This window comes from Olsenella sp. oral taxon 809 str. F0356, from assembly GCF_000233535.1.
GTDB classification, from domain to species: Bacteria; Actinomycetota; Coriobacteriia; order Coriobacteriales; family Atopobiaceae; genus Olsenella_I; species Olsenella_I phocaeensis.
Genome location: NZ_JH376563.1, coordinates 1,168,945 through 1,224,522, shown reverse-complemented (window position 1 = coordinate 1,224,522; position 55,578 = coordinate 1,168,945). Strand labels below are relative to the sequence as shown.

54 protein-coding genes, 1 tRNA gene and 2 pseudogenes (1 of these 57 only partly in view) are annotated in these 55,578 nt (G+C 66.1%); 23 read left to right on the top strand and 34 right to left on the bottom strand.

Annotation, left to right across the window (positions count from 1 at the left end; translation table 11 throughout):
* A protein-coding gene (gene nagA, locus HMPREF1008_RS05595; RefSeq protein WP_009278883.1) for an N-acetylglucosamine-6-phosphate deacetylase crosses the window boundary here: on the bottom strand, positions 1-1,049 show its 5' portion. It extends 127 nt beyond the left edge of the window; only the first 1,049 of its 1,176 coding nucleotides appear in the window; it begins with the start codon at positions 1,047-1,049; its stop codon lies off the left edge, out of view.
* Between the two features lie 122 nt (positions 1,050-1,171).
* On the opposite strand from nagA, the gene pepI reads away from it, so the two are divergent.
* Positions 1,172-2,071 (top strand): proline iminopeptidase, encoded by a 900-nt coding sequence (pepI, locus tag HMPREF1008_RS05590; protein ID WP_009278882.1) that lies wholly within the window; start codon positions 1,172-1,174, stop codon positions 2,069-2,071.
* 338 nt (positions 2,072-2,409) lie between these two features.
* On the opposite strand, the gene HMPREF1008_RS09895 is transcribed toward pepI, so the two are convergent.
* The 14 genes from HMPREF1008_RS09895 to HMPREF1008_RS05515 all read right to left on the bottom strand — a co-directional run bounded on the left by HMPREF1008_RS09895 (position 2,410) and on the right by HMPREF1008_RS05515 (position 16,259).
* Positions 2,410-3,336 (bottom strand): biotin--[acetyl-CoA-carboxylase] ligase, encoded by a 927-nt coding sequence (locus HMPREF1008_RS09895; RefSeq protein WP_156797670.1) that lies wholly within the window; start codon positions 3,334-3,336, stop codon positions 2,410-2,412.
* 220 nt (positions 3,337-3,556) lie between these two features.
* Entirely contained in the window at positions 3,557-4,543 is a 987-nt protein-coding gene (locus HMPREF1008_RS05580; RefSeq protein WP_009278880.1) for a DegV family protein, read from the bottom strand.
* Positions 4,531-6,492 carry an acetyl-CoA carboxylase carboxyl transferase subunit gene (locus tag HMPREF1008_RS10855; RefSeq protein WP_009278879.1) on the bottom strand — a complete coding sequence of 654 codons (1,962 nt, stop codon included), beginning with the start codon at positions 6,490-6,492 and terminating at the stop codon, positions 4,531-4,533. The genes HMPREF1008_RS05580 and HMPREF1008_RS10855 overlap by 13 nt, the downstream gene beginning before the upstream one ends.
* Complete coding sequence (locus tag HMPREF1008_RS05565; RefSeq protein WP_009278878.1) at positions 6,479-7,816, bottom strand: acetyl/propionyl/methylcrotonyl-CoA carboxylase subunit alpha; 1,338 nt, start codon at positions 7,814-7,816, stop codon at positions 6,479-6,481. The genes HMPREF1008_RS10855 and HMPREF1008_RS05565 overlap by 14 nt, the downstream gene beginning before the upstream one ends.
* Positions 7,817-8,260, bottom strand: coding sequence for a 3-hydroxyacyl-ACP dehydratase FabZ family protein (locus tag HMPREF1008_RS05560; protein WP_009278877.1), 444 nt, complete (start codon positions 8,258-8,260; stop codon positions 7,817-7,819).
* Positions 8,261-8,307: 47 nt separating this feature from the next.
* On the bottom strand, positions 8,308-8,844 hold the full coding sequence (accB, locus tag HMPREF1008_RS05555; RefSeq protein ID WP_009278876.1) for an acetyl-CoA carboxylase biotin carboxyl carrier protein: 537 nt from the start codon (positions 8,842-8,844) through the stop codon (positions 8,308-8,310).
* A 9-nt stretch (positions 8,845-8,853) separates the two neighbouring features.
* On the bottom strand, positions 8,854-10,098 hold the full coding sequence (gene fabF / locus HMPREF1008_RS05550; protein WP_009278875.1) for a beta-ketoacyl-ACP synthase II: 1,245 nt from the start codon (positions 10,096-10,098) through the stop codon (positions 8,854-8,856).
* Positions 10,099-10,122: 24 nt separating this feature from the next.
* Entirely contained in the window at positions 10,123-10,857 is a 735-nt protein-coding gene (fabG, locus tag HMPREF1008_RS05545) for a 3-oxoacyl-[acyl-carrier-protein] reductase (protein WP_040657008.1), read from the bottom strand.
* 59 nt (positions 10,858-10,916) lie between these two features.
* Positions 10,917-11,849, bottom strand: a complete 933-nt coding sequence (locus HMPREF1008_RS05540; RefSeq protein ID WP_009278873.1) for an ACP S-malonyltransferase — start codon at positions 11,847-11,849, stop codon at positions 10,917-10,919.
* Positions 11,837-12,781, bottom strand: a complete 945-nt coding sequence (locus HMPREF1008_RS05535) for a nitronate monooxygenase (RefSeq protein ID WP_009278872.1) — start codon at positions 12,779-12,781, stop codon at positions 11,837-11,839. Before HMPREF1008_RS05535 ends, HMPREF1008_RS05540 begins: the two co-directional genes overlap by 13 nt.
* Positions 12,782-12,787: 6 nt before the next feature.
* Positions 12,788-13,027 carry an acyl carrier protein gene (locus HMPREF1008_RS05530; RefSeq protein ID WP_009278871.1) on the bottom strand — a complete coding sequence of 80 codons (240 nt, stop codon included), beginning with the start codon at positions 13,025-13,027 and terminating at the stop codon, positions 12,788-12,790.
* Between the two features lie 147 nt (positions 13,028-13,174).
* A complete protein-coding gene (locus HMPREF1008_RS05525) occupies positions 13,175-14,194 on the bottom strand; it encodes a beta-ketoacyl-ACP synthase III (protein ID WP_009278870.1) in 1,020 nt (339 codons plus the stop codon).
* A 1-nt stretch (position 14,195) separates the two neighbouring features.
* The gene (locus HMPREF1008_RS05520; protein WP_009278869.1) at positions 14,196-14,843 is read right to left on the bottom strand and encodes a MarR family winged helix-turn-helix transcriptional regulator; all 648 of its coding nucleotides are present in this window, start codon (positions 14,841-14,843) and stop codon (positions 14,196-14,198) included.
* A gap of 432 nt (positions 14,844-15,275) precedes the next feature.
* Positions 15,276-16,259 carry a hypothetical protein gene (locus HMPREF1008_RS05515; RefSeq protein ID WP_009278868.1) on the bottom strand — a complete coding sequence of 328 codons (984 nt, stop codon included), beginning with the start codon at positions 16,257-16,259 and terminating at the stop codon, positions 15,276-15,278.
* 282 nt (positions 16,260-16,541) lie between these two features.
* Here HMPREF1008_RS05515 and HMPREF1008_RS09890 point away from each other — a divergent pair, with 282 nt between their 5' ends.
* The 4 genes from HMPREF1008_RS09890 (at position 16,542) to HMPREF1008_RS05490 (ending at position 22,429) form a co-directional block, all read left to right on the top strand.
* Positions 16,542-17,963 carry a tetratricopeptide repeat protein gene (locus HMPREF1008_RS09890; protein ID WP_009278867.1) on the top strand — a complete coding sequence of 474 codons (1,422 nt, stop codon included), beginning with the start codon at positions 16,542-16,544 and terminating at the stop codon, positions 17,961-17,963.
* A 103-nt stretch (positions 17,964-18,066) separates the two neighbouring features.
* The gene (locus tag HMPREF1008_RS05500; protein ID WP_009278866.1) at positions 18,067-19,830 is read left to right on the top strand and encodes a class I mannose-6-phosphate isomerase; all 1,764 of its coding nucleotides are present in this window, start codon (positions 18,067-18,069) and stop codon (positions 19,828-19,830) included.
* Between the two features lie 91 nt (positions 19,831-19,921).
* The gene (locus HMPREF1008_RS05495; RefSeq protein ID WP_009278865.1) at positions 19,922-20,866 is read left to right on the top strand and encodes a type I phosphomannose isomerase catalytic subunit; all 945 of its coding nucleotides are present in this window, start codon (positions 19,922-19,924) and stop codon (positions 20,864-20,866) included.
* Between the two features lie 396 nt (positions 20,867-21,262).
* Complete coding sequence (locus HMPREF1008_RS05490; RefSeq protein WP_009278864.1) at positions 21,263-22,429, top strand: Fic family protein; 1,167 nt, start codon at positions 21,263-21,265, stop codon at positions 22,427-22,429.
* On the opposite strand, the gene HMPREF1008_RS05485 is transcribed toward HMPREF1008_RS05490, so the two are convergent.
* Positions 22,424-22,816, bottom strand: coding sequence for a PhzF family phenazine biosynthesis protein (locus HMPREF1008_RS05485; RefSeq protein ID WP_009278863.1), 393 nt, complete (start codon positions 22,814-22,816; stop codon positions 22,424-22,426). The two genes, HMPREF1008_RS05490 and HMPREF1008_RS05485, sit on opposite strands and share 6 nt — an antisense overlap.
* Before the next feature lie 145 nt (positions 22,817-22,961).
* Between HMPREF1008_RS05485 and HMPREF1008_RS05480 the strand changes: the two genes are divergently transcribed.
* The 8 genes from HMPREF1008_RS05480 to HMPREF1008_RS10435 all read left to right on the top strand — a co-directional run bounded on the left by HMPREF1008_RS05480 (position 22,962) and on the right by HMPREF1008_RS10435 (position 30,643).
* The gene (locus HMPREF1008_RS05480; protein ID WP_009278862.1) at positions 22,962-23,351 is read left to right on the top strand and encodes a type II toxin-antitoxin system RelE/ParE family toxin; all 390 of its coding nucleotides are present in this window, start codon (positions 22,962-22,964) and stop codon (positions 23,349-23,351) included.
* A 457-nt stretch (positions 23,352-23,808) separates the two neighbouring features.
* Positions 23,809-24,264, top strand: a complete 456-nt coding sequence (locus HMPREF1008_RS09885) for a hypothetical protein (RefSeq protein ID WP_009278861.1) — start codon at positions 23,809-23,811, stop codon at positions 24,262-24,264.
* Positions 24,265-24,267: 3 nt separating this feature from the next.
* Entirely contained in the window at positions 24,268-25,101 is an 834-nt protein-coding gene (locus HMPREF1008_RS05475; RefSeq protein ID WP_009278860.1) for a site-specific integrase, read from the top strand.
* 160 nt (positions 25,102-25,261) lie between these two features.
* Complete coding sequence (locus tag HMPREF1008_RS10630) at positions 25,262-25,741, top strand: ORF6N domain-containing protein (protein WP_009278859.1); 480 nt, start codon at positions 25,262-25,264, stop codon at positions 25,739-25,741.
* A 54-nt stretch (positions 25,742-25,795) separates the two neighbouring features.
* The gene (locus HMPREF1008_RS10625) at positions 25,796-26,134 is read left to right on the top strand and encodes a hypothetical protein (RefSeq protein WP_009278858.1); all 339 of its coding nucleotides are present in this window, start codon (positions 25,796-25,798) and stop codon (positions 26,132-26,134) included.
* Between the two features lie 745 nt (positions 26,135-26,879).
* Positions 26,880-27,233 carry a YraN family protein gene (locus tag HMPREF1008_RS05465; RefSeq protein WP_009278857.1) on the top strand — a complete coding sequence of 118 codons (354 nt, stop codon included), beginning with the start codon at positions 26,880-26,882 and terminating at the stop codon, positions 27,231-27,233.
* Between the two features lie 205 nt (positions 27,234-27,438).
* Positions 27,439-27,738, top strand: a complete 300-nt coding sequence (locus tag HMPREF1008_RS10440) for an RNA-binding domain-containing protein (protein WP_198003153.1) — start codon at positions 27,439-27,441, stop codon at positions 27,736-27,738.
* 67 nt (positions 27,739-27,805) lie between these two features.
* The gene (locus tag HMPREF1008_RS10435) at positions 27,806-30,643 is read left to right on the top strand and encodes a hypothetical protein (RefSeq protein WP_009278856.1); all 2,838 of its coding nucleotides are present in this window, start codon (positions 27,806-27,808) and stop codon (positions 30,641-30,643) included.
* Positions 30,644-31,342: 699 nt separating this feature from the next.
* Here HMPREF1008_RS10435 and HMPREF1008_RS05455 read toward each other — a convergent pair.
* Positions 31,343-32,149 (bottom strand): ATP-binding protein, encoded by an 807-nt coding sequence (locus tag HMPREF1008_RS05455; protein ID WP_232202838.1) that lies wholly within the window; start codon positions 32,147-32,149, stop codon positions 31,343-31,345.
* A 150-nt stretch (positions 32,150-32,299) separates the two neighbouring features.
* Here HMPREF1008_RS05455 and HMPREF1008_RS05450 point away from each other — a divergent pair, with 150 nt between their 5' ends.
* Together HMPREF1008_RS05450 and HMPREF1008_RS05445 are read left to right on the top strand one after the other, a co-directional pair.
* Positions 32,300-32,875 carry a hypothetical protein gene (locus HMPREF1008_RS05450; protein WP_009278854.1) on the top strand — a complete coding sequence of 192 codons (576 nt, stop codon included), beginning with the start codon at positions 32,300-32,302 and terminating at the stop codon, positions 32,873-32,875.
* Positions 32,876-32,948: 73 nt separating this feature from the next.
* Positions 32,949-33,962, top strand: a complete 1,014-nt coding sequence (locus HMPREF1008_RS05445; RefSeq protein ID WP_009278853.1) for a hypothetical protein — start codon at positions 32,949-32,951, stop codon at positions 33,960-33,962.
* 213 nt (positions 33,963-34,175) lie between these two features.
* Here the strand turns inward: HMPREF1008_RS05445 and HMPREF1008_RS05440 are convergent, their stop codons facing one another.
* Entirely contained in the window at positions 34,176-35,051 is an 876-nt protein-coding gene (locus HMPREF1008_RS05440) for a VaFE repeat-containing surface-anchored protein (protein ID WP_009278851.1), read from the bottom strand.
* A 112-nt stretch (positions 35,052-35,163) separates the two neighbouring features.
* Between HMPREF1008_RS05440 and HMPREF1008_RS05435 the strand changes: the two genes are divergently transcribed.
* The 4 genes and pseudogenes from HMPREF1008_RS05435 to HMPREF1008_RS10990 form a co-directional block, all read left to right on the top strand.
* Positions 35,164-35,679, top strand: coding sequence for an IS110 family transposase (locus tag HMPREF1008_RS05435; protein WP_009278850.1), 516 nt, complete (start codon positions 35,164-35,166; stop codon positions 35,677-35,679).
* A gap of 586 nt (positions 35,680-36,265) precedes the next feature.
* Complete coding sequence (locus tag HMPREF1008_RS10850; RefSeq protein ID WP_040656744.1) at positions 36,266-36,466, top strand: hypothetical protein; 201 nt, start codon at positions 36,266-36,268, stop codon at positions 36,464-36,466.
* A 56-nt stretch (positions 36,467-36,522) separates the two neighbouring features.
* A pseudogene (locus tag HMPREF1008_RS11075) lies at positions 36,523-37,044 on the top strand (tyrosine-type recombinase/integrase); the annotation flags it as partial.
* A gap of 157 nt (positions 37,045-37,201) precedes the next feature.
* A pseudogene (locus tag HMPREF1008_RS10990) lies at positions 37,202-37,585 on the top strand (tyrosine-type recombinase/integrase); the annotation flags it as partial.
* A 156-nt stretch (positions 37,586-37,741) separates the two neighbouring features.
* Here the strand turns inward: HMPREF1008_RS10990 and HMPREF1008_RS05415 are convergent.
* The gene (locus HMPREF1008_RS05415; RefSeq protein ID WP_009278847.1) at positions 37,742-38,722 is read right to left on the bottom strand and encodes an ATP-binding protein; all 981 of its coding nucleotides are present in this window, start codon (positions 38,720-38,722) and stop codon (positions 37,742-37,744) included.
* 654 nt (positions 38,723-39,376) lie between these two features.
* Here HMPREF1008_RS05415 and HMPREF1008_RS05410 point away from each other — a divergent pair.
* Positions 39,377-40,876, top strand: a complete 1,500-nt coding sequence (locus HMPREF1008_RS05410; RefSeq protein WP_009278846.1) for an ATP-binding protein — start codon at positions 39,377-39,379, stop codon at positions 40,874-40,876.
* A 202-nt stretch (positions 40,877-41,078) separates the two neighbouring features.
* On the opposite strand, the gene HMPREF1008_RS05405 is transcribed toward HMPREF1008_RS05410, so the two are convergent.
* Positions 41,079-41,155 (bottom strand) — tRNA-Met (locus tag HMPREF1008_RS05405).
* A gap of 157 nt (positions 41,156-41,312) precedes the next feature.
* Here HMPREF1008_RS05405 and HMPREF1008_RS05400 point away from each other — a divergent pair.
* Positions 41,313-41,969: a glycerol-3-phosphate acyltransferase gene (locus HMPREF1008_RS05400; RefSeq protein ID WP_009278845.1), complete on the top strand. Its 657-nt coding sequence runs from the start codon at positions 41,313-41,315 to the stop codon at positions 41,967-41,969.
* A gap of 349 nt (positions 41,970-42,318) precedes the next feature.
* On the opposite strand, the gene HMPREF1008_RS05395 is transcribed toward HMPREF1008_RS05400, so the two are convergent.
* Positions 42,319-43,179: an HAD family hydrolase gene (locus HMPREF1008_RS05395; protein WP_083823491.1), complete on the bottom strand. Its 861-nt coding sequence runs from the start codon at positions 43,177-43,179 to the stop codon at positions 42,319-42,321.
* Positions 43,180-43,468: 289 nt separating this feature from the next.
* Here HMPREF1008_RS05395 and HMPREF1008_RS05390 point away from each other — a divergent pair, with 289 nt between their 5' ends.
* A complete protein-coding gene (locus tag HMPREF1008_RS05390; RefSeq protein ID WP_009278843.1) occupies positions 43,469-44,671 on the top strand; it encodes a hypothetical protein in 1,203 nt (400 codons plus the stop codon).
* Positions 44,672-44,793: 122 nt separating this feature from the next.
* Here the strand turns inward: HMPREF1008_RS05390 and HMPREF1008_RS05385 are convergent, their stop codons facing one another.
* The 13 genes from HMPREF1008_RS05385 to HMPREF1008_RS05325 all read right to left on the bottom strand — a co-directional run bounded on the left by HMPREF1008_RS05385 (position 44,794) and on the right by HMPREF1008_RS05325 (position 55,219).
* The gene (locus HMPREF1008_RS05385; RefSeq protein WP_009278842.1) at positions 44,794-45,387 is read right to left on the bottom strand and encodes an energy-coupling factor transporter transmembrane component T; all 594 of its coding nucleotides are present in this window, start codon (positions 45,385-45,387) and stop codon (positions 44,794-44,796) included.
* Complete coding sequence (locus tag HMPREF1008_RS05380) at positions 45,387-46,070, bottom strand: energy-coupling factor ABC transporter ATP-binding protein (RefSeq protein WP_009278841.1); 684 nt, start codon at positions 46,068-46,070, stop codon at positions 45,387-45,389. The genes HMPREF1008_RS05385 and HMPREF1008_RS05380 overlap by 1 nt, the downstream gene beginning before the upstream one ends.
* Positions 46,063-46,668, bottom strand: a complete 606-nt coding sequence (locus HMPREF1008_RS05375) for a biotin transporter BioY (RefSeq protein WP_009278840.1) — start codon at positions 46,666-46,668, stop codon at positions 46,063-46,065. Before HMPREF1008_RS05375 ends, HMPREF1008_RS05380 begins: the two co-directional genes overlap by 8 nt.
* Before the next feature lie 140 nt (positions 46,669-46,808).
* Positions 46,809-48,272: a HAMP domain-containing sensor histidine kinase gene (locus tag HMPREF1008_RS05370; RefSeq protein WP_009278839.1), complete on the bottom strand. Its 1,464-nt coding sequence runs from the start codon at positions 48,270-48,272 to the stop codon at positions 46,809-46,811.
* Positions 48,260-48,922 (bottom strand): response regulator transcription factor, encoded by a 663-nt coding sequence (locus tag HMPREF1008_RS05365; RefSeq protein ID WP_009278838.1) that lies wholly within the window; start codon positions 48,920-48,922, stop codon positions 48,260-48,262. The genes HMPREF1008_RS05370 and HMPREF1008_RS05365 overlap by 13 nt, the downstream gene beginning before the upstream one ends.
* Before the next feature lie 99 nt (positions 48,923-49,021).
* Positions 49,022-49,252 (bottom strand): hypothetical protein, encoded by a 231-nt coding sequence (locus tag HMPREF1008_RS05360; RefSeq protein ID WP_156797605.1) that lies wholly within the window; start codon positions 49,250-49,252, stop codon positions 49,022-49,024.
* Positions 49,253-49,447: 195 nt separating this feature from the next.
* The gene (locus HMPREF1008_RS05355; protein ID WP_009278836.1) at positions 49,448-50,287 is read right to left on the bottom strand and encodes an ABC transporter permease; all 840 of its coding nucleotides are present in this window, start codon (positions 50,285-50,287) and stop codon (positions 49,448-49,450) included.
* On the bottom strand, positions 50,284-51,111 hold the full coding sequence (locus tag HMPREF1008_RS05350) for a bacteriocin ABC transporter permease (protein WP_009278835.1): 828 nt from the start codon (positions 51,109-51,111) through the stop codon (positions 50,284-50,286). Before HMPREF1008_RS05350 ends, HMPREF1008_RS05355 begins: the two co-directional genes overlap by 4 nt.
* Complete coding sequence (locus HMPREF1008_RS05345; protein ID WP_009278834.1) at positions 51,108-51,821, bottom strand: lantibiotic protection ABC transporter ATP-binding protein; 714 nt, start codon at positions 51,819-51,821, stop codon at positions 51,108-51,110. Before HMPREF1008_RS05345 ends, HMPREF1008_RS05350 begins: the two co-directional genes overlap by 4 nt.
* A gap of 274 nt (positions 51,822-52,095) precedes the next feature.
* Positions 52,096-53,682, bottom strand: coding sequence for an Mbeg1-like protein (locus HMPREF1008_RS09870; protein ID WP_009278833.1), 1,587 nt, complete (start codon positions 53,680-53,682; stop codon positions 52,096-52,098).
* Between the two features lie 2 nt (positions 53,683-53,684).
* Positions 53,685-54,464, bottom strand: a complete 780-nt coding sequence (locus HMPREF1008_RS05335) for a hypothetical protein (RefSeq protein ID WP_040656742.1) — start codon at positions 54,462-54,464, stop codon at positions 53,685-53,687.
* A gap of 116 nt (positions 54,465-54,580) precedes the next feature.
* Positions 54,581-54,931, bottom strand: a complete 351-nt coding sequence (locus HMPREF1008_RS05330; RefSeq protein WP_009278831.1) for a hypothetical protein — start codon at positions 54,929-54,931, stop codon at positions 54,581-54,583.
* Between the two features lie 9 nt (positions 54,932-54,940).
* A complete protein-coding gene (locus HMPREF1008_RS05325) occupies positions 54,941-55,219 on the bottom strand; it encodes a hypothetical protein (protein ID WP_009278830.1) in 279 nt (92 codons plus the stop codon).
* Between the two features lie 147 nt (positions 55,220-55,366).
* Between HMPREF1008_RS05325 and HMPREF1008_RS05320 the strand changes: the two genes are divergently transcribed.
* Positions 55,367-55,578, top strand: a 212-nt coding sequence (locus HMPREF1008_RS05320; protein ID WP_009278829.1) for a leucine zipper domain-containing protein, incomplete at its 3' end; no start/stop codon positions are given.

The following is a 55,578-nucleotide window of genomic DNA, read 5'->3' as shown; positions in this document are numbered from 1 at the left end:
GGAATCTCGCTCGCCATGCGGATGGCCTGCTCGGCCGTGGCCGCGCCCCAGTCGACGACGTTCTTGACCGCGCGTGCCAGCGTGAGCACGGAGCCGGCGATGTTGCCCATGCTGCCGTCGGCGTCCAGCAGGTGCGCCACGCCGTCCTGCAGGCGGATCGGGAAGTCACCCAGCTCGTAGTCCCCGTCCGGCATGCCGCCGCAACGCAGGCAGTCCGACACCAGCGCCACGTGCTGCCAGCCCTTTGCGTTGACCATCGCGCGGGCCGCGGGCGCCTGCACGTGGATGCCGTCGCAGATGAGCTCGGCGTAGGTCTCGCTCGTGGTCATTGCCGCTCCCACCAGACCGGGCGCGCGGTGGCCCAGGCCGGTCATGGCGTTGTACGTGTGCACGAAGGAGGTCGCGCCCGATCCCACGGCGGCGACGCCCTCCTCGTAGCTGGCATTAGAGTGGCCGAGCGCGGTCGCGACGCCCATCAGCGACATCTCGGCACAGAACTCGGCGCTGCCCGGGCGCTCGGGCGCCAGGGACGCCCTGCAGATGAGACCGTGCGCCTCGTCCTGCCAGGCGCAGACCTGCTCCACGGAGGGGTCGCTCATGTGCGCGGGATTCTGCGCGCCAGCGTGCTCGGCGGTGAAGAAGGGGCCCTCCAGAAATATGCCCTCGATGCGTGCGCCCACAAAGTCGTCGCCGCGCAGCTGGTCTGCCTGCCAGACGCTCGCGCAGGCCTCGCCGATCTGCTCGGCAGGCTGGGTCAGCGTGGTGGGCGTCCACGAGGTCGTGCCGTGGCGCGCGAGCTCGACGCTCGCGGCGTTGATGCCTTCGGGGTCGCAGTCCATCACGTCATGTCCCAAAAAGCCGTGGATGTGCGTGTCCACGAAGCCCGGCGTCACCCACTTGCCCGTGCAGTCCAGGACCTCTGCCCCCTCGGGCAGCTCCTGCACTACGGGCCTGAACGCGCCGTCCGCCACGGGCAGGTAGCCCGAAGCCACGACGCCGCCCGCCAGCACGATGCGGTCGGACTTGACGAAGAAGCCGTTCTGGTCCATGGTTCCTCCTCTTGGGCGGGAGCGACGGCCCCGGACGCGAGGTCGCTCTCCCCTTGGTTTCTCCCTGAGTATAGGCTGGGGGAGAAAGGCCACCAACACAGCTGCGACAGAAGGCCGGCAAGATGCACATCAGCGAAGGATACCTGCCCTTCTTGGGCCACCAGACCCATTGGCGCGTCGTCGAGCCAGACGAGGAGCTGCCCGGCCGTGCGCCGCTCGTGCTCCTGCACGGCGGACCGGGGTCGACGCACAACTACTTCGAGGTGCTGGACGACCTGGCCGACCTCGACGGCAGGAGGCTGGTCATGTACGACCAGCTGGGCTGCGGACTCTCGTGGGACGACGGGCTGGCGGGGCATGACGAGCTCTGGCGCGCGGACACCTGGCTGGACGAGCTCGACGCCCTGCGCGCGGGGCTTGGGCTGGAGCGCATCCACCTCCTGGGGCAGTCATGGGGCGGGATGCTTGCGCTCATGCACCTCCTGGACCGCGGGGGCGTGGGCGTGAGGTCGATGGTGCTCAGCAGCACGCTGGCATCGGCGAGCCTCTGGGGCAGCGAGGGACACCGGCGGCTTCGCTACCTGGGCGCGGACGAGCGCAGGGCCATGGAGGAGGCGGAGAGGGGTGGGCGCTTCGACACGCCGGAGTTTCGCGCCGCCGAGGCCCGCTACCTGGAGCTCTTCTGCGCCGGGGAGCCGGACAAGTCGAGCCCGGAGTGCCTGAGGAGGCCCAAGCGCGCCGGCCGCGAGTCCTACCTCGCGGCGTGGGGAGACAACGAGCTCATGCCGAGTGGCACGCTCGCCGGCTTCGAGTACGCGGGGCGCCTGAAAGAGGTGCGCTGCCCCGCACTGGTGGTGAGCGGGACCCAGGACCTCTGCTCCCCGCTGGTCGCCAAGCAGCTCGCGGACGGCATCCCCGGGGCGCGTTGGGAGCTCTTCGAGGGCTGCCGGCACGCCTGCTTCGTGGAGGACACGCCGCGCTACCTGGCCATGCTTCGGGAGTGGCTGGACGAGAACGACTAGCTGGCGCAGACGGCACGCGGTGGCCATCGGCGGGTGCGGCTGACATCGTGGCCAGTGGCTATTCCGAGGCGGGCACTGCGTCGAGCACGCGCGAGCGCACGCCGTTCTCGCCCGATGCGCCCAGACCGCATGCGACTCTCACCTTGCACGCCCATCCCGCACGCGCGAGCGCACGCCTTTCTCGCCTCGCACGCACATGCGCACACGCTTTTCGTCCAGCACGCACGAACGCACAGCGGGCTCTGCGTTTCCCCAGTTGGCGAGAGGGGCCGTTGTGCGCAACAGCGTGCTTGATGTCAGGGATGTGCGCGACAGCGTGCTCGACGCCCGAGCGTGCGCTACTGCGTGTGCGGCATCAGGGGTGCACGGCGGAGAAGCACGTCACCGGCAGTCACGCGAACCGGCCACGAGCCGTCACCGGAGGAGCCGTTGCCATCCGCCGGAAGGACCTCGAGCGATCCGTCCGCGCGCACGTCCCCCGCGACGCCCTCCACCCTATGACCGGCGGCGAGGTCGACCGTGACGGGATGCCCGCGAAGGACGTTCTCCACGTTCACGCGAGAGACGAGCTCGTCCCGCGCTGTCTCGCCGCCAAACGCGAGCGCGCCCATCTGCCGGCGCAGGCCGCGCGCGATGCCGGCACACAGGCGGTCGCGCAGCTCGGCAAAGGGCGGCAGCCCGTCGAAGTGCAGCTGAAGCGACGTGGAGAGGGGCGTAGGCAGCCGGTCGGCCGCGACGAGGAGGTTGGCCCCGACGCCGACGACCACCCCCACGTCATCCGCATCCGAGAACGCCACCTCCGAGAGGATGCCGGCAAGCTTGCGTCCGGCCAGGTAGACGTCATTGGGCCACTTGAGTCCGAGCAGCTGGGCAGGGCTAGCGGCGACCGCGGTTCCGGCACCATCGACAGCGTGCGCTGCGCCACCGGCATTGCCCGCGACACCAAGGCCACCCGCAACACCGAGATCACCCGCGACACCGAGGCCACCCGCATCGACGACCACGTCGCGCAGGGCGTCGAGCACGGCAAGGCCAGCGGCAAGGGTAAGCAGTCCCGAGTCCGAGCCCCGCATGAGGGAGGCGGGGAGCGCGAGCACGAAGGATGCCGTGAGTGAATCGCCTACGCCACTCTGCCACGAGCGGCCAAGTCTGCCTCTACCCTGGGTCTGCTCGTCGGCGACCACGAGGCAGACGGGAACGCGGCCTACTCCTCGCCAGGGACGACCGCGCCACCCGTCCGCAGCGTCTCCAAAACCCGCTGACATGGGCAGGCTCCCCAGGCTGGGATAGAGCCTTCGCGCAAGATCGTTGGTCGACCCGCAGGTGGCGACATGCACCAGCTCGTCGCAGGCCTGTCGGGAGAGGGGGAGGTCATCACGACCTGCGTCACGACCTGCGTCACGACCTGCGTCACGACCTGTGTCGCGTCCCGCGTCGCGGCCAAGTCCTCCGTCGGCGTTGACGACCGTCGCAGCAGAGGTGTCCTCAGCGGCCGCCAAGGCCATCCGCCCCGCCCGCACCGGAACCGTCTGCCGCCACGTCGGCACCACTGGCCACGTCGGCGCCACCCGTCGCCTCGCCACCGCCCGACGCTTCGCCACCCGCCACGCCAGAACCGCCACCCGACGCGTCGACCCAGCCTAGGGCCAGCGACCCGACCCCCAGCCTCGACGTGAGCACGGGCCCACCGTCCTTCACGAGCACCCTCGCCTTGGGGCGACGGCGACGCAGCTCGACGAGGGCGAAGCGCGCCAGCTCGTCGGCATGCCCGAAGTGGGACACGATGACCGTCCCCACGTCCGCGGGAACGGGCCCCACGAGCTCGCGCGCGGCAGAGATCCCCCCGCGGACGACCTCGACCGTCTCGATGGCGCCCTCACGCAGGCAGAAGACCGGGTAGCGCCCCAGCATCCCCGCCACGGAGCGCCGCGTCGCCCCGAGCCGGCCGCTGCGGCGCAGGGGCCTCATGTCCGGGACGGCAAAGCGTATGCCCACGCGTCCGCGGAACTCGCGCACGCCGTCCGCGACCTCCGTGAGCGAGAGGCCCGCGTCCGCGAGGGCCCGGGCCTGACGCACGACGAGCTCGAGCCCCGAGGCCGTGACCCACGAGTCAACGACCTGCACGCGCCCGCCGACGCCGGTCCGCTCCCGATCAAGGGCCGCAGCCGCCTCGCGGGCGGCGCGGTGCGCGCCAGACAGCCTCGCCGACATCGTCACGCACAGCACGTCCCGGCCCGAGTCGAGCAACCGCTCGAAGGCCCGCGCGAAGTCGCGCTGGTAGACCGACTCGGTCCCCACGAAGGGGTCCTCGCGCAGGATCGCCTCGTAGTCGCCGTTCTCACCTTGGGGCAGCTCCGGCCGGCGCTCGCCGCGCGCGACGTAGGTCATGGGCAGCACGGTGCACCCCAGCTCGCGCGCCTCCTGGCGCGTGAGGCAGCAGGTGGAGTCCGTGACGATGGCTATTCCCGGCATAGCGCGTCTCCTCCCATGCGGCGGAAGCGGTCGTAGCGGCGCTCGAGCAGCTCGTCCACGCCCAGACCGGCCAGGGCGTCGACCTCCTCGGCGAGCCGCGCGGAGAGGGACCGGGCGAACCCCTCGCCACCCAGGCCCGCGTCGTCCACCACGTCATCCACGATTCCCAGCTCGACGAGGTCGCACGCCGTGACGCGCAGGGCCTCCGCCGCCTCCGCAGCGCGCGACGTGTCCTTCCAGAGGATGGACGCAGCGCCCTCCGGGCTCACGACCGAGTACACGGCGCCCGAGAGCATGAGCGTCCGGTCGCCTGCGGCCAGGGCGAGCGCCCCACCAGAACCGCCCTCGCCCACGATGACCGAGACGACGGGCACCCTGAGCCCGCCCATCTCCACCAGACTCGAGGCGATGGCCTCGCCCTGGCCGCGCTCCTCCGCGCCGACCCCGCAGTAGGCGCCCGAGGTGTCGACGAGGCATACCACGGGACGGCCGAACTTCTCGGCCTCGCGCATGAGGCGCTGGGCCTTGCGATAGCCCTCGGGGTTGGCCGAGCCGAAGTTGCGCGCGACGCGTTCCTTGGTGTCGCGGCCGCGCTCGGTGCCTATCACCGTCACGGGCCGGTTCCCCAGCAGCGCGATGCCGCCCACGATGGCCGCGTCGTCGCCGAAGAGCCGATCCCCGTGCAGCTCGAGGAAGCCGTCGAAGACCTGCTCCATCAGGGGGAGGACCGTCCCGCGCTCGCCGCCGCGCACGCGCGAGAGCAGCTCGTACGCCGAGGGAGCGGGCGTGGCCGATGGTGAGCCCTTGGCCGGCGCCCCGCCTTCCCGTCCGACATCAGGCGAGAGAGGCGTGCCCTCCTGGCCTCGCGAGCCCTCGCGAGCCGCACCGACGCCTTCGGTGGAGAGACGCACGCGTTTGCCCTCCTGGCCTCGCGCGGCCTCGCGAACCGCACCGCCCCCGTCCCCGCCAGCCGACAGCGCGACGCCCGAGGCGCCGGCGCCGTCCTTCCCCGTCCCCGCGGCGCCGGAAGGCTCCCCCAGCACGTCGGCCGCGGCGCGGACCTCGGGCACGTCGGCCCCGTCGGGCGCACGGTAGGCGCCGCCCTCGTGCAGGGCCAGCAGCCTGCCCAGCATCGAGGGGAGGTCCCTGCGCTCCACGATGCGGTCCACGAAGCCGTGCTCCAGGAGGAACTCGGAGCGCTGGAACCCCGCGGGCAGGCGCTTGTGGGTGGTCTGCTCCACCACACGCGGCCCGGCGAAGGCAACGAGCGCCCCAGGCTCGGCCAGGGTGACGTCGCCCTCCATCGCGAAGCTCGCCGTGACGCCGCCCGAGGTCGGGTCCGTCAGCACCACCACGTAGAGCAGCCCCGCCTCGGAGTGCCTGCGCACCGCGGCGGAGACCTTGGCCATCTGCACGAGCGACGTGGTCCCCTCCTGCATGCGCGCCCCACCCGACACGGTGAAGCCTACCACGGGGATGCGCAGCTCGAGGGCCCTCTCGAAGAGGCGGCAGAGCTTCTCGCCCACCACGGCGCCCATGGAACCCATCATGAACTCGCCGTCCATCACGAAGACGCCGGTGGGGCAGCCGCCGATGGAGGCCACACCGGTGAGGACGGCGTCGTTCTCGCCCGTGCGCAGGCGGGCGCTGCGGAGCTTCTCCTCGTATCCCGGGAAGCGGAGGAAGTCCCTCACCCTGAGCTCGGCGTCCATCTCCTCGAAGCTCCCCGCGTCCACCGTCATCGCGAGGCGGCGGCGGGCCCTCAGCCGCATGGGATGGCCGCAGCGCGGGCACACGTCCAGGTTGTCGGCCAGGACGTCGGCGTCCGTCACGCGACGGCAGTTGGGGCACTTCACGAACACGTGGCGCGACGGCAGCTCGACGGGAACCTCGGTCACGGCCCCCTCGAGCACGTTCACGCTCTTGGTCTTCTTCCTATTCGTCGCCATAGAGGTGCTCCATGAGGTCGGTGTGGTAGACGCCCGAGACGAACTCGGGGTTCGAGAGTATGTCGAGCTGCAGCTCGGAGTTCTCCGCCACCCCCTCGATCACCAGCTCGCCCAGGGCGGAGCGCATCTTGCGTATGGCCTCCTCGCGCGAGGGGGACGAGATGACGAGCTTGCCCAGCATCGAGTCGTAGTAGGGAGGCACGGACGCCCCCTGGAAGAGGGCCGTGTCGAAGCGGACCCAGGGGCCGCCCGGGACGTGCAGCATGGACACCGTGCCGCACGAGGGGAGGAACTCGGGGGTCTCGGCGTTGATGCGGCACTCGATGGCGTGGCCGTCCACGCGGACGTCGTCCTGGGAGAAGGGCAGCTCCACCCCGGACGCCACGCGCAGCTGCCACTTCACCAGGTCGACTCCCGTGACCATCTCGGTCACGGGATGCTCCACCTGCAGGCGGGTATTCATCTCCATGAAGGCGAAGGTGCCGTCGTCGGAGTAGAGGTACTCGATGGTGCCCACACCCACGTAGCCCACGGCCCGGGCGAGGTCGCGCGCGGCGGCGTGCATGCACTCGCGGACCTCGGGCGTGACCGAAGGGCTGGGGCTCTCCTCCAGGAGCTTCTGGTTGTGGCGCTGCACCGAGCACTCGCGCTCGCCCAGCGAGACCACGTTGCCCCGCGCGTCCGCCAGGACCTGGACCTCCACGTGGTGGGCGGGATGGATGAAGCGCTCCATGTAGCAGCCGCCGTCGCCGAAGGCCGCCTGGGCCTCGGAGCTCGCGGCCAGGAAGGCCGAAGCGACGCCCTCGGGGCCCGTCACCTTGCGGATGCCCCTGCCGCCGCCACCGGCACGTGCCTTGACCAGGAGCGGGAAGCCTATGCGGCGGGCTTGCTCCTGCGCGTCCGCCTCGTCGCGCAGGAGGTCCGAGCCCTCCACCACGGGCACCCCCGCCGCACGCGCCGTCCGGCGGGCCTCGTCCTTGTCGCCCATGCGCTCGATCACCTCGGGAGAGGGACCGACGAACACGATGCCGCAGTCGCGGCACTCACGCGCGAAGGGGGCGGACTCCGAGAGGAAGCCGTAGCCGGGATGGATGGCCGTGGCCCCGCTCTCCAGGGCGACGGTGAGGATGGCATCGGCGTTGAGGTAGCTCTCCTGCGGGCGCGGCCCGCCTATGCAGTAGGCCTCGTCGGCAATCTGGGCGTGGAAGGCGCCGGCGTCGGCCGTGGAGTAGACGGCGACGGTCTTCACGCCCATCTCCTTGCAGGCGCGTATCACGCGGACGGCGACCTCGCCACGGTTGGCGACGAGGATCTTCTCGAACACCTAGCGCCCCCCGTCGGCCACGTCGGCGGCTGGCACCAGGGCGAACGACATGTCCGCGCTGCAGCAGGGCATGTCCCCCACGAGCACCTCGCCGTGGGCGAAGTGGAAGGCCCCGTGCTCGCGCGTGATGCGGCAGCGCAGCTCCACGGTGTCGCCCGGCCTCACGGGGTGCCTGAAGCGCACCTTGTCCAGGCTCGTGTAGAGGGGGACCCTCCCCTCGCCCGACATCGCCTCGCCCAGGAGGACGCAGCAGTTCTGCGCGAGCATCTCGCACAGGATCACGCCGGGCACTACGGGGTCGCCGGGGAAGTGCCCCCGCACAAAGAACTCGTCGCCCGTGACCGTCACGTGCCCCACGGCCTCGTCCCCGACGACCTCGGCGTCGTCCAGGAGCAGCATGGGCTCGCGATGGGGCAGCAGCCCCTTGATCTCTTCCCTGTTCATGGCTCGTCTCCCTCGCAGGCCCGTCGGCCGTCCGCGTCAGCTGCCGCCTAGCACAGCTTCATGAGCGTGCAGCCGAACTCCACCAGCTCGCCGTCGCCCACGCACACGTCGATGACCTCGCCGTCGCGCTCGGCCACGACCTCGTTCATGAGCTTCATCGCCTCGATGACACAGAGCGTGTCACCCTTGCGCACCTTGGATCCCACGTGCACGAAGGGCTCCGCCCCGGGCGAGGGGGCGGCATAGAACACGCCCACCATGGGGGCGGTCACCGTGGCCACCTTGGAGAGGTCGAGCGGCCGCTGGTCCGGCTCCAGGCCGTCCTCGCCCGGGATCGTAGCCGCCATCGCGTCCTCGCCCGCAGGCGAGAGGGCCACCGCATCCGCGACGGAGGGTGCTCCCGGCAACGTGGCATCAGCAACGCCCGCCACGCCCGCCGGCAATGGCGCAGAGGCGGACGTCGCCGCGACGACGGGCGCGCACTCGAGCTCTATGACCTCACCAGCCTCCTCGAGGCGCAGGCGCGTGAGTCCGTTGGACCTGAGCACCCGAGCCAGGTCGTCGACCCTCTTCGCATCGATCATCTCGACCACCTATCCCTCGAAGGAGCGCAGCACCAGGGCCGCGTTGTGTCCGCCGAAGCCGAGCGAGGTGGAGAGCGCCCAGCGCGCCCGGAACTCGGCGGCCACCAGCGGCGTGTAGTCGAGGTCGCAGTCCGGGTCGGGGTCGGTGAGCCCCATCGTGGGCGGCACGACCCCCTCCTCCAGGGCCTTCGCGCAGGCCAGGGCCTCGATGGCCCCCGCGGCCCCCAGCATGTGCCCCGTCATCGACTTGGTCGACGACACCTTGGCCGAGCGCGCCGCCCCCTCGCCGAGCGCGGCCTTGAGCCCGCGCGTCTCCGAGAGGTCGTTAAGCTTGGTCGAGGTGCCGTGCGCGTTGACGTAGAGGCCCTCGGCGGCGTCCAGGCCCGCCTCCGCAGCCGCCTGCCCAATAGCGCGCGAGATGCCCGAGGCCTCCGGGTCGGGGCTCGTCATGTGGTAGGCGTCGCAGGTGTTGCCGTAGCCCATGACCTCGGCGTAGACGTGGGCCCCGCGGGCCAGGGCGTGGTCGAGCTCCTCGAGCACGAGGACCGCGGCTCCCTCCCCCATCACGAAGCCGTCGCGCCCGCGGTCGAAAGGCCGGCAGGCGGTCACGGGGTCGGGGTTGCGCGTGAGGGCCTTGGCGTTGGCGAAGCCGGCCACGGCGAGCTCCATGATGGCCGCCTCCGAGCCGCCGGCCAGGATGGCGTCGGCGTAGCCGTGCCTGATGGCGCGGAACGCCTCGCCGATGGCGTGGGACGAGGTGGCGCAGGCCGTCACCACGGGAAGCGTGGGGCCGTAGCACCTGTGCCTGATGGCCACCTGCCCCGATGCCATGTTGGCGATCATTGCCGGCACCAGGAAGGGAGAGACCCTGCCGGGGCCCGAGCCCCTCAGCACGTCCTCGTTCGCCACGGTGGTCTGGATCCCACCGATGCCCGAGCCCACGTAGACGCCCAGGCGCTCGTGGTCCACGGCGCCCTCGCGGTCGAGGCCGGAGTCCGCCATGGCCTGGTCCGCCGCGACGAGCGCATAGAGCACGAAGGGGTCGCTCCGGCGGGCCTCAGCCACGCCGAAGGCCTCGCGGGCGTCGAAGCCCTTGACCTCCGCGGCGACCTTGACCTTGCTGCCGCTCGCATCGAACTTGCTTATGGGACCGATGCCCACGCGTCCCGCCCTGAGGGAGTCCCAGGTCTCGGCCGCGGTGTTGCCCACGGGCGAGATGGCCCCCAGGCCGGTGATGGCTACCCTGTGCTCCATGTGCGAACTCACGCTCCCCATTCTCTACATGCCCATTCCGCCGTCGACGGGCAGGACGGCCCCGGTGACGTAGGCCGCCGCGTCGCTCGCGAGGAAGGCGATGGCCTCCGCCACGTCCTCCGGCTCGCACAGGTGGCCCAGGGGAATCTGCCCCTCGTACCTCTCCCTCACCGCATCCGGCAGCTTCGCCGTCATGTCCGTCCGAACGAAGCCGGGAGCCACGGCGTTGCAGGTGACACCACGGCCCGCCAGCTCGCGCGCCACGGACTTGGTGAGGCCGATGAGGCCCGCCTTCGAGGCTGCGTAGTTGGCCTGGCCCGCGTTGCCCATGACGCCCACGACGGAGCTCACGTTGACGATGCGGCCCCCGCGCTGGCGCATGAGGGTGCGGCAGAGGGCGCGCGTCATGTGGAAGGCGCCCTTGAGGTTCACGGAGAGGACCGCGTCGAAGTCCTCGTCGGACATGCGCGCCAGGAGGCCGTCGCGGGTGACGCCCGCGTTGTTCACGAGGGCCCAGACGGAGCCGAAGTCGGCCAGGACCTGCCTCACGCAGGCGGTCGCCTCGTCCCCGTCAGCCACGTCGCAGCGGTAGCTCCGTGCCGCGGCGCCCAGGGACTCGAGCTCCCCCACCGTCTTGCAGGCCGCCTCGTCGTTTCCGGCATAGACCACGGCAACGTCGAACCCGTCCCTCGCGAGGGCGATCGACGTCGCCCTGCCGATCCCGCGCGAGCCGCCCGTGACGAGGGCCACCCTGCGCACGGGGGCCTCGGCTGGTCCCGTGGACACTCCGGCCGCGGACGTCCCTGCGAGCGCGTCGCTCATGACTCTCTCCCCTCGAGATGCGCCAGCACGGCATCGAGCTGGTCGGGCGTCTCGCAGGGGAGCGCGGTGGCTCCCCGCGCGATCCTGCCCACGAGCTTGGTGAGCGTGCTGCCCGGACCGACCTCGACGAAGGTGTCGACCCCGAGGCCCACCAGACCCTCCACGGTCTGCTGCCAGCGCACGGGACTCGACGCCTGCCGCGCCAGGAGCTCAGCCATGGCGGCGGGGTCGTCGGGGTAGGGCCGCGCCGTGGCGTTGGCCCACACGGGGACGGTCGTGGGGACGGGAAGCGTGCGCGCCAGCCACTCCCGCAGCCCGTCGGAGGCGGGTGCCATGAGCGGGCTGTGGAAGGCGCCCGAGACCGCCAGGCGCATGCAGCGCCCGCCCGCCTCGCGCACCAGGGCGTCAAGCCGCCCGAGGGCCTCCTCGGTCCCCGCCACCACGGTCTGTTCCACGCTGTTGTAGTTGACGGGCCAGGCGTCGCCGGCCTTTGCGGCGAGGGCCTCCACGCGCCTGGCCGGAAGCCTCAGCACGGCCCTCATGCCCCCGGGATTCCTCCCCGAGGCGGAGTCCATGAGCTCGGCGCGACGTAGCACCAGGTCGAAGGCGTCCTCGGGCGAGAAGGCCCCCGCAAACGCTAGTGCGGACAGCTCCCCGAGCGAGAAGCCCGCCACGGCGTCGGGCCGCACGCCATGCGAGGCGAGCGCGCGGGCGGCCGCCAGGTCGCAGGCGAAGACGGCGGGCTGCGTGTTGCGCGTCTGCGCGAGCTCCTCACGGGAGCCCTCGCGGCAGAGCCTGCCCAGGCCGGGCATGCGGGCCTCGAGCAGCTCGAAGGTCTCTTGGGCGGCGGGCTCGCGCGTGACGAGGCCGTCGGCCATGCCGGGGTGCTGGGCTCCCTGGCCCGCGAAGAGGAGGGCTACCTTACCCATCTCGTCGCCCCCCGAAGCACTTCCTCCGCGCCTTCGAGCAGGTCGTCGACGATGTCGGCCGCGGGCTGGCGCCTGGTCACCATGCCGGCGGACTGGCCGGCCATGAAGCTGCCCTCCTCGTAGTTGCCGTCCACGGCGGCCTTGCGCAGGGAGCCGCGGCCCAGTTCGGCGAGCTCCTCCTTGGAGGCGCCCTCCCTCTCGAGCTTCGCGTACCTGCGCGAGAAGGGCGTCTTGAGGCAGCGGACGGCGCCGTCGTCCCTGCGGCCCGTCACCATGGTGGCGATGTCGTTGGCCTTGAGGATGCGCTCCTTGTACTCCTCGCTCACCGTGCACTCGTCGGCAACGAGGAAGCGCGTGCCCACCTGGACGCCCACGGCGCCAAGCATGAGGGCCGCAGCCACCCCCCTGCCGTCGGCGATCCCGCCGGCGGCGACCACGGGGACGTCCACTGCGTCGACCACCTGCGGCACCAGCGTCATGGTGGTGAGGTCGCCCACGTGCCCGCCCGACTCGCCGCCCTCGGCGACCACGGCCACGGCGCCGGCCCGCTCCACGAGGCGCGCGAGCGCCACGGAGGCGACCACGGGAATCACCTTGATGCCGGCGGGCACCCACGACTTCATGTGCTTGTTGGGCGTGCCCGCCCCCGTGATGACGACGGAGACGTGCTCGTCGACGACCACCTGGGCGACCTCGTCCACGAAGGGGCTCTGGAGCATGATGTTCACGCCGAACGGCCTGTCCGTGAGCTCGCGGCAGGCGCGAATCTGACCTCGGAGCCACTCCGCGTCGGCGTTCATCGCCGAGATGACGCCCAGGCCGCCTGCGTTCGAGACGGCCGAGGCGAGGGAGGCGTCGGCGATCCAGGCCATGCCACCCTGGAAGACGGGCTTCTCGATGCCGACGACGTCGCAAATGGGTGTGCGGATCATCTGGTGCTAGCCCTTCTGGGCGACGAGGCCGTCGACCAGCGAGACGAACTCGCCGATCGTCTTGGGGTTGGCCTCGGCGTCGATCTCGATGTCGAAGTCGCCCTCGCAGGCCATGACCGCCTCCACGATGGAGAGCGAGTCGAGGCCGATCTCCTCGAAGCTCGTCTCAGGCGTGAGCTCGCCGGTGATGCCGTCCTGCTCGCGGAGGATGTCGCAGATGTGCTCGAACGTGGTCTCCTTGGCCATGATGGCCCTCCTTCTGTCCGTCTTGACCTGTTCTTCCCTTGTCCTTGCGGGGCGATGGCCCCTATGGTCACGGGCGAGCCTCCGCCCGGTGATGCCCTGGTTCGCCCGCCGTCGCTCCCGACGGCGGCTCGTGGCCCCTCTCGGCGGTCACGTCAGTGGTGCCTTGGCGGCCGCGTGCGGAAGGGCCGGGCCCGTCCCGGCGGCCCCCTCCTCCCACCTGATCAGGCAGGAGCCCACGGAGAGCCCCGCCCCGAAGCCCACGATCGCGACGGTCTGCCCTGCCGCCAGGCCGCCCGACCTCACGAGGTGGTCGAGCGCGTGGGGAATGCAGGCGCTGGAGAGGTTGCCCGTCTCGACCAGCGTCCGCACGACGCGCGAGGCGTCGATGCCCAGGCGCGACGCAGCCGAGTCGAGGATGCGACCGTTGGCCTGGTGGAACACGAAATGGTCGATGTCCGCCACCTCCATGCCCGCGTCTGCCGCGAGGGCGCGCACCTCTCGCTCGATGGAAGTGACGCCGAACTTGAAGATCTCGCGGCCGCGCATGGAGAGCAGTTGCGGGCCGCGGACGGTCTTGTCGAAGGGGCTGCTCCCCGGGATGCCGGGGAGGTCCAGGGCGCCCGTGTCAGGCTGGGTCGACAGCCTGAGGGAGAGGAGCCCCTCCCCCTCCGCACCGAGCACCGCCGCCGCGGCACCGTCGCCGAAGAGCACGCAGGTGGCGCGGTCGGTCCAGTCGAGGTAGCGCGTGCACCTCTCCGCCGAGACCACGAGCACGCGGCGCGCCCTGCCCCTCGCGAAGATGCCGTCCGCCACGTCGAGGGCGAAGACGAACCCCGCGCAGGCCGCGGCGAGGTCGAACGAGGGGCAGGAGGCTCCGATGCGCCCCTGCACGACGCTCGCCTCGGCGGGCATCACGTGGTCGGGGGAGGTGGTGGTGCAGATGACGGCGCCGAGCTCGGACGCGTCGACGCCCGCGGACTCCAGGGCGCGCCGCGACGCCTGGGTCGCCAGGTCGTCGAGGGTCTCGGTGGTGCACACCCGGCGGGCGCGGATGCCCGTGCGCTGGCTGATCCACTCGTCGGAGGTGTCGAGGAAGCCCGACAGCTCCTCGTTGGTGACGCGCCTGGCGGGAAGGGCGCTGCCCGTCCCAAGGATGCGAAGGCCCATGCTACTTCTCCTCCTCTGCCCTGTAGAAGGCGGCGAGGCGCTCGATGCCCGCGTGGAACTTCCCCATGTCCTCGAGGGACATGCCCTCCATGATCGCGGCGGCCATGCGCATGTGGAAGATCGTGTGGAGGCGGTAGACCTCCTCGCCCTTCCTGGTGAGGGCCACGTTGACGCGACGGCCGTCGCTCTCGTCGCGCTCCTTGGTGAGGAAGCCGCGGTCGACGAGGCGGTTGACCCCCGCGGTCATCGAGGGGATCTTCACCATCGCCTCGGCGGCGATCTGGCTCACGCTGATCTGCCTGTCGGTGTGGAAGGTCTCGTCTCCCACGATCTGGACGATGCGCGCCTCGCTCATGGTCACGCCCAGGCCGCGGACCCGCCTGAACATCTTGCTCTCGACCGCGTCGACCGAGTTGTAGATGGAGACGAGGAGCTCGCTGATCTCGACGGTGATGCGCTCGGCAGCCTTGGCGTCGGGGGTGGGGGTGACGGGCTGGCCGTCGGCCGTCGCGCCCGCGGCGGGGGCGACGTCAAAGGTGGTCCGACCGTCGGCCGCAGGGCCGTCAGCGGGCGCCATGCCAGTCTTGCCGCCGCCTCTGAGCTCGTCAATCGCGTCCACCAAGCCACCACCGATCCAGGTCAGGGCCATGTCGGGCGGCCTTTCTCCCCCACATGGCGTGAAATTTAGTTAGTTAGTCTAACTAACTAAACTGGAAATGGTGGGAAGGCGAGAAAAGCGTCACACGACTGACACATGGGACCTGGACGCGCAGAATTGTGCCCGCATCTCTCGCCCGCCATATGCCTAGCACGCGCCAGCGCACATACCGCAGCAACGAGCACGCGCGAGCGCACGCGCTTTTCGTCCACCACGCACGAACGCACAACGCAGCTCGCGTTTGCCCAGTTAATGAGGGCCGCCAATGTGCGTAACAGCGTGCTCGCTGCCAGGGGCGTGCGCAACAGCGTGCTCGCAGCCAAGACCGTGCCCGCCACAACGCAACGCACGCGAACAAGAAAGCGCCGCGCAGCCCCTCGGCCACGCGGCGCCAACTCCCAACTCGCAGGTGATCCCGGCCACCTACTGCGCGGCCAGCTCCCCCTCTCCCGCAGCAGAGCCCTTGCGGCTCAGCAGCTTGGAGGCGACAGACTGCCCGGGCCTGCGCAGGCCGCGGGCGTCAGGCATGTTGATGCCCAGGCCCAGGATGGTGTTGGCGAGCCACACGAAGAACAGCAGCGTGACGATGGGAATCACGCAGCAGGTCACCACCATGACGGCAAAGGCCTCGATCATGCGGTTGAGGACGTTCTTCGCGGACTCGATGAACGACTTCGCGTCATCCGTCACCGCTTGGACGGCGTTGCCGGCGGCATCCACGACGTTGGTCGCGACGGTGGTCGCGTCGTTCGCCCGGTCCTGTACCCAGCTTATGAAGTTATCCAGGACGTTCCTGTCCTCCTGGGTCTGCTCGCTCGCCTCGGGCTCCAGGGCCGCCTCCTCCACCTGGGGCTCCTCGATGGGAGACTCCTCCGGAGCCGACGCCACGGCGGCCGTCACCGTCTCGACGTCCGCCTTGTAGGTCGCCTGCACGACGTCCGACACCATCACGCTGGCCGGCACCACCAGGAACCCTGCGATGGCAAAGACCGCCAAACGCAGTGCGAAGCTGCGGAACAGCGTCTGCAGCCCGGCGTTCTGGTCCCAGCGCAGGCGTCCGCTCGTGACCACGGCGGCGACGGCGAGAGCGCAGCTCAGTGGGATGAGCAGCCTGAACGCTGCCAGGCTGAAGATGGTGAGAAGGTACTTCTCAAGGTAGATGGCAGCAAGGACGATGCCCAGGTCGACGCTGAGCTCGACGAGCTTCTCCGCGATGGGCGCACCGAAGTCCCCCGGGATGAGCGAGATGCCGGCCGAGAGTGCCGTGGCCACCGTGACCAGTCCGGTCGCCGTCTCGGCGCGGGCATTGAGGGAGGCAATCTGCGAAGTCCAGGCGTCGGGACTCGAGAAGTGGTCGGCCAGCACCGTCGCCGAGACGATGGCGGCAACCAGTGCGGCAGCGACCATCAGAAGGCCACCCAGCTCCATGCCTGCGACGCGGCGGCTCAGGCGCCCCGCCTCGGAAGGGGCCGGCGGCAGCCGACGACCGAGCTGTGCATTTCAAAAATGAAATGCACAGCTGCCTACGTTTTCCCAGGTCAGCAGGAGACGGCGTACATTCTAGAAATGAAATGCGCACCTCTCCCCCAGCCATGCGCCCCTCCCCTAGAATGGGTGCACGCGCCGAGCCGTCGCTCGCCCGCGGAACCGACTCGCCGACCGCCCGCCCTCGCGCATGCAGGAGGCCCCATGCAAAAACTGTCCGAGCTGCCGCTCCGCGCATACCTGGGCCACCCCGTCATCGTCGACCTCAGGCTCGCCCGACACGACCTCGAGGAGCTGGCGCGGCAGATCGCATCCGCGCCGGAGCCGCAACTCCCTCCCGAGGCCCTCGAGGCGCTGCCCGACCACTGGGACTTCGATGCCGATGCCAGCCTGGCCTGGCCGCGCGTCGACCACGAAAACGGCGTCTGCCTCTACCTGCTGTGCCCGTGCAGCACCGCCGACCACCAGATCATGCCCCAGTACGACCTCTTCGGCGGCTTTGGGCTGACGCCGGAGCGCATCGTCGACCAGGATGCCCCCGACTGCGAGGTCATCGACATCCTGAGCTGGGAGGACATGCCCGAAATGCTCAAGGCGCACACGCGATGGATCGGCGAGCTCTTCGAGGAGTTCCCGGGCGTCGAGGAGGCGCGCGGCGGCGAGCGGCTCGACCGCTGGCGCGACCCGCTGTACCCCGACGTCGTGAGCGCCGTGCTCTTCCCGTCCGAGGGTGAGGGCGACGCGGACGCACATCCCTGGCGCGTCTTCGCGCGCGTCGAGCGTTGCGCTATCGACCCGGACGAGCCCGACGCGCCGCACTGGGAGGCGACGCTCGCCGCCGTGGTGCCGTTCCCGGACGAGGAGGGGGCCACGGAACCGGGAACCGCGGAAGGCGTCGGGACCGCTGACGGCGACCTACAGGCCGGCCCCGACCTCCCCCAGCCGGGAAGCAGGCTGTGGCTGGGCATCGCCCGCGCGGAGGAGGACGGCGAGGTCCTGGGCCTCTACGCGTCCGAGGCCCAGGACCTCGGCGCAGAGGACTACGACCCTGAGGTCGACGCGAGAGAGGACGGCGAGCTCTCGCTTGCCATCGGCGCGCGCTACTACCAGGAGGGCATGGTCAGCGAGGGGATTCACCGCGTGGTCTGCTTCGAGCTCGCGGAGCACTTCTACCAGGCATCGGCCGAGCGTGGGAACGCACGGGCCATGTGCAACCTGGGCCACGTCTGCTCGTACGGTCGGCTGGGCGAGAAGGACTTCGACGCGGCCGCGAAGTGGTTCCGCAAGGCGGCGGTGCTGGGCAACGCCGAGGCCGCGTGCAAGTACGGCGACCTGCTGTGGCAGGGGCACGGCGTGAGACGCGACAACGAGCAGGCCTACTTCTACTACCAGATGGCCTACAAGCGCGCGAAGGACGAGGGGGACGGTGCCGTCTGGGGAAGCGCGGCCCTGAGGCTCGCCGGCTGCTTCGAGTACGGGCGAGGGGGCGAGAGGGACCACCATCGCGCTCGCGACCTCTACCTCGAGGCCGAGGCGGGCCTCCTCGAGGCGGTGCCGGACCAGCCCTGGTACAAGGGCCAGCTGGCGCGCGCTCGCGAGGGACTGGAGCGGCTGGCGAGAGAGTAGGCTTGCGTCTCTCGGCTCGCAGCGTGACGTCAGTCGCCCGCTTTTGGCGAGCGGCAGCAGGGCTCCAGGCGGGAGGGCGAGGTGCGCAGTGGAAAGGACGCTCATGAGCGACTACAGGCTACGTCCCGAGGTCAGGATCCACGACGCCGAAAGGGGCGTCCGCGGCTGGCCCGCCGTCCTCGCCGCCGTCAGAGGCAGGCTGGACGAGCTCGCGGGCGAGAGAGGCAGCAGGCTCACCCTCGCCATCGAATGCTATCCGGGGACCAACATGGACGAGATCCGGCAGGGCCTCGTGGAACCGCTTGGCGCCGAAGCTGCCCTCCTTGCCGACGACTACGCATGGGACGCCCCGCGCGTGCAGGCGCGCATCGCCGACACGATCACCGACGACCGCGTGTTTGGCGTCCTCTCCCACTACACGGCGGACGAGTTCTTCGACGCAGGCCGCGTGGGGCAGGCACGCGCCAGGCTTTCGTCCGCCCCGGGGCTCTCCGTGGTCTTTGGCGTCGGCGCCACCGTCATCTGCCCTGATCCCGACCTCCTGCTGTACGCCGACCTCACCCGCTGGGAGATCCAGCTGCGCCTGCGTGCCGGCATGCCCAACTGGAAGGCAGACAACGCCGACGAGGACGCCCTGCGCAAGTTCAAGCGCGGCTACTTCTTCGAGTGGCGCATGGCCGACCTCACCAAGCGGGCGCTCTTCGACCGCGTGGACTTCGAGCTCGAGACCAACGTGCCCGGCGAGCCCAAGATGGTGCCGGGTGGCGCCTATCGCGCGGGCCTCGCTCAGGTCGCGCGCCAGCCCTTCCGCCTCGTCCCCTACTTCGACGCAAGCGTCTGGGGAGGCCACTGGATGCAGCGACGCTTCGGCCTCGACCCCGACGCGCCAAACTTTGGCTGGGCCTTCGACGGCGTGCCCGAGGAGAACAGCGTCATCCTCGACTTCGATGGGGTGCGCCTGGAGATTCCTGCGATCAACGTCGTGCTGCGCGAGCCGGACGCGCTCCTGGGGCCCAAGGTCCACGCCCGCTTCGGGGCGGAGTTCCCCATCCGCTTCGACTTCCTCGACACGATGGGTGGCCAGAACCTCTCCCTGCAGGTCCATCCGCTGGTGGAGTACGCGCAGGACAGGTTTGGCATCCACTACACACAGGACGAGAGCTACTACATCCTCGACGCGAGCGAGGACTCCTGCGTGTACCTGGGCGTGAGGCCCGGCGTGAGCCGCGAGGAGATGGTGGCCGACCTCAAGCGCGCCGAGCGCGGCGAGGACCGCTTCCACGACGAGCGCTTCGTGAACCGCTTTCCCGTGAGGAAGCACGACCACGTGTCGATTCCCGCTGGCACCGTGCACTGCGCCGGGCCCAACACCGTGGTGCTCGAGATCAGCGCGACGCCCTACATCTTCACCTTCAAGCTGTGGGACTGGGGTCGCGTGGGGCTCGACGGCGTCCCCCGCCCCGTGCACGTCGACCACGGCGCGCCCAACATCAGGCTCGACCGCGACACCGACTATGCCCTCTCGCAGCTGATCGACCGGGCGGACGCCCCGCACCAGGACCTTTCCGACCAGGAGGGCGTGGTGATCCAGAGGACCGGCCTCCACGAGCTCGAGTTCATCGAGACGGACCGCCACTGGTTCGAGGATGCCGCCACGGTCGACTGCCACCAGAGCGTCAACATGCTCAACCTCGTGGAGGGCACGAGCGTCCGCGTCGTGAGCCTGGACGGCAGCTTCGAGCCCTTCGGCGTCTACTACGGCGAGACCTTCGTCGTGCCTGAGAGCGTGGGGCGCTATCGCATCGAGAACACCGGCGACCGCACGCGGCGCGCCGGCGTCATCCAGGCCTTCGTCCGCAACCTTTAGGCGACGAGCAGCGGGTGCGCCCGTTGCACGTGTGGACCGCGATAGGCCACGAAGGTCCATACCCGACCACAACGTCGAAAGAAAGAGTCCCATGCGGCCCCTCAAGCTCATTCCCCTGTATGACAGGACCATCTGGGCTGGCGAGCGACTCTCGGCCCTCCGGAACCGTCCTGCGGCCGGCGAGGGGACGAGCTGGGAGATCTCGGTGCATCCCCATGCCCAGTCGGTGGTCGCCAACGGCCCCGACGCCGGCCGCACCCTGCGCGAGCTCATCGATTCCGACCCCGAGGGCATGGAGGGGCCGGGCATGGGCGACGCGGAGCTCCTGCGCCTCGCCTTCCTGGACGCACGCGATCCGCTGTCGGTACAGGTACATCCCGACGAGGCCTATGCCCAGGCGCATGCGCGCGACCACGGAAAGACCGAAGGCTGGTACGTGCTCGACGCCGACCCCGGTGCAGCGCTGGTGGTCGGCTGCGACCTGACCAGCAAGGACGAGGTCGCGCGGGCGATTGCCGACGACAGCATCGAGGACCACCTCTGTCGCGTGCCCGTGACGGAGGACGACTTCGTGTTCGTGCCCGCAGGCACCCTTCATGCCCTGGGCGCGGGAATCCTAGCCCTCGAGATCGGCACCAACTCGAACACCACCTATCGCTTCTACGACTACCATCGCAAGGACGATGAGGGCAACGAGCGAGAGCTGCACGTGCGGAGAAGCCTGGACGTGGTGAGGCTCGACTATCGCGGCAATGTCGTGCACACACCCCTTGACGGCATGCCCAAGGAGAGGACGCTCGTGAGCTCCCCGGAGTTTGACGTCATACTCATAGACGTCGCAGACACCCATGTCCTGCCTGCCGACCACGCCCGCTTCCGCACGATCTCGTGTGTGAGGGGCGCCTGCGACCTCGTCTGCGGGGGTACGAGCACGCATCTGGGCTACACCGAGTCGGCGTTCCTTCCCGCAGCGCTCGGAGACGTCCTGGTGACGGGCGACTGCCGCTTGCTCGTGGGCATACCCCACCGCCGCTGAGTCTTCTGGGCTCGTGCCAGCTGGTCGTACCAGCCGGTCGTGCAGAACTCGTCCGAGTCAACGAATTCCTGTCATCTCGGACGAGTTGTGAATCCGCTCCCTCCGAGGACCTCCGAGAGATGAGACCGTGCGCCCCCCATGCCTTCCCTATGCCTTCTTCTGAGTCTGCCGCGCCAGCCCCGCCATCGGCGCGTTCGGCGCCCGGGTGCTCTTCTCATATCCCAAATTGCACGTGACCCAGCTATCCCAATTTTCGGAATGCGATGCAGGGTGCGTAACGTCACCCAAAAGTCGTTAGAGTCACTCGAGATGCTCTAACGGCTTTTTTTAAGCGAAAAAAGTCGTTAGAGTCTATCATGTTCTCTGTAACGACACTTTCCAGTCATAAGGAGAATCATGGAGTTCGTCCCCAGCGGACAGGGATTCTTGCGCAAGAACCTACATGGTGCCATGGAGTACCAGTCCTTCGTGCCCACCCCACTAAACGAGGTTGTCCCCCTCGGGCTCGGAAGCGACACCAACCGCCTGCTTAGCACCTGCTCGCTCAAGCTTGGCGAGCTGAAGGGGATGCTGAGGTTCATCTCCAACGCAGACATGTATCTCGCCATGTACGTGCGCAAAGAGGCTCTCCTCTCCGCACAGATCGAAGGGACACAATGTACCTTCGACGACGTGCTTGACCCCACAAGGACGGACCTCATCGGGCATGAAGTCGCTGATGTTGTGGCATACGTGAGGGCAACGGAGCTTGCGGTCCAGAGAATGAAATGCCTTCCCCTTTGTATGAGACTGCTCCGTGAGGTTCACAAGAAACTCCTCGATGGAACACGAGGGGCAGAGAAGAATCCAGGAGAGGTACGGACCTCCCAGAATTGGGTTGGACCGACAGGCTGCACGATCAAGGGGGCAGCTTACATACCTCCCAATATCGAAGACATGAATGCCGCGCTTTCGGAACTGGAGCGCTTCATCAACGAGGCAGACTCTGTTGACCCGATACTCAAGGCCGCGCTTGTACACTACCAGTTTGAGACCATCCACCCCTTTTTGGATGGCAACGGCAGGCTCGGGAGGCTGCTCATTACGCTCTCCCTGCTTAACGATGGAGTGCTGACGGGTGCCGTGTTCTATCCCTCGTATTACCTGAAACTAAACAGGTCCGAGTACTACACAAGACTCATGAATGTGAGACAGAGGGGAGCCTATGAAGAGTGGGTCGCATTCTTTTGCAAGTGCCTCATAAAAAGCGCCGATGATGCCATCGAATCGCTGGATCGGCTCGTCGAGCTTCGCCGATGCAACCTAGAAAAGCTGGGCAAGGCAACGGGGGTGTCTGTACAGAATGGTCAGCGTCTGCTGGACCTCCTCGAAGCAAGTCCCTTCGTAAGCATCGGCGACGTTACCGAAAAGCTGAACATCGCCCGAACCACTGCCAGCAAGCTAGTGGAGGGATTCGAAAGGCTCGGGATTCTCGTGCAGCATGAGACTGGCAGGCGCCGCTATCGCACGTTCCAGTACGAGGAATATCTCAGCATCCTGAGACAAGGGAGCGAGCCACTATAGGGCCTTACGCGCATTGATGCGCATGCTAGAAACACAGGCGAACGCGCGGGGAGCGGCAGCCAGGACCCAGAGCCAGCGGCTACGGCGCTTCGGCGCAAACGAGCGGGATACGCAGCCGTACTCCGAAGCCGTCGCCGTGACGTGTCGGAGCAATCCGTCGAGCCCCTCGCACGCGTCAAGGCCTGGCTCAAGCGAGCGGACCTCCTCTTCCGAGCCGAGCACGCACAGCAGGTCGCAACCCGCCCACGCCTCGACGGGCCGCACGCCGAGGGCGGTCTCCGTGGCTATGCCCTGCATGAGGCGGTCGTCCAGCCAAGAATCAACTATGTAGATCGCGGCGGGGTTCCCCGAGAAGACCTTTTCGGCGAATGCGTCCGTCCGCCGCATATCGGCGTATGTCCATTACTGTTGCTCCAAACCGTCACATCATGAATCTTGAACGGACCGGGAAGCTCACGTACGTGTCGGAGGACGAGCACGAGAGGCACCACCTGGCGCGCAAGGGCACCCGCCGTCCCGGGTCGACCACGCTATGAGGTTCAGGCTCACCGAGCTTGCCGACGAGGACCTCTCCGGCATTGAGGACTGGGTCAGGGTGACCCGCGGGGCCGACACCGCAGACGAGGTGTCGGGCGACATAGACGCGAAGATGCGCGAGATCGCTGAGCACTCTCTTCGGTCCACCGTCTGCCAGTTCGACGGGGAGCACGGCCTCCTGCACGAGTACCGCAGCGCGGGCACCGACCGATTCAAGGTCTTCTACTGGGTGAACGACGCCGAGGGTTTCGTCGAGATTTGGCGCGTCCTTCATGTCCCGTCCGACTTCACGCGCATGGGCTGGTACGCCGGGAGGCAGCCGGCTGCCCGAGGATGGCGAATAGGCGTTTGCACGCATGCCGCTCGTCCTGCGGGGGTTCCGTGATCGTCAGATGAGGGTTCCGCGAGTGACGGGAAGACGGTCCCGCACGACCTGAGATCAGCAATATCGACGCGCGTCCTTGCCTCGCCGTGCGCTTTCGCACTTGTCGGTAAGATGTCGGTAGCAATATCGGTCACGTGACAGTCAAAAACCCCGGCCTGTTTTCGCAGGCCGAGATTGTGTTTCTGGTCGCGGGGGCAGGATTTGAACCTACGACCTCCGGGTTATGAGCGAGTCAAGCTGGAGGTTCGGTAAATTCTCCCTCGTCTACCTCGTCTGGACGCACTGCGCTGAGCAGGCGTTTTGCGTTTTTTCGCGTCTCCAACGTTCTGTAGGAATCTGCTTCTTCTGCATCTCCAACCTCGTTTTGGCGGTCATTTGGCGGTCATTTGGCGGTCACTTTGGCGGTCACAATGTCGGTCAGAAACGGCTGTCGAAAACCGAGTGGAAGGAAGTGGAGATGCAGGACCTTACCTACACCAGCCGTGGCCTGAGGAGACGGAGAAACAGCGACCGATGGGAGGCGGTCCTCTCGCACACCGACCCCGTGACGGGCGAGGTCGTGAGGACGTTCCATACGGTCGAGGGAAAGACGCGCCGGCAGGCAGAGCGCGCACGCGACGCGCTCATCTTGGAGCTCGAGCGCAAGGGAGGAGCCGTCGGCTCCTCGATGAGCGTGCGCGAGTTCATGGAGCAGTTCCTCGCCTACAAGGAGGGCTCGGGCACCATAGAGCCCTCGACGGCGCGCGGATACCGCGCCGAGGCGCGCCAGATAGACTCCTACATCGGGAACGTCCGCCTGGCGAACCTCTCAGTGGAGGACGTGTCGGGCTGGATGCGCGACATGAGCGCCGACGGCTACGCGCCGAAGAGCGTGTCGAAGCCCTTCCGCCTGCTCAAGCAGGCGCTCAAGTGAGGCATGGCACAGAACCTCATCACCAAGAACCCCTGCGACTTCTGCAAGCCGCCCAAGCGCGTGAAGACGCCCACCAACGCCCTGCCGCGCGAGGAGCGCACCCGCATGCTGGAGCTGGCGAGGCGCGCGCAGCCGGCGCCCCTGGGCATAGCCATAGAGCTCGCCCCCACCACGGGCATGAGGCGCGGCGAGGCCTGCGCGCTCAAGTGGTCCGACCTCTCCGACGACGGCACCATAACCGTGAGCCACGCCCTGGGGAACGGCGACGGCGGCCTCTACGTGAAGGAGCCCAAGACCTCGAGCTCCCTGAGGACGATCCCCCTCACCCGGCGCACCTTCGACACGCTGCGCCTGGTGAGGGCGAACGCCGTGCGCATCGCCAACGAGTTCGCGCTTCCCTTCGGAGACCCCTACATACTGGGAACGCAGGAGGAGAAGAGCAGGCCCTACAACCCCACGCAGCTCGGGAAGGACTTCGCCGCCTTCTGCAAAATGAACGGCTTCAAGTGCACCTTCCACGACCTCAGGCACACCTTCGCCACCATGATGATCGCGGGAGGCTGCGACGTGCGGACCGTGGCGAGCTACCTGGGGCACGCGAGCGTGTCGATGACGCTGGACATCTACGCCGACGTGGATCCGGAGGCCAAGCGCGCCGCCGTGAGCAAGGTCGAGGAGAGCTTCGACGCCGAGATGAGCGGCTACGGCGACGCCATCATGGACAACGTCATCGGAGCTCCCAAGCGCCGCGAGCCCGCGATCAGCTTCTCGGTGGAGCAGCTCAAGGCAATGCTCGCCGCCGCAGAGGAGAAGGAGGCGGGTCATGGGCGTCTTTAGGTTCGTCTGGCGCTTCGTGCGCTGGCTCTTCCGCGCCGTCTCGCGATGGATGTGAGCACGCGCTTGATAAAATTGCATCAACGGTTCGCGCAGAAAGGCCGCGGCTATTCCCGATAAAGAACCCGCCAAGACGGAGGCATCAATTGCTCTCTCAGATAACATGCAGATCAGGAACATGATCTATACCGTGCGAGGCCAGCAGGTCATGCTTGACAGCGACCTTGCCGAACTATATGGCGTTGAGACGAAGAGGCTCAACGAGGCGGTAGGCAGAAACAAGGCGCGTTTCCCTGAGGCGTTCTGCTTTAAGCTCACGGGTGACGAAGGAGAATCTTTGAAGTCGCAAATTGCGACCTCAAAGACGGTCGAGGGTCGAGGCGGCAGACGCTACCTCCCCAGGGTGTTTACCGAGCAGGGCGTTGCCATGCTCTCCGCTGTCCTCAGGAGCGAGACGGCAATAAAGGTAAGCGTCAAAATCATGAACGCTTTCGTCGAGATGCGACACTTCATTGCAGACAACGCCCATATGTTCGAGCAAATCCGCACGGTTGAGCTCAGGCAGCTGGAATACCAGAAAGCCACCGACGAGCGCTTCGAGCGCGTCTTCGACTACATGGAGACCCACGAGGCGCCGAACTAGAAGGTCTTCTTCGAGGGACAGGTCTACGATGCGTTCGAGCTGCTAATTTCGCTCGTGCAAAGAGCAAAGCGCAAGATTGTCCTGGTCGACGGCTATGTGGACACGGGCACGCTCAACATTCTCGCCAAGAAGCGGCCAGGCATCTCCGCCACCGTGTGGACGCATCCCAAGACCTGCCTTACCGAACGCGACATTGCCACCTTCAACGCGCAGTACCCGACGCTCGAAGTCAGGCACACGGCCTCGTTCCACGACCGCTTCCTCATCCTGGACGGAGCCGAGGGCTACCTGATTGGAGCATCGCTGAAGGACGCAGGCAAGAAGAGCTTCGCCATCACCAAGCTCGAAGGCTCAAGCATCATTGAATCGATTATCGCCGCGCTCGACGAGTAAGAGATTAAAACGTGTGACATCTTTGAGGTCGCAGTTTGCGACCTCAAAGCGCCTAAGCCCCTAAGCCAACCTGGCGCGTGATAAATGAAATAAACCGTAACCAGTAAACCCGCCTGGCCTCCGCTTCCGATCATGCACACTGGCGGGTCTTCTTTATGCGATGCGCCTGCAATCTGCCCTGCCCCGGGCCCGAAGGCTAAGGGCAGCCGCATGTGCCGACCTCCCGTCGAGACGATCAATGTGGTGGCGGAGCAGCCTTCTCAACCCGCCACCAGGCACAATGCCGTGGCGAACGCCGAGCCTCCACATGCCCAGCGGACACGCCACGATGGCGTGAAGCGCCCGGGCACCTCATGGGCATGGCCACCGCACGTCGCACAGCACCCACGCGAGCACCCCGTCGTCCAGCGAAGCCACAAGCAGCCGGCCAGCGCACCGCGCCTCCGCCGGACATGCCCCGGTGCTCCAGGCACGCAGCGCCTCGCAGCAAACCCCATCGCCGCATTCCCACGGGCTGCCTCCGCGCACGCCTCACCCCGCCTCGCCTTGGGAGCGAAGACTCGCCCACGGTCGCTCTAGAGCAAGGGGCGCGAAAACTTTTCCGAGAGGCACAAGGCGCCCCTCGGAAAACTCGGGCGCATCCGCGTTTCGCTTTTGCCCCTTGCGCTGCCGCTTTCCCGCAGGCGCCATCCGCACCACAAGGCGCGCCAAGGGGGCGGGCCCCAACACGAGGAGGCAGACAGCCATGGGAAAGAGCATCGACGAGAGGCCGCACGCGGCAATCCGCGCGTACCTGAAGCACGGGGGCGTCGAGGTCCTGGAGGAGGGCTGGGCGCGCGGCTCGGGCAGCATCGACCCCATCGCCATGGACGACGAGGAGCTCGTCTTCGTGGACACCGCCACCAAGTGCGGGGGCTACGACATGCCCCGTGAGGAGCCCGACCAGGGGCGCTTCGAGCGCATCGCGGCGGCCTACCTCGCCGAGGCCGAGGTGGAGGGACTCACCAGCATCCGCTACGACATCGTGAGCCTCCTGGTGACCGGCTCCGAGAGGGCCCTCCTGCGCCACCACAAGAACGTCCTCCACGACAGGAGGTAGGCCCTAAGGAATCTTGCTCCGGGCCTTCGGACTCGGAGCAGATTGGCTCACATCCGTCTGCGACTCAAATAATCTCCCATAAAACACGGTGAACTATGTCGCACATAGGTAGATATAAAATTTCTAGTGGAGAGTATCGATTGTGCGGAGCGCTATGGGTCAAATTTCTTCACGGCAATTAACTGACAAGCTCAGGGAGCTCATCTTGTCGAGCGAAGACCTTCCTGAAACCTCAACGCTTGAGTACAAGGAAATTCCGCATGACATAAAGCTCCATCGCTGTGAGTTCTATAAGGACATACTCAGTCTTCTAAATTCATCCGAGTTTCCTGATGAGGACAGATTTCTCGTGTACGGAGTCAAAGATCAGGAGCGAACACCATGTGGGTATGACCGAAGTAAAGGAAACGATGATGCCACATACCAGCAACTCTTCGAGAAGATAAGCCCCCGCCCAACGATTTCAGTTTGCCGATATCGAAGCGTCTCGAATTTTGGACGATGAGAAGCTCGCGAGGAGGCTCTTCGGGTTCTTCTTCATACCATCGAGTAATTTTGGAAAGGTATATGAGATGGCAGAAGGGGTATCTGATGACATCCCACCAGATGACTCCTCAACTAGACAGAATGCCCTATTGCGCAAACGCAAATCCATTTCTGAAGGAGCATCTTTTACTCGCAACGGCAGCCGCGTTCGCCCATTGATGCAATCCGACAGAACGCGAATCCTCGAATTCAAAAAACAGCCCGAAACTCCCACTAGATTGGTAGATGCCAGTACTTTTGCCTTTGATGCAAGAGGCACCTCTATTTTTGCGCTTGCAGCGATTTTTGGCTCGTGGGATGAAACGCTGCCTGGAGATATTCAGGCTATCGAAGCTGCCGCGAAGATGAAATATGAAGAATGGATTACCCCCTTAAGAGAGCTCAGGGCAAACGAACCCTCAATTCTTGCGGTAGAGGGCTCTGTATGGACCATTCCAAGCAGAGTTGAGAATATTAGGCGCTGTTCAGAGCATCTAACACTCGCGCAGCTTCATGAGATTCAACCGACTATTGGCAGCATCCTATCGACAGTAGACCCCAAGTACGACCTACCGGCGGACAGTCGTTTCGCTGCAGCGATTTACGGGAGGGCCAACCCGTGCTCAACAGGCATGCGCCAGGGCGTTGCCGAGTTTCTCGCAATTATCGGAACCGCAGCTGTTGAATTGCCCCACTGCGATAGGCGAGCAGTCGACCGGTTCGTAAGCGATACTATGAAACAGATAATTTGCACAACAGATTGGAGAGTGCTTGCATCAGCGGACAGCGAGTTTCCTCTACTGGCAGAAGCATCTCCTGACCTCTATCTCGCCTTGGTTGAATGCGCCTATGATGAAGGAGGCAGCCTCGGTGACTTCCTTAAACAAGCACCATCCACTTTTGGCGTTAGCAACGGTTACGGTCTTTTCACAGGCGTACAGTATGCCGCACAAGACCCCAAGACATTCGCAAAGGCAATGTCTCTCCTAGAAAAGCTCCACGACACAACTCCCTTAGCAGCACAGGCGATAGAGAGCGTCCTCCTGCCATGGAGACCGGAGACACGAGCAGACATCCAAACGAGAATTGCGATGGGTCGCAGGCTAGCTGACAAGGGTTGCTGGAAATCGTTATTGAAGCTGCTGCCCGGCGCAACTCGCACCGCGATACCCATTCCTACTCCACGCTACCTACCCGCGATCTCCTTTGATGAGCCTGTTAAAATGGACGAGTATCGACAAGTCAGTCAGGAATATACTGAAGTTGCGATTGATGCTGCTGAGGGTAATGCCGACCGCATCATCGACTTGCTTGGAGCGGTCAACTCTATCGACATGGCTGGAGAGATGCCTCGTTTCGCAGAGCTTCTAAACAGGACGCAAAAGCATTTAACAGATGCTGATACATTTAGGGTCTGGAACGAGCTTGAGATATTGTTGCGCCGCTATCGAGCATTTGGCAAGGACAACGAGCTCGTTGATCATGATGGATATGCGCTCTTGGGCGATGCGGCACGTGCATTAAAGCCAGATGATCCGTACTTCATAGCGCTGTTCCTCTTTACCCATGCAACATACTCCTTGGCATCCAATACAGAATCCCGCGCAAGTGGAAATGAGGTGGAAGATGAAAGAGAGAAAGCGATTGATGCGCTTTATAAATCTGAGGGGACCGATGCGCTGAAACGCCTTGCATTGAACTGCACAGAGCGTCGCTCGCTCGGCGCAAGTGCGTCCGCAATCGTCCATTCAGAAGATGCAATTTTGGAGGTTATTGACTGGTTAAGTAACGAGAAAAGCTTGGAGGAGACCTTTGCTGGCTTCGTTACGGGTATCTATATCAACGACGCACAATCTTGCCTTGATTTACCTAGAAAGCAGAACTGGTCTGCACAAAAAACCGCCATATACTACGCTCACCTATCCTGTGAACCCCGTGTATGGAAAGCCGTCGAGAACACGCTGGGTACTGAACGGGCTTCCTTGTATTGGCAAATAGCTCCCCCATGCCTGAGCGTTGATTCTGTTGCTGAAGCTGAATACGCCATTAGTATGTACACCTCGCAGGAAAGGTACGGCGTTGCTACTACCTATGCCGGTTTGTGCATTTCGCAAGGACTAGAGCTAGATGCATGTGTAGTAGATAAAGCACTGCAAGGACTTTCTCCCATAGATGCGGGAACGGAGTTAAGCGAATACTATCTGAGCGTTGCATGCTCATACCTTGATGCAAGACATCCTACTGAGGCGCTTGCCTGGAAGGAATTTGAGTGGCTTCCGCTCCTTCGCAATGCAGGGGCTTTATACCCCGATTCAAACCTCCATCTTTTTAAGCTGATGTCACAAAGCCCTGAGTTTTTCATAGCAATACTCAGCTTGCTTTACAGTAAAGACTGCGATGAGAGCAATAAAGATCAAGTTAAGAGCATTAAAGAACGAGCCTTTGAAGTACTTAACGCCTGGCGTGTGGTACCAGGAAGCACCGAGGACGAAATTGATCATGACGAATCAGATAGCTGGCTTTTACGTGTAAATGAACTTGCAAGTGATGCCGGACTCATCAACCAAGCCAGCCATGCAATTGGCAGATGCTTCCTCCACGCCCCTGCAGATGCCGATGGCCTCTTTATTGACAAGGGGGTTGCAAAATACTTAGATCAAGATGAACACATGCTTAACGGATATTCTGAAGAAGCAGTTAATTCGCAGGGTGCAATCTGGGTTGGCGAGCATGGCGAATCTCTTTTCGAAATAGCACGCAACTTTGACGTGAAAGCAACTGAGCTGGAGCATGCTGGATTCATGCAATTTGCCGCCGCTATCCGCAACTTAGCCAGGGAATATGAGATGGATGGGAAGCGTGAGCAGAAAGAAGAGCAGACGTAGGCATTGCAACGCTATTTCTGGAATAAGCCTGATATTGCTGCTTCCGAATTATCGCTTCTTGTCGCCGCCTGCCAGTAGTCACTAAATGATTGTTTGGCAGCGATATTAGATACCGAATTCAATAAGCTTGTATCACGCAAACCATCAGATTGGATATCAGCTTCTCTCCTAGATATCGTCAGCTACAAGAATGGTTTAGCAATGCAAAAGTTTCGCTCAACGGGGGGGTAATGTGAGGCCGCTAATCCTAAAGATTTGTGAACTCAGACAAGGTTACTGTGGTTCCGACACTGAAAGACGCCGTAGTGGCATCGATGAATTCGCGCTCGTTCATGATGGCGGCTTAGTCTTTTCATGGTTCAGAACCTTGCTCCTAGATTTCTGAACGGGTGGAAATGCTGGGCTTAGTCAACATCCTTTTAAGGCCACATCAAACAATCGAGCACCTGAGCCACGCGTCCAGCACTACCGATGCCGGTCGTATTTATCAGGATGTCGTTACCCCTTAGCTCCTTTTCTGGCTTCACTGCTTTCTTAGCAGAGTCATGCAATTTTGCAGGAACAAGGCTAAGACGTTGATTTCTAACGCGGCGCTGACCTACGACATAAACCGCATTTGGGTTACCCACGTCGATGTATTTTGGGACGATTCCCTCTGCCAAATAGCCAGTAAAGTCACCTAAAGGAGAGGTACACCACTTAGCACCCATACCTGATAGCCTCCAGGTTCTTCTTAATCTCCACTTGCAGGCGATTCGATTTCTCGAAGCACTTGGAGAGCTCGTCAGTGAGCCTTGCCATCTTCTCCTCGAAAGGCTCGTCATCGTTGTCTCTGTCAACAGTTAATTCCCCGGAATCACGGAGGGAACTCCCCACTCTCGCGGTGGGGAACTCCCTCCCTTCACACTGGGGCCAGGAGGCTCGCGTCGGCGCGTGCTTTAGCCTGTGGCTCTCTCCCCCGAATACGACGGGCCGGCCGTGATGGGCGACCCTGTCGATGATGGCAGCCGCCATCTGGCCGTCCGCGAGGACGGATCCCCACCTGGAGAAGTCGACGTTGGTGGCGATTGCCAGGCCGCGCCCCTCGCAGCTCGCATCGATCGCCTGGAAGAGCGGCCTCGCGCCGCCCCCGTCCACGGGGACGTAGCCGAACTCATCGATGGGCAGCAGGCCAGTCCCGTCAAGCGACCTCGTCGTCCTCTGGAGCGAGCCCTCGCGCTTGGCCTGCGAGAGCTCGGCGGCGAGCTCGGCGGTGGTGAAGCACCTCGCCCGCATGCCCATCGGGCAGGCGGCGGTACCGGTTGCCACGAGCATGCGGGCCTTGCCCGTGCCCACGGGGCCGCAGGGGGCCAGGTTCCGCGACTTGCGGACGAACGCGCAGGTGACGACGCCCTCCCTCGTCAGCGTCGGCGGCGGCCTCGCCGAGGCCCAGTCGTACCCCTCGTGTAGACGGTAACGTGATTTACCGCGCGTGAGGTAAGTCACGTTACCGTCTACAATCCTCAAGGAGGGCGGCACAGGGCGGCGCTATGCGTCGAGACCGTCGAAGCCCTTCTCCCGCGCCCAAGGCGCAAGCGCGCAACGTGGCAACGCCCCAGAACACGCAAGCGTGCACCAGCGCATACGCCAGCGCGATGATGGAAGGGAAACCCAGCGATGATCGTGAAGACCTACTACCAGGACGGGCGCATGGACGCGTTCGACACCGCCAATCTCACCGACGCGAGCATGCATCGCGGAAACGTCGTCACCGACTGGTCGCTCGATCTCTCCGGCGCCATGCGCGAGGGCGGCATGCTGCTCCTCTCCATGCGCTGGTACCCCGCGCCGGGGCAGGACGCGCCCGCCGGGCCGGAGGGCCTCCCCATAGCCCGCAGGCGCGACGGGCTCTGCGTCGTCGCGGCGGACAGCGAGGACGTGCCGCGGCTTTCCATGGTGACGGTGGACGGCGAGCTCGCACTCCTGCGCGTGGGAGACGGCCTCGTGGACTGCAGCCGCCTCGCCTGGGCCTCGCGCATCGCCGACGGCCTGCCCGCCCAGGCGGTCTCGGCGCACCAAACGCTCAGCATGCTTGTAGGCGATGGTGCAGACGGCATCGACGTGGAAGCCGAGGTCTGCCGACAGATGGGCTTCGACCCTGCGACGTATGCGCTTGTGGAGGGGATGCATGAGATGACGTGTGCCAATCAAGAAAATACTGATGAGAGATTCAGCAAGGGTCCGCTTACCTAGAAAATACGCATAGCTCAACCCTGCAGATGCAATAATCCTCTTAAGGCAAAGCACGTTATTAGCCAGGTGAAAAATGAAAATTCATTACTTCCAACGCTACCAGCAAAAAGAAAACGTTGCGACTGCGAACACGATGCTGTTACTATCGCGCCTATACCAGTATTCCCCCGATAAGTTCTTCCGCTTTCTAAAGGCAGAATCCGATGCTTTTGAACCGGAGGTTACTTTTACCCTGCAGGAGAAGAACGAGTCCAGCGTTCCCGACGCGACGATTACCCAGGAAAGCTTCAAGGTCGTCGTGGAGACAAAACGGTCCGATAAGTTCGATCCGAATCAGTTAGTGAATCACCTTGCTGCATTCGACGATCAAAAATACAAGCGGCTCGTTACGCTTGCACCTATTCCAATGAGTGAAAGCATGAAGAAGCTCGTCGAGGCTGAGATATCAAAGCACAAAAAAGCCTCGGGCGAAAAATTTGGCATCGTTCATGTAAACATGACATTCAAAGAGTTGGCAGATGCGGTTCAGGACGTCCTCGATGACCATGATTACGATATGCAGGAGGTGCTCGACGATTACATCGACTACTGTCGCCATGACAATCTGATTGTCGAGCAGGACTCTTGGAAGTACCTGCGCATGCGGCTATGCGGCACCACCTTTGACTTCAATAAGAAGAGCGGTCTGTACTACGACAAAGCCGAACATGGATTTAGACCACATGACTATCTCGGCTTGTACAAAAACAAGAGTATCCGGGCGATCGGGAAAATCTGCGCGCGCATTGTGGCGTGGGAAGAATCTGGGAAAATGCGGTATCAGCCTGAATTCGGGGAGTGCACAAAAGAACACATGGACACAATCGTTGAGGCGATAAAGGACGGGAAAAATTACGGCTATGATTTGGCCGCAGAAAAGCATAGATACTTTTTCGTGGACCAATTTGTTGAGACTGATTTCAGAAAAGTCACCCCGTACGCTCCAATGGGAGCAAGGATCTTCGACCTCACTGATGTTTTAGGCGCTGACAGTCTCCCTGACGTACAAGAAATCGCAAAAGCACTCAGCACGAAAACATGGAGCTAAGTGCCTGGAAGCTGTTTTTCTGACAATAGGGCAAACACCGAACTGATAGCAGAATGCGCCTCGGATGACCGGGGTGCATTTCGTTCACATTCTCTCTCGTATTCTTATCGCTCCCGTTCCTCCGCCCGCGACGCTGCGCCGTACGCCCTACAACAGGCGTAGGCGGCGAGCGTCACGAAGCCGGAGAGGAAGCCGGCTATGCAGGCGACGATGCTAGCCATCCTCTCCCTCGTCCTCCTCGCGGCGCGGGCCGATGCTGCGCGCGATGCCGATGACGGTGGCGGCACAACCCGCCGCAGCCAGGGCGCAGATGCCCGCTATCGGCAGCTCGTCTCCCGTCTGCGGGAGCTTGCCGCCGGGCGCCGGCGCCTCGGGGGTCTCGGGTGGCACGAGCTTCACGGTCTGCCCCTCGTCGTTCACGTCGGCATGCGAAGCGACCTCCTGGCCGTCCAGGGCGAGCGACTCGAAGGCCACGACCGCATGCCCGGAAAGCTTCGCGCCGTCGAAGGTGAAGGTTACCTCCTGCGTGCCGTCCGCCGCATCGGGCACGAAGGCCACGGTGGAGGTGACGGCCTTGCCGTCCGGGCGCACGGGCTCGCCGGTCTCCTTGTCCACGAGCGTGCCGGTGAGCGTGTACTCCTCGCCGGGCGTGAGCCCCGTGCAGGAGACGGTGTCCACGATGGTCACCGAGTCGTCGGCCACGGCCTCGTGGTCGCCGTCGTCCGCGTCGGTCGCCTCGGTCTGCACGCCGGGCGCGGGAGGCGTCTGCGTGGGCGGCGCATCGTTGGTGAGCGTGCCCAGGTCCACGGTCACGCCATCGCGGTGGACCGAGACGTCGAAGGCCGGGATGAGCGCGCGGTCGGCATTGGCCTCTGAGGGCTGCTCCTCGACCGTGTAGTCGTCGTAGGGCAGCGCGCCCTTGGCGTCGTCGGGGTCGGAGCCTCCGAACCACACGCCGGAGTCCGCCGTGCCGCCATTGGTGTCCTTGGTGTGGGCGTTCCAGCTGGCAGCCGTGGAGGCCTGGCCGTTGCCGTCGGTCACGATCATGTGGCTCTCGCCCGTGGTCTTGCTGGTGATCTTGAAGGGCACGCCCGCGAGTCGCTGCTGGTGCCGTCCGCCACCTTCACGAGCGCGAGGTCGCCGCGCACCACCTGCTCGGTGAACTCGCCTTCGGGCGTGAGCTCGAAGACCGCGGAGCCGTGTGGCCCGCATCCTCATTGGCGGGGCGGCACGCCAGGCCTTCCTGCACCACCTGACCTGCATGAGGTGCGCCGGGACCGACAGGCGCCAGCTCGAGAGGCGGGTAAAGGAAGGAGCGCGCAAGGGCAGGTGGGCCGCCACCGTGCGCGCCCTCTCCTGCGTCAGGAGCATAGACGAGATAAGCGCGTTCTGCCTGGCCGCGGAGGCTGGCTGCCTCTCGGGGTTCCCCGCCGCACCGGAGTATGCGAGCTGGTGCGGACTCGTCCCCTCCGAGCACTCGTCAGGCGAGAGGGAGGAGACGGGGCACATCGCCAAAGCGGGCAACTCCGCGTCGAGGAGGACGCCCGTCGAGAGCGCCTGGCACCATGCGAGCTGCTCGGCAAGGCCCAAGCGGCTCCCCGGCGAGTGGGGCGCGCCCACTGCCGCCATACGCCCGCGCGGCAACGCCTGCGCCCGCGAGCTCGCCTGCTGGGTCTGGGAGATAGGCCGTGGGGCGGAAGGCACCTATCACAGGTAGTTCCCCCGTATCCCATGGGCATCTCTGCCAGGAGGGCCTGCGGCCCTCGACGCACCGCCGGGAGCCGCTCGCGACTCCTTTTTTGGACAACCGCAAGGCTGCATCCGCCACAAAGACTGACGTTCGCACGAAGCTCCCAGGCGAAGAATCGAACTGCGACACCACGCCTCCCTACCAATTGCTGGGCCCTATGACCGGCAGGGGCGCGGGCACAAGCCCGCGAACATTAGCTTGCCAGGCAAGCGTCGACCAAGAGATGCGTGCCCCCAGGCCCACGCCTGGCTGGAAGTGACGGCAGGCCGCTTGACAACGCTTCTCTCGCATTAAAAGAAAGGCCAGGGGTTTTCGCCGCTGACCTCCAGTTTTATAGTCGCGGTGGCAGAATTTGAACCTGTGACCTCCGGGTTATGAGCGACCCAGAGGGCGTTTCATACCAGTTCCAGCGATTCCAGAATTGCAGCGAACGGTACCTGAACTGTGGTTTTCCCATTCTCCACGTTCTGTGCGCTCTGGGTTTCCTGTCCTTCCGACATCCGTTTGTCGGTCATTTGTTGGTTCTGATGTCGGTGAGAATGTCGGTTAACAAATGGCTGTGGAAAACGGACGTTTGGAGGACCGATGGAGTACGCGAGCAGGGGGCCTGAGGAGGCGCGGCGACACCGACCAGTGGGAGGTGACGCTCTCCCGCAGGAACCCGATAACCGGGGAGCCCGAGAGGCTCTACTGCATCGCGAGGGGCAGGACGAGGCAGGCAGCCGAGAAGGCGCACGACGAACTCATAGCATAGTGCAGCTCGAGCTGGAGGGCGGCACCGCGACGTCCAACGTGTGCGTTCGCGACTTCATGGACGCGTTCCTGCGCTACAAGGAGGGTTCCAAGACGATAGAGCCCTCCACGGTACGCAGCTACCGCGCCGAGACAAAGCAGATCTGCCACTACCTGGGCGATGTGAGACTCTCGGCGCTCACCGTGGCCGACGTCAACGGCTGGATGGCCCGCATGACCGCCGACAGCTATGCGCCGAAGTCGGCGGCCAAGCCCTTCCACCTCTTGAAGCAGGCGCTCAAGTGGGCGATGTCGCAGGACCTGGTGCGCAAGAACGTCTGCGAGTTCTGCAAGCCGCCCAAGTGGGTGAAGACGCCCATAAACGCGCTCGATCGCGCCGAGCGCACGCGCATGCTGAGGCTCGCCGTCGCGGCCGAGGCCACGAGCCCGCTGGGCCTGGCCATAGAGCTCGCGCTCACCACCGGCATGAGGCGCGGCGAGGTGTGCGCGCTGCGCTGGAGCGACGTGGAGGGCGACGGCACCGTGACCGTCTCCCACACGCTGGGCAACGGCGAGGGCGGCTTCTACCTGAAGGAACCCAAGACCGGAAGCTCCGCGCGCACCATACCGCTCACGGCGCACACGGCGGCGACCCTCAGGGCCAAGCGCGCCGACTCCCGGCGCGTGCTGGCCAAGATGGGAGTCCCCGCCGGCGACCCCTTCGTACTGGGGACGCAGGAGCCCGAGAGCAGGCCCTACAACCCCACGCAGCTGGGGAAGGACTTTCTCGGCGTTCTGCAAGATGAACGGCTTCGACTGCACGTTCCACGACCTTCGGCACATCTTTGCCACCATGATGATCGGGAACGGCTGCGACGTGCGCACCGTGGCGAGCTACCTGGGGCACGCGAGCGTGAACATGACGCTCGACATCTACGCGGACGTGGACCCGGAGGCAAAGAGGGCCGCCGTGGGCAAGGTGGACGAGAGCTTCGACCTGGACATGAGCTCGCCGGCGCTCTGGGAGCCGCAGGTCGCACAGCCAGCCGCCGAGTCGGAGGGCCTCACGTTCACCGTGGGACAGCTAGAGGCCATGCTCGCCGAGACCAAGCGGAGGGAGGCCGGCCATGAGGGCGCTTAGGGCACTGCTGCGGTTGCTGAAGGCCGTCGCGCGCATCGCGCTGCGCTGGATGTAGCCGCGCCGCTAGAGCCTACTCGAACCCGAGGTTCGACCTCCACGGGCCCCTTTACCTGTGAGGCCCTCGGACGGGCCGGCTTTACTCGAACCTACTTGGACCTACTTGGACCCATGCAGGGAATAGTACTGCGACGGGTCGTGGGCGCTGTTGCCGTGCCAGTCCAGAATCCCCTTCTTTACCAGGGACTTGAGGGCTGGTCGCGAGACCTTTACGCTGCGGCCGAGGTGGTCGGTGAGCTCTCTGGCGGTCACCCGCCCCCTACCGTACACGTACTGGAGGGCGGCGAGCTCGTACTCGCCCAGGGCGCCAAGCGCGTCCTCGCCGATGTCACTCGCGATCGTGTCGCCCCGGCGCAGGACGCGCGAGGTCGCGCTGTTCTCGAGCGTGAGCCTCACCGAGGCGCCGTTCGGCTCCGAGAAGGTGGGCTCCCTCAGGAAGAAGCTCGCCATCTCGTCGTATATGCGCTGCACGCCCTCGTTGAGCTCCCTGACCCAGCCGAACTCGACCAGGGTGCGCGCGATCGTAGGGTTGCGCGACCAGCGGGTGTACTTCATGTTCTCGAGCGTCACGATGTTGGGGAGCTTGCCCGGACTCGTTATCTCGAGGCGGTCGTCGTACATCATCACGCGGATGTGGTCGCCGCTCATCGCGTAGTCGCGGTGTGTGACCGCGTTAACGAGTCCCTCGAACCAGGCGAACTCCGGGTACTCCGGTATGACCTTGAACCTGCCGTCGTCCCCGAGGTACTGGAACTCCCTCAGCTGGCTCGAGATGAACTCCTTCGCGCCATCGATGGTCTTGGGGAGCGGCCCGTCGAAGGTCCTGTCCTTGACTATGTTGAGCCTGCGCCCCGTCTCCATCTTGCTGCCGTCGAGGCGGATGACGCACACCCGCGCCCACGGCATGAATCTGGCGGGGCTCTCCGAGAAGAGGAGGACTCCCGCGTTGGTGAGGTGGCCGTCCTGGAGGAAGCCGCGGCTCCGGAGGACCTGCTCGTCGCTCGCCTCCGTGCCGAGCTCGGCCTTGTAGCGGGCCATCACCTCGGGGTCCACGTCCCCTATCGAGGAGCGCTCCTGCACCTTGTCCTCGTAGCGGCGCTGCTGACCATCTAACGACCAGAGCTCAACCTCATCGGTTATGATTTTCCGGGTCCATCCTCTCCTCGGCCTGCGAGGCGGCGCCGCTAGCCTTGCAGCAGGCCAGGGCGCTCGCCGTTGGAGCCGGCCGTCTCCCTGGTCGGGGGTGAGACCAGTTTCACGGTCTGGCCTTCGTCGTCGATGTCGGCGTGGGACGCGACCTCTTCCCCACCCGTGCGCGAGGACGGTGTACGCAACCTCGTCATGGGCGGCCATCTGGTCCGCGCGGCGCCGTCGGCGCTCTCAGGGGAATCAGCGCATTGCGGCAGGCCGCGAGAAGGTGTTCCTGGATTTTACTATCGGCCCGGAGTTCCCACGGGCGTCCGCGGACGTCTCGCAATAACGCTCGCGCAAACCAGAGACACACCGGCGTGGACAGGCGGAACTCGGGAAGCTACTTGGGAACTTAGGAAGACCGCGCTTCCCAAGTTCCCAAGTTTCGAGCCAATGAACGGCCAACGAAAACGCGCTTTCGCCCTGCAACAAGGCCGCCTGCTGCGCCTTTCTCGGGATATAATGCAATCTACTTAGGAACTTTACTTCGGAACTTAGGAAGTCTTCCCTTCCCAAGTTCCCAAGTTCGTCGAAGGAGGGCCCATGTACATAGCCAGCGACGAAGACCTTGCCGCCGCGATGGACCGCATGAGGAAGGCCGGCACAGACTTGGCCGAGTACGAGGTCAAGTCCGCCGCGGGCGGGTTCCCCAAGAGCATCCCCGATACGATATCGGCGTTCGCGAACACCTACGGCGGGACCATCGTGCTCGGCGTGTCCGAGAAGGACGGCTTCTCTCCGGTCCCGGACTCCGATACGAAGACGCTTCAGTCGAAGCTCGCGCAGGCGGCCCGCGAGCTCGTCGAGCCCCCGCAGGCCGTCGACCTCCTTGTCCTGCAGCTCGAAGGCCGTCCCGTGGTGGTGGCCAACGTGCGGGAGGCCCCGGTGCGCGAGAAGCCCTGCTTCGTGAGGAAACTCGGGCAGATGGGCGGGTCCTTCGTCCGGACGGGCGATGGGGACCATAGGATGTCGCTCTACGAGATCGACCGCTTCATCGAGAACCAGCACCGCACCGCGCGCAACGACGCCGAGCCGGTTCCTGACGCGACCCTCTCCGACCTCGACGAGGACCTGCTGGAGGGATGGCTCTCCCATGCGCGCGCCACGACGCTCGACCGGTCGAGGGCGGTGGGCGACGAGGAGCTGATGGCCAACCGCCGCGTCGCCGCCGTGGACGGGCATGGCGTCCTCCGCCCCACGCTCGCGGGAATCATGGCCCTCGGCAAGTACCCGCAGAAGTTCTTCCCGCGTCTGGACGTGGTGTTCACCAGATACCCCGGCCCCCGCAAGGGCGAGCTGGACGAGGCGGGCAGGCGCTTCGTGGACTCGGCCAACGTCGACGGCCCCATCCCGCAGATGGTGGTGGAGACCGTGCGCGCCGTGTCGCGGAACATGAAGCACGGGGCAATCGTAAGAGGGGCCCTGCGCGAGAACGTGCCGGACTACCCCCTTCCCGCCGTGCGCGAGGCGGTAGCGAACGCCCTCATGCACCGCGACTACTCCGTCGACGGGCAGGGCACGCCGGTCCTCGTGGACATGTACCCCGACCGGCTGGAGGTATCCAACCCAGGCGGCCTCTTCGGGTCGCTCACGGTGGACAGGCTGGGCGAGAGGGGCGGCACCGCGTCGAGGAACCAGTTCCTGGCCCGCATCCTGGAGGACGTCCCCTACACCGACTACGACGGCAGCACGGGTCGCGTCGTGGAGAACCGGGGCTCCGGCATCCCCACGATCAACCGGGAGCTCGCCGACGCACTCATGGAAAGGCCGATCGTGCGCAGCACGCTCGACGGGTTCGACATCACCTTCAGACACAGGAGGATGACCGAGGCCGAGGGCGCGGGATACTCCAAGGGCAACATGGAGGAAGCGGTGCTCGCATACTTCTCGGAGCACGAGAGCGCGAGCACCTTCGAGGTCGCCAAGGCCTCTGGCACGTCGACGAAGACTGCGCTGCGCTACATCAAAGCGCTCTTAGACGAGGGACTGCTGGAGCCCATCGGGACCAAGAACAGCCCGAAGAGAAGGTACCGGCTGAGCTAACGGGGATGATGCGGCACGGAGCTGCGGGGCCGCGTCGACAAGGGCACGTGGCTCACTGCGGTCATCACCTACCGGCAGGGCCGCGGGCGCAGGCAACGCTCGTTTTCGGGCGAAAAAAAATGGTAATGCTCGAATCGATTCGTCGGCAAAATATCGGTTAAAAGAAACCCCGACCTGCCTTCGCAGGTCGGGGTTGTAGTTTTGGTCGCGGGGGCAGGATTTGAACCTACGACCTCCGGGTTATGAGCCCGGCGAGCTACCAGACTGCTCCACCCCGCAATGTCTGGGCGCAACCTGTGCGCAAAGAGATAATATAGGGACCCGAAGGCAGACGGTCAAGCTCCATCGTGACTTCCAACATATCCCTTCACAATTGCGCCACGATTCGTCCGCTCTATGCAATTTCACGCGGATTTGCTCACAAGAGAGGTCTTACATGGACACCACACCCCTCGCCTCTGCCCTTGCATCCCTGCTCGTAGGCTATGCCTTCGGCAACTTCCTCACGGCGGACGTCGTCGCGCGGGTCCTCACGCACAAGAGCGCCTTCCAGACCGGCGTGGGGAACCCAGGAATGGCAAACATAGGTCATGAGCTGGGCAAAGGTGCGGCCCTTGTCGTCCTCGCCGGAGACATCCTCAAGGTGGTCGCCGCCTGGGTCCTCTGCCGCACACTCTTCCCCGGCAGCGCCGAGCTCGCTGGCAACGCCGCCGCCCTCGCGACCACCCTTGGCCACAACTTCTCCGCCTGGCATCGGTTCCGTGGCGGAAAGGGCGTGACCACCACCTGCTCGGCAATCATCCTCGCCGCTCCCGCCCTCGGGATCGCGAGCTGCCTCATCGGCCTCGCCACCGTCGTCGCCTCAGGCTACCTCTGCTATGGCGCCGTAACGATCACCCTCGCCTACCTCGTGGGGTCGGTCGTCCTCGCCGCGACGGGAGCCTCCTCTCCCCTGCTCGTGGCCTTTACGCTCGTGCTCTGCGCGCTCATGTTCGTCGCCCACTGGAGCGCGATCCAAGCTGCGCGCAACGGCAGCGCCCGGCGGGCGAGCATCTCGGTCAAGCTGAGGGAGAAGCTGGGACTGCGCGGATAGCGCCGAGCACGTCCGACGCGTCTTCTGGAGCGCACCAGCTGAAGCCGAGCACGTCCGACGCGTCTGGTTGTCTCGTCAGGACGTCCAGCGCGTCTGAGCCTCTCTTCAACACGCCTGACGCGTGCGAATTTCTCCCCACAACGCCCAACGCGCGCGACTTTCTCTCCACTACGTCCAACGCGTCTGGCGATGTGACGTTTGCGCAGGTCAGCGTTTTCAGAGAAACGCGTTGGACGTCTCGTGATAAATCTGCACGCGTTGGACGCTCTGGCGGCGGAGAGAAACGCGCTGGACGCCCTCGCGACATAGCCGCACGCGCCAGACACCCCTCGCGCCCGCGGCGCGCGCCCTACGCGCGCATGAAGCTCGCAGGCTCGTCCGTGCCCGCCACCTGCGCGAGCTCGCGCAGCGCCTCGGGAACGCCGTCGTCCAGGCAGGCCCCGACATGCCAGCGTGCCGTCTCGGCAGCCACCGGCATGGCGTTTGCCACCGCAACGGAGTTGGGAACGCGCTCCATCATCTTGACGTCGTTCTCGCCATCACCGAAGAAGGCGACCTCGTCGTCCGAGATGCCCATGGCCGCGATGAGCTCGTCCAGGCCGGATGCCTTGCTGACGCCCTTGGGAAGCACGTCGAACCAGTGGGTGATGGGTGCCACGATGTCGAACTCGGGCGCGAGCCGCGCGGCGATGCGACGAACGTAGCCCATGTTCTCGTCCGGGCCGTCGCAGGCGATCGCGGAGGCGATGAAGTCGATGTCGGGCAGCTGCTCGCAGAGGATGCCGTTGAAGCGCAGACGACTCTCGTACGCCGCCATCTCTGCCGTGCGCGCGCCGAGGACGTAGACGGGGTTGCTGTGGTCGGTCTTGGCGGGATACGCGCAGAGGAAGACGCCCGGCACGGCGAAGAAGGCGTCGGCAAGCCGCTGGAGCGCCTCCTTGTCCATGTAGTGCACGGCGACGAGCTCGCCGTCGAGCTTGACCTTCTTGCCGTTGGAGAGGATGCCCGTCTCGAAGCAGGACTCGTCGCCGCCGAAGAAGCGCCTGAGCTCCTGCTCGTCACGGCCCGTGGCGGGACCGAAGCGCAGGCCTGCCTCGCGCACGAGGGACACCGCCTCGAAGACCGAGTCAGAGACGCGGTCCTGCCCAAAGGGAATCAGCGTGTTGTCCATGTCCGAAAGAGCAAGCTTGATCATTGCGACCCCCGTCATGCGGGACGCCGTGGGCGCCTGCGTGCTGGAAGAGCGGACCGGCCCGCCGGGAGACCCCGGCCGCGAGCCGTGCAGCCCAGTCTACCACGCGCGACTCGCGCCCCTCGAGGCGTGGGGCGGCCGCGGGCCGCCAAACCCACCATTCCGCCAAGGTCCACAGGCGCGCCAGCGCAATGGAACAAGAGCGTGAAATGCGCTGGCCGACGTCCGCCATCAAGGCTAGACTGCCCCACGGACTCATCGGAATGGCGCACGTCGTTGCGCCAGGCGCGACAGGGGAGCTCGGCGCATGAGCGAAGCGAACGACACGGAGAGGCCCGCAAGCCAGGTCCAACGCAGGCGCAACAGGCTGGGGAACGTCGCGACGGTCCTCTCGATCGTCATAGGCATCGTCGCCTTCATGGCAGTCATCGCCGTGCCCGTGATTGCCTCCATAGAGCCCGGCTGGCCCCTCTACGACTTCATCAACGACGAGGTCCTCGACGGACCCCTGGGCTGGCTGCTGGGCCTGTACTTCTTTCTCGACATCGCCTTCTTCATCTGGCTCATCGTGTGGCTGAACGAACGCTTCGAGACGCTGGTCGACCGCCTGGTGCCCGACCCCACGGCACCCGCGCGCGACCGCAGCCTGGAAGAGGCGGCAAAAAGGAGGGCGCACTCCCCCGCAGCGCCACCCTCCCCCACCAAGCCGCTCACGAGAGAGGAGCGCGCGGCGCAGGCGGGGAGGCGCCGGAGGACAGTCGCCATCGTCCTGGTCATCGCCTACCTGGTCGTCCTCCTCTCGATGTTCGTCACGAACCTCGCCGGGATGGCGCTCAACGGCGGCTCGACCAACCTCTACTTCTTCTCGCTCCCGTTCTGGGCCGTCGTCGCCGTGGGCCCCTTCGCGTACCTGAGGGCCGCGCATAAGCTGGTTCCAGCGCTCAACGCGAAGCCAGGGCCAGGCGAGAGGGACGCTGGCGACGTCTCCGAGGGCGATTCCGGAAACGTTCCCGAGGGCACTCCCACGATCGGCCAGAAGGCGCGGAACATGGGGCTGCTGTCGATGATGGGAGGTTGGCTCCAAAGTATTCCCGTGGGTCTTCGGCCCGCCTTCCGCACCGCCGGGAGCATCCTCTTCGGCCTGGTCATCCTCGTCGGCTTCGTCGTGCCCCGCGTCCTCGACGTCCCCTACGCCCTTCGCCCCTCGGTCGTCGTGATCAGGTCGTACGAGGTGAAGAGCGCCCTCTTGCGGGCGACGGCCACCGAGCCCCTCTATGCGGTGCACGCGACGGGCGAGGACGGCGGGAGCTACACCTACTCGATCTCGAACCCCAGCGAGACCGACTACTACACGCAGCCCGTCGTGATGCAGGTGCTCCCGCACTCCGGGCGCGTTGTCGGCGTCAAGGAGGGGTACCAGGCCCTCGAGCTGCTGCACGACGCGGGTCGCCTGACCGACAGCGAGTACGACGAGGCAGAGAAATACCTGCTCACCAGGGGCACTCTGTAGCGAGATGCCCATCCGCGGGGCGTGGAGGGCGGAGAGGCCCGCGCTCACGGGAGCGGCGCCTTTGGACGGAATTCGTCGCTCCTCGCCGTCAGGCACCTCTCGCCATCAGGCGCCCCTCGCGGTCAGACGCCCCTCGCGTCGAGCGCCTCGGAGAGCTCGTCCGCCCGCTTGACCGACATGACGAGGTAGGGCACCGCTGCGGCGACCAGGGCGCGCGTCCCCGAGAGCCCCCGGGCCGCAACGGCGTCCCTCGCCTGCGCGTAGGTTGATCGAGCGAGCGGAATCGCCGAGGCGGCCAGCATGATCAGCAGTCCCAGGCGCGCGGAATCGACGCCGAGGGGACGCAGGAAGCCCAGCGCGGACGTGAGAGTGCGGAGCAGGTCGGTCGCCCGCGTCGTGTACGCGAGCAGGTCGCAGAGCAGGACGACGGAGACGATCCTGCCGGTGACGGCCACGACCCGGGCCGGCCCCTGGAAGGGCGCCTGGGCGAGCACGGTGAACGCGACGAGCCACCTGATGGACCAGGCGTCCCGGGCGAGCGAGGCGATGCCGAAGCCCGAGGCGAGGTGACCCGCAGCGGCGGCCACGAGGAGCAGGATGGCCACCCAGCCCGGGGACGTCGCGGCGGCCACGGAGCAGGCGAGAAGGGCGAGGAGCTTCGCCCCCGCAGGGAGGCGATGGAGGGGCCCGTCCCCCGCCCAGTACAAGGCCCCCATCACTCCCACCTCGCACGATAGGCGTCGACCACCCGGGGCGCGGGCCCCCGGTCGACGATGGTGCCGCCCTCCATCAGGACGGCCTCGTCACAGCCCGCGGCGAGCGCGAGGTCGTGCGTCGCGACCACGAGCGGGCGGCGGAGCCCCCCGAGGAGCAGCCGGCCGATGCGCAGCGCATTGGGCAGGTCGAGCATCGTGGTCGGCTCGTCCGCAAGGACGAGCTCGGGGTCGCGCACGACGGCGGAGGCGATGGCGAGGAGCTGCTTCTGTCCGCCGGAGAGGCTGTGGGCCGGGACGTCGGCAAGGCGGTCCAGGCCGAGGGACTCGAGGGTCGAGGCGACGCGGCGTCCGGCCTCCTTCGCACCCAGGTGGAGGGGGCCCAGGGAGAAGGCCACGTCCTCGGCCACCGTCGGCATGACGATCTGGGCGTCGGGGTTGGTGAAGACGAACCCCACCCGCTCGTGCAGGCGCCTCCGCTCCTCCCAGGCGTCGAGCCCGAGCACGCGGGCCCTCCCCGAGGTCGCCCTGGCGAGGCCGTCGATCACGCGGAGCAGGGTCGACTTCCCCGAGCCGTTCCGGCCTATCACGGCCAGGGTCGTCACGTCTGCCTCGAGGGACACGTCGCGGAGGATGGTAGCCCCGTCGACGACGAGCCCCACGGCATCGAGCTCGACGTCAGCCAACGTCGCCGTCCCGCGCGACCCTCGAGGTGCCAAGGGAGTCGGACCACGCGGCGGGGTACGCCCGCCAGAGCACGCAGGCGACCGTGGTGGCAAGCACGGCCTTGACGAGGTCGCCGGGGACGAACACGAGGGCGGACAGCGCGGTCTGAGGTATGCCCTGCCCGAGCACGAGCGCCGTCCCGGGTATGCCGAACAGGTACGGGACGGCGACGCCGCCCACGAGGCAGGCCACGAACGTCCGGACGGGCGTGACCCTCCCGCCCGACTGGGCGATGAGGCCGCACGCGCAGGAGCCGGCGACGAACCCGACTAGGTAGCCGACGGTCGGTCCCATGAACAGGGCGAGGCCGCCCGCCCCGCCGTGCAGCACCGGAAGGCCGATGGCGGCAAGGAGGAGGAGCACGACCACCGAGAGCGGAGCGAGGCAGGGCCCGAGCACGATGCCGGCGAGCATGACCGCGAAGGTCTGCAGCGTGATGGGCACGGGGCCCACGGGGACGGACGTCCATCCCCCGACGGCGATGAGCGCGGCGAACGTCGCCACGCGCGCGAGGTCGCGGTTCTCCAGGCGCCGAGGCGCCCCCTTGGCCTTACCCATGACCTTCTCCCGTCTCTCGATGGCCAGCCATGGGCATCCTAGTGAAGGCCAGGCGAGAAACGCAAGGAACTTATTGACTTGTCAACATTCTCCACGAAAGCCAGCGGGCGGAACGGGGCGGTGGCATGGCCCCGCAAGACCTAGGCGAGCGGAAGCACGATGGCAGCACGCGCCCCCAGGGCGGCTCCCCCGCCGTCCTCGCGGTTGGAGAGCTCGAGCCTGCCGCCGTGTGCGGAGGCGACGTCCGCAGCGATCGAGAGCCCGAGCCCGAAGTGGGAACCCGCCCCGGAGGTGCGCGACGCGTCCCCGCGCCAGAAGCGCTCGGCCCCGTGCGCCAGGACGTCGGGCGAGAAGCCCTCCCCGTCGTCCTCGACGGCGATGGCAAGGTGCTGCGAATCGCTAGAGAACGCAAGCATCACGCGGCCGCCCCCCGCGTGCTCGCAGGCGTTGCCAGCCAGGTTGAGCACAGCGCGCGCGAGGGCGTCCCCGTCCCATCGCGGCTTCGGCAGCTCTCCCCTCGCGACCACGTCGCACAGGCCCCGGAAGGACGGCTCCCGCGACGTCTCGAACTTGAGGCCATGGGCGGAGACGAGCCTCCCCACCTCGCCCTCCAGACCGTCTGCCAGGGCGGCCGGGTCCACGGGCGCGAGGTCCAGCACCTCTGCATGCCCGCGGGACGCCTCGACGATCCTCCCCACGAAGGCGTCCATGGAAAGCATCGCGTCGCGTATGGCACGAACGCAGGTGGCCTGCTCGTCGCCGAGCCTCCCCTCCCCGACGTCCTCGGCCAGCAGCTCGGCGTTGCCGAGCGCGACCGTGAGCGGCGTCTTGAGGTCGTGGGCGAGCGCCGCGACCTGCTCTCGTGCCCGCCGCTCCGCCGCCCTCTGCGCCTCGAGCGAGCCCTTCAGCGAGAGGCGCATCTCCTCCATGGCGCGCAGGACGTCGTCCACCTCGGCAACGTCGCTCTTCCCCACGGGTGCTTCGAGGTCCTGCCTGCCGACCGCTTCCGCCGCCCGCACCAGGGGGGCCATCTTGCGCGTCAGCACGCGGCCGGCACGCAGGGCGATGAGGGTGACGGCCGCGACCAATGGGAGCAGGATGGACCACATCAGCAGGTCCTGAGGATTGGGCAACGCGTCTCGCAGGCCCTTGTCGGCCCACTGGGGGACGATGTCGTAGCAGAGCACGCAACGGCCCCCGTCCGGCAGGTCGACGACAGCATAGAAGGACGAGCCGGACGTCGTGGGCCGGATGTCCCCACCTCCCCGCCCGGCGGCCAAGGTCCGTGCCTCATCGAGCTGGCGCCCGCCCATGTCGGACCCAAGCAGCCTGCCGTCCGCACCGAAGCGCGCATAGCGGTATGCCGACGGGATGCCGGAGGAATCGAAGGAGGGCTGGCTGGCAAGGACGGACGCGACCTCGTCCAGGTGCGTCTCGCCATAGTTGGCCACCAGGACGGTACCGGACTGCATCTGCCCACCGAAGACGCCCAGTGGGATTCCCAGGGCGAGAAGCGCCGCCACGAGCACATAGAGGAAGTAGCGCGAGATCACCAGGGCGAGGGGGGTCCGCGTGCGCCGCGGCAACGGCCCTACGTGGACCATCGGTACCCCATCCCCCGCACCGTCTCGATGGGGTCCACGCCCGCGGCATGGAGCTTGGCGCGCGCGTTGCTCACGTGCATCGACACGGCGTCGTCCCCCGCGTCCGACGCCCACCCAAACGCCCTATCGCGAATCTGGTCGCGCGAGAGAACCTGCCCGTCGTGTCGCGCGAGGAACTCGCAGATGGCGTACTCCGTGGGCGTGAGCGCCACGGGCCTTCCGGCGACGGAGAGCGCGCGACCACCGAGGTCGAAGCGGACGTCGCCGAGGGCAAGAACGTGGGTGTGGGTACGTCCCTCTCGCCTCAGGTGGGCGGCCACCTTGGCGCGCAGCTCGGCCACCCCGAACGGCTTGCGCAGGTAGTCGTCTGCGCCCAGGGCGAGCCCACGCACGGCGTCCTCCTCGGCCACCCTGGCGGTGAGGAAGACTATGGGGGCGTCCACGAGCTCGCGGATGCGTCCGACCAGCTCGAAGCCGTCCATCCCGGGCATCATCACGTCGCAGAGGACGAGGTCGTAGCGCGAGAGGTCACGATCGGGCACGGATGTTGGGTCGTTCTCGACGTCGACCACATGCCCGTCGCGCGCGAGGGCACGGGCGAGCAGGTCCGTGATCGCCCGCTCGTCGTCTATCGCCAGGATCCGCGCCATGGGACCCCACCGTCCTCTCCCTCCGGCCCCGGGGACCGCAGTTCCGTCACCGCCATGATAGGCAAGGAGGGCGCCCGCACGCCATCCCCCAGGCCCGCGTCACCCCGCACCGAGGACGTCGTGCGCGGTCTGCGGGACCTCGGACTCGTCGACGCCGTCATAGCGCACGCCCGAGCTCCCCTTCGCCTCGATCCTGAGCCACCCCTGTCCGGACGCCTCGCGCCCGAAGAGGATGATGGTCACCATGAGACGCGTGCCATCCTCTGCGGACGCCTCCACGTCGTAGACGTAGTTCACGCCCGATCCGGACGCGTCCGGATATGAGTCCACGTGGGCCCCCGGAGCCGGACAGCGCGCCCACACCATGCGGGACGGCACGGGCAATAGCCTGTCGGCCGTGCTCTTGGCCACCGTTCCGGCACCAGAGCATCCCTGAATCGCGGCGCATGCGAGCATAGTTCCCGCTGCAAGCGCAAGGATCACGACGACCCGTCCCCACGTTCTTACGACCATGCCGAACACCCCCTACTCCCCGCGACGCGCGGGCTCGAAGCGCGCGACCCACCACTGCACGGCCACCGCGAGCAGGGCGGTCGTCACGACGCACGCACCCGCGAGCCAGGTCAGCGCAGCCGCGACGGCACCCGCCCCGCCAGAGACGAAGAGCTCCACGCCGAGGGAGCCCAGGCGTGCGGACCAGCAAGCGGGAACCAGGCCGAACGCGCTCGTCCCGACGGCGGTGAGCTCCCCGGTCATGAGGCCGTGCGCGAGCCCGCCCACCGAGAAGAACGCGAGCATGAGCCCCGCCGCGCCCACGGCGATGGCCACGTTGCGGCCCCAGCGCAGCGCAACCGCGTAGAGGAGCAGGTAGAGCAGGATGCTGCCCAGGGACAGGCCCGCAAGCGCAAGCACCCACACGCCCGCCCCGAACGGACTCCTGCCCGCCACATGCAGCACGGTGGCGAAGGTGCCCAGCGAGAGGGCGAGGGCGGCCGTCCCCATCAGCCACAGGACGCAGAGGCGCGCAGACAGGGCAATCCGACGCGACGGGACGGACAGCAGGGCCGAGAGTCCCGTGGCCTCCCCCTCGCCGTCCGCGTCCAGACCACAGACGATGCCCGCCATGAGAGGCATCAGGGCCCCCAGCAGCTGCACGAAGGCATCCGACCCCATGGCCGGGTCCCAAGGCGCATAGGCGAAGTACGCGCCGCAGGCGAGGCCCGCCGCGAGCGCACAGGAGAGGTGGAGGGGCACGAGGGGCGACCGGCGCAGCCGCAGGGCCTCCGCATGCAGGGCGCGCGGAAGGGTCGTCCTGGGCGCGGCGCCCCTGCCGGAAGCCCGCGACCCGCCCTTGCGCGCCCTCATCTGAGCTCCTCCGAGCGAGAGACCCAGACCGCCCCCGCCGCCGTCAGGGCGGCGGTGAGCGCGCAGGCCACGGCGAGCGCGAGCGCGACATGGCCTCCCTGGGAGACCGCCTCCACCGTCGCCATGCCGGCCGACGCCGGCTCGCCGCTGGGCAGCACGGGCAAAAACGCCGTAGGCAGCACGATGGTGGCCGTGGGCGGGCAGGCGGGCCAGAACGGCACGGCCGACCAGCCGAAGCTCAAGGCCAGCTGGACCGCCAGGGGGACAAAGATGCCCGCAAGCATCCCCACACGCATCGTGAGCAGGAGCGTTGCCGGGATCATCCACGAGCTCGCGACCACGAGGGAGAGCGCCGCCGCCAGCATCGACTGCAGGCTTGACGCCCCCTCGGGAGCCACGAGCGACAGCGCCACGTACACGGCCAGGACCACCAGGTTGGCGAGCAGCGAGAGGCCCAAGCACCAGACGACCTTGGCGCACCACGCGCGTCCGAGCGGCACGCCGTCGGAGAGCAGGGCGCGGTTTCCCATGCGGGCATCTGCGTTGGCCACCGTGGCGGCGACGAGCGAGAGCATGACCGGCATCAGCAGCACGTACCAGTAGTTCCAAGGCGTGTACGAGACTTCCGAGCCCGGCACGATCAGGACCGCCAGGGCCGCCAGCAGCGGGAAGGGCAGGGCGAGGGCGACCGCCAGCCGCAGGGGCGCGGCGTGCCTCGACTTCAGCGCTTCCGCGCGCAGCACCGAGACGAGCGTGGCGCCCACGGCCCCGGTCCCCTTGGCACTCTCGCCCCTCCGCGCCGCATGGCGCGACGCGGCGGTCATCTGGACCCCTCCTTCCGGCACACGTCCATGAAGAGCCTCTCCAGGTCCTCTCCCTCGCGCAGCGCGTCCTCGTAGGCGAGCCTGCCGCCCACGATGATGCCCACGGAATCGGCCATGTGCTGGACCTCGCCCAGGATGTGGCTGGAGAGCAGCACCGTGATGCCGCGCTCCGGGAAGCTCCTGACCAGCCCGCGCAGGTCCTCTATGCCCAGGGGGTCGAGGCCGTTGGTGGGCTCGTCCAGGATCAGCAGGCGGGGGCTCGCGAGCAGGGCGAGGGCGATTCCCAGGCGCTGCCGCATGCCCAGCGAGAAGCGGCCCGCACGCTTGGAGCCCGTGTCGGTGAGGTCAACCGTATTCAGGACCTCGCCGATGCGCCCCTCCGGCAGGCCGAGGAGCGTGGTGCGCACGCGCAGGTTCTCGCGGGCGGTGAGGTTGGGGTAGAGGGGCGGCTGCTCTACGAGCGAGCCTATGCGGTACAGGTCGTCGCGACACCAGGGGCGACCCTCGAAGAGCATCTCGCCCTCCGTCGGGCGCAGCATGCCCGTGATCATCTTGAGGGTGGTCGACTTCCCCGCCCCGTTGGGACCGAGGAGCCCGTATACCCTCCCCTCCTCAACGTGCAGCGAGACGTGGTCGACCGCCGTCTGGGCGTTCGCTCCACGTCCGAAGCGCTTGACCAACCCGCGCGTCTCCAGGACGCATTCAGCCATGGGATCTCCTTCCGTTCTGGCTTCTCGTCTTCGAGAACCAGTCTGGGGGCGATCCCTAAAGGAACGCTAAAGGACGTAGCCAATGCGGCCCTCCGGACGCGCCGGAAGGCGAGGCGGTGACGCGCAAACCAGGCGCAGAATGCGCGCCTGCCGACAAACTCGCAGGTCAATGAAAAGCGGCGCGCACTTGGGGAATGGCCTGCACGCCAATGATGCGCGAGCTGCGCCATTGGCCGGCCCTGCCGTGGAAAACCGTCACGAACGGGCGCCTGCACTAGGATGCCGAGAGCCGACCCCGAATCTCATCGAGCATCGAGGTGGCCCTCGCAACCTGGCTGGCAATCTCGTCCATCTCGCCCGCATACCGAGCCTGATGCTCCTCGGCGGCCCGGAAGGCGGCCAGTATGACTTCCCTGGAGACGTCGTTCATGTCGATTTGCTTGCGCAGGTACGTCTCCATGTCGTTACGATAGCGCTCCACGTCAAGTCGTCCCACGAGGTTCTCGAAGCGGTACCGTATGTCCCAGCGCGTGATGTCCCACCATGGCTCGGCATCCACCTGGGCAACGATGTCGAGAAGCTCCTGCATGCGCTCGTCAGACCAATCGCGGATCTCCTCCTGACGCACGGCAACAACCTCGGTCCGCCGTACGCCAGAGTCGATGTCCCCCTCGGTGGACTTCAGGGCGGACCCAAAGCGACCGGCCCACTCCGAGTCGGCTCCCAGCAAACGGGCCAGCACCCCCATGGCCCACGGGCGTCTGGCGCCACTCCTCACGATGGTGAGGAGCAGGGCCGCGAGGACCTTGCCTGCCAGGCCGATGCCAGCCAGCTGGCTCAAGAGGTCCTCGGCATGGGGATATTTTCCTATGGCAGCGACAAGCATGCCGAGCTCCTCCGGATGCTGTCGGATGTAATCCCTGGCATGGCTCGGGTCATCTGCGCACGCACCGATCAACCCCGCAATCCGCCGCTGCTGCGCGGCGGGCACGTTGTCCATGATCCATAGGGTGAAGTGGTTGATCGTCTTCCAATATCCGCTCGCCCTCCCAGAGGAGTCCAGCCTGAAGTCCTTGGAATTCGAGAAGAGCATCATGGGGGCATGGTTTCTCGGGAGGAAGCTCGCGTCACCGCGTAGGAGCCAGTTGAGGGCGGACCCAAAGCCCTCGTGGTCCTGCCCCGACTCCAGGAAGTGGGTGTCTCCCGCCACGGAGCAGGGCAGGGCGCTCACGAAATCGCCCTCGTAGTCATAGGCGTGGATGTGGGCCTTCCTCGCGGCAATCTGGGAGGCATACTTGTTCATGAAGTTGCGACTGAACCCCTGCCCGTCAAAGGAATAGCACTCGTCGACGTTGGGATTGGTCACTGCGACGTACATGGCCTTGTTGCCGCCCTTCGAGTGACCCGTCACAGTGACGTGGTAATCGCCACCGCACACCATCTGGTCGACATAGGCGCTCGCGGCCCTCTGGTTTGGGGTGTCGTACTCGTAGAGGCCCTTGAAGTTATCGCCCCACTCCCCCGTCGAACCCTGGGTCCCCTTGAAGACGATGTACATGTCGTTCGTCTGCCTGTTCACAAGGGTCAGGTTGCGGCTGGTCTGGCCGTTCGTGCCAGGCTGGGTAAGGTCCTTCACGCTCAGGCCGGCAATCTCGGGATCGTTCAGCGCGTGGTCAATGAGGGCCCTGTACTGCTCGTCGCTGATGTAGCCATCATGCTGGTTGGCTCTCCCGGCGTGGGACTTCATGTACTGGAGCAAGACCCTCATGTCGGACGTCCCAAGGGCCTTGTACGCGTTCGACATGCCCTCTTGGTAGATGAGGGTGTTGAGCTGGGCTAGCTGGTCGGCACCCAGGGACATGCCTAGCCCACCCCCAGAAGGTCACCGGTTTGCTGCCATGCGTGTTGTCCGGACCTCACGGCCTCGTCGGCCCATTCCCAGGCGAAGCTCGCCCCATCTAGGGGCTTGGTCACCTTGTGGGCCTCCCAGTGGATGTCCAGGCCGGTCCTCCTCAAGGCTTCCACCATCCTCGAGACGCGTCCGGAGTAGTCCTTCTCGCTCAGGGTGCATTCGGGCGAGAGGTACACCCACACGTGGCCGTCAAGGTAGGGGCCCATCACGGACAGGCTGGCATCAGGGGGGATGGAGACGCTCTGACCCTGGTCGTGGACATCGTTCTCCACCTCCGGGTAGGGCCTCTCGGTCATGCCCGCATCACATAGCCACGTACCTTGGGGAAGGTCTCCGAAGGCCGACGATGCCGCCGCCTCTGCCGCCGCTTCGTATTCCTCGTGTAGCCGCACGTATGGATAGGTGTCAGACCACTGCGACCCACCGTCTTGGGGAGCACCGCCCGGGAAGAAGGTGCACCTGCACGTCGCCCCTGCGAACGGGCCGGAATCCACCGTGCAGGTCACGCTGTCGGCCTCGGCGAGCACCCCGCGGGAAAGTGTCACCTCGGTTGCCCTGAACGTCTCACCGTACCTATCGGAGAGGTGGTCTTCCACGGCCTCGGCATAGCGGACGTTCTCCCGCGCGGTGACGGAAGGCCATGCGCCCCTCTCGAGGGATGAGAGCACCTCATCGGGCGCGCCCAGCTGTCTTGCCATCGCGCGGTCACGTTCGGTGACCTCTTCGCTCATGTTCGCTACCTCCTGCGTCGTGTGCGAGCTTCCCAGCGTGCCTGGCATGCAGCCCGCGCAACCAATCGCCACCAGGGCCGCAAGGGCCATTTCTGCGACCAGGGAGTGGGCACCCCTCACCATGAGGAGCCCCCACCGGTGCCGCCCCCTGCGGCGAGAGGACTCGCGTCTGATGGTTCGCCGATGCGCGCGTTTCGTCTCGCCGCCTCGAAGTCGGCTCCCTGGAAGTCCGCCTTAGCCGCAGCGATGTCATCGGCGAGCGCCGAGAGGGTGCCCGATAGTGCTGTGGCACAGGCTCCTATGGCCCGCCCCACGCCCTCAAGGGCCTGTCCCCCCGACCCCGTCGTCAGCGTAAGGGAGTAGTCGGCAGCCGTCACCATGGCGGCATCGTCAGCCAGGGAGCGAAGCATGGCGACGATGTCATCGACACTGTCGGGAACGATGGTTATCTGACCGGATTGTCCCATGGCTGCACCTCAATCGAACTGGGCGTCGTCGGCGTCAAGGTCCTCGATGAATGCATTGGTCTTCCCGATGATGGGGGCAAGCGCCTGCTCGAGCACGTAGAGGGCCCTGACGATCTTGGCTTTGTCGGCCTCAAGCGGCACGCTAATGCGCTCGGAGCGGATTCCGGTGGCAATAAGCAGGTCAATCAGCTTGGCAGACTCGCTGCCCAGCGCAACGAGCTTTTCCACGTGCTCCCGTGCGAGCCCGGCATCGTAGGCAAGCTCGTGGTCGGACACCTTAAAGCCCATGGAATTCCTTCCCTCGCATGAGTGCCACGCACCAAACGCCTAGCTGTTGTGTGCCAACAGGTTGTTGACAGTTTCCAGGTGACAAGGAGGGGGGACTCCTCCAAGCTGTGACTTGTCGAAGGTTGCGGCGGAGAGAGAGGAGCCCCCTTGTTCCAGCATCCTAACGCAAGGCTCACCCCCTTCGGGCGCCGCAGGCTCGTCGGCAGGGTCCGCTCCGGCGAGCGCGTGTCGGCCGTCGCGCGGGACGTGGGCGTCAGCCGCCAGACCGCCCACAAGCGGCTCGCGAGGGCGAGGGCCGGCGAGCCCCCCTCCGACCGCAGGAGCCGGCCGGGGAGGCCGGCCAGGCTCACGCCGCCCGG

Excerpts from the sequence above, each read along its gene's own strand:
- fabF (WP_009278875.1), bottom strand. The coding sequence starts at position 10,098 with ATGGAGCACAGGGTAGCCATCACCGGCCTGGGGGCCATCTCGCCCGTG.
- HMPREF1008_RS05365 (WP_009278838.1), bottom strand. The coding sequence starts at position 48,922 with ATGGCGCGGATCCTGGCGATAGACGACGAGCGGGCGATCACGGACCTG.
- HMPREF1008_RS05495 (WP_009278865.1), top strand. The coding sequence starts at position 19,922 with ATGCGGCCCCTCAAGCTCATTCCCCTGTATGACAGGACCATCTGGGCT.
- HMPREF1008_RS05395 (WP_083823491.1), bottom strand. The coding sequence starts at position 43,179 with ATGACGGGGGTCGCAATGATCAAGCTTGCTCTTTCGGACATGGACAAC.
- HMPREF1008_RS05520 (WP_009278869.1), bottom strand. The coding sequence starts at position 14,843 with ATGGCCCTGACCTGGATCGGTGGTGGCTTGGTGGACGCGATTGACGAG.
- HMPREF1008_RS05410 (WP_009278846.1), top strand. The coding sequence starts at position 39,377 with ATGTACATAGCCAGCGACGAAGACCTTGCCGCCGCGATGGACCGCATG.
- HMPREF1008_RS05370 (WP_009278839.1), bottom strand. The coding sequence starts at position 48,272 with ATGGTCCACGTAGGGCCGTTGCCGCGGCGCACGCGGACCCCCCTCGCC.
- HMPREF1008_RS09885 (WP_009278861.1), top strand. The coding sequence starts at position 23,809 with ATGCAGGACCTTACCTACACCAGCCGTGGCCTGAGGAGACGGAGAAAC.
- HMPREF1008_RS10630 (WP_009278859.1), top strand. The coding sequence starts at position 25,262 with ATGCAGATCAGGAACATGATCTATACCGTGCGAGGCCAGCAGGTCATG.
- HMPREF1008_RS05325 (WP_009278830.1), bottom strand. The coding sequence starts at position 55,219 with ATGGGCTTTAAGGTGTCCGACCACGAGCTTGCCTACGATGCCGGGCTC.
- HMPREF1008_RS05465 (WP_009278857.1), top strand. The coding sequence starts at position 26,880 with ATGGGAAAGAGCATCGACGAGAGGCCGCACGCGGCAATCCGCGCGTAC.
- HMPREF1008_RS05400 (WP_009278845.1), top strand. The coding sequence starts at position 41,313 with ATGGACACCACACCCCTCGCCTCTGCCCTTGCATCCCTGCTCGTAGGC.
- HMPREF1008_RS05525 (WP_009278870.1), bottom strand. The coding sequence starts at position 14,194 with ATGGGCCTTCGCATCCTTGGGACGGGCAGCGCCCTTCCCGCCAGGCGC.
- HMPREF1008_RS05560 (WP_009278877.1), bottom strand. The coding sequence starts at position 8,260 with ATGAACAGGGAAGAGATCAAGGGGCTGCTGCCCCATCGCGAGCCCATG.
- HMPREF1008_RS05355 (WP_009278836.1), bottom strand. The coding sequence starts at position 50,287 with ATGAGGGCGCGCAAGGGCGGGTCGCGGGCTTCCGGCAGGGGCGCCGCG.
- HMPREF1008_RS05580 (WP_009278880.1), bottom strand. The coding sequence starts at position 4,543 with ATGCCGGGAATAGCCATCGTCACGGACTCCACCTGCTGCCTCACGCGC.
- HMPREF1008_RS05475 (WP_009278860.1), top strand. The coding sequence starts at position 24,268 with ATGGCACAGAACCTCATCACCAAGAACCCCTGCGACTTCTGCAAGCCG.
- HMPREF1008_RS05330 (WP_009278831.1), bottom strand. The coding sequence starts at position 54,931 with ATGGGACAATCCGGTCAGATAACCATCGTTCCCGACAGTGTCGATGAC.
- HMPREF1008_RS09870 (WP_009278833.1), bottom strand. The coding sequence starts at position 53,682 with ATGTCCCTGGGTGCCGACCAGCTAGCCCAGCTCAACACCCTCATCTAC.
- HMPREF1008_RS10855 (WP_009278879.1), bottom strand. The coding sequence starts at position 6,492 with ATGGCGACGAATAGGAAGAAGACCAAGAGCGTGAACGTGCTCGAGGGG.
- HMPREF1008_RS05390 (WP_009278843.1), top strand. The coding sequence starts at position 43,469 with ATGAGCGAAGCGAACGACACGGAGAGGCCCGCAAGCCAGGTCCAACGC.
- HMPREF1008_RS05450 (WP_009278854.1), top strand. The coding sequence starts at position 32,300 with ATGATCGTGAAGACCTACTACCAGGACGGGCGCATGGACGCGTTCGAC.
- HMPREF1008_RS05500 (WP_009278866.1), top strand. The coding sequence starts at position 18,067 with ATGAGCGACTACAGGCTACGTCCCGAGGTCAGGATCCACGACGCCGAA.
- HMPREF1008_RS05345 (WP_009278834.1), bottom strand. The coding sequence starts at position 51,821 with ATGGCTGAATGCGTCCTGGAGACGCGCGGGTTGGTCAAGCGCTTCGGA.
- HMPREF1008_RS05535 (WP_009278872.1), bottom strand. The coding sequence starts at position 12,781 with ATGATCCGCACACCCATTTGCGACGTCGTCGGCATCGAGAAGCCCGTC.
- HMPREF1008_RS05480 (WP_009278862.1), top strand. The coding sequence starts at position 22,962 with ATGAGGTTCAGGCTCACCGAGCTTGCCGACGAGGACCTCTCCGGCATT.
- HMPREF1008_RS05540 (WP_009278873.1), bottom strand. The coding sequence starts at position 11,849 with ATGGGTAAGGTAGCCCTCCTCTTCGCGGGCCAGGGAGCCCAGCACCCC.
- HMPREF1008_RS05385 (WP_009278842.1), bottom strand. The coding sequence starts at position 45,387 with ATGGGGGCCTTGTACTGGGCGGGGGACGGGCCCCTCCATCGCCTCCCT.
- HMPREF1008_RS05335 (WP_040656742.1), bottom strand. The coding sequence starts at position 54,464 with ATGAGCGAAGAGGTCACCGAACGTGACCGCGCGATGGCAAGACAGCTG.
- HMPREF1008_RS05490 (WP_009278864.1), top strand. The coding sequence starts at position 21,263 with ATGGAGTTCGTCCCCAGCGGACAGGGATTCTTGCGCAAGAACCTACAT.
- HMPREF1008_RS10435 (WP_009278856.1), top strand. The coding sequence starts at position 27,806 with ATGGCAGAAGGGGTATCTGATGACATCCCACCAGATGACTCCTCAACT.
- pepI (WP_009278882.1), top strand. The coding sequence starts at position 1,172 with ATGCACATCAGCGAAGGATACCTGCCCTTCTTGGGCCACCAGACCCAT.
- HMPREF1008_RS10850 (WP_040656744.1), top strand. The coding sequence starts at position 36,266 with ATGGCTGTGGAAAACGGACGTTTGGAGGACCGATGGAGTACGCGAGCA.
- HMPREF1008_RS05530 (WP_009278871.1), bottom strand. The coding sequence starts at position 13,027 with ATGGCCAAGGAGACCACGTTCGAGCACATCTGCGACATCCTCCGCGAG.
- HMPREF1008_RS09890 (WP_009278867.1), top strand. The coding sequence starts at position 16,542 with ATGCAAAAACTGTCCGAGCTGCCGCTCCGCGCATACCTGGGCCACCCC.
- HMPREF1008_RS05515 (WP_009278868.1), bottom strand. The coding sequence starts at position 16,259 with ATGGTCGCTGCCGCACTGGTTGCCGCCATCGTCTCGGCGACGGTGCTG.
- accB (WP_009278876.1), bottom strand. The coding sequence starts at position 8,844 with ATGATCGATGCGAAGAGGGTCGACGACCTGGCTCGGGTGCTCAGGTCC.
- HMPREF1008_RS05350 (WP_009278835.1), bottom strand. The coding sequence starts at position 51,111 with ATGACCGCCGCGTCGCGCCATGCGGCGCGGAGGGGCGAGAGTGCCAAG.
- HMPREF1008_RS05445 (WP_009278853.1), top strand. The coding sequence starts at position 32,949 with ATGAAAATTCATTACTTCCAACGCTACCAGCAAAAAGAAAACGTTGCG.
- HMPREF1008_RS05375 (WP_009278840.1), bottom strand. The coding sequence starts at position 46,668 with ATGGGTAAGGCCAAGGGGGCGCCTCGGCGCCTGGAGAACCGCGACCTC.
- HMPREF1008_RS09895 (WP_156797670.1), bottom strand. The coding sequence starts at position 3,336 with ATGTCAGCGGGTTTTGGAGACGCTGCGGACGGGTGGCGCGGTCGTCCC.
- HMPREF1008_RS05485 (WP_009278863.1), bottom strand. The coding sequence starts at position 22,816 with ATGCGGCGGACGGACGCATTCGCCGAAAAGGTCTTCTCGGGGAACCCC.